Origin of the sequence: Paenibacillus yanchengensis, assembly GCF_042684845.1 — a bacterium.
GTDB classification, from domain to species: Bacteria; Bacillota; Bacilli; order Paenibacillales; family Paenibacillaceae; genus Pristimantibacillus; species Pristimantibacillus yanchengensis.
Map to the genome: position 1 here is coordinate 1 of NZ_JBHUMH010000016.1, position 57,671 is coordinate 57,671.

Sequence of the window (57,671 nt, forward strand, 5' to 3'; positions counted from 1 at the left end):
AGAGGAGATACATCGATATGGACCTATATTGGACGTGGAAAAAAGAGAAGAAGAAAGCCGAACCCAAGTCATAAGTCCGGCAGATCATATCTAAAGGGAATTTACACATAAAAAAGGACTTGACCTAGAAAGCCGCTAGAACTGCCAGCTTTGTATGATTTATCGTATAATAGCAAACTTCCGTCTCGCTGCTATCCTTCGAAAAAGTATACAAAAAAAGTTGAACGGGAACATTACCTTTTCCCGCTCAACTTTTTTATTTTGGGGACTTATTGGACAGCCCCTCTTTGTTATGAAAAAATTATAACGTTAATAGTGTTACATTATTCAACGATTAGTTTTGATTTCATTTTTGCATGTCCAGGACCACAAAAGATGTTACAAATAATATCATATTCGCCTGGCTCATCAATTTTTACGGATACAGTATCTTTATCCAATAGTGTGTAGTCAGTATTCATTATTTTGATGCCGTGGTTACCTTCAGCTGAAACAAGTGTTACATCGACAGCTTCGCCAGCTTTAATGCGGTATTCTGCTTTATCAAACTCATAGTCTGTAGCTGTAATTGTAACTGCTTCTGCTGCTGCTTCTCCTTCTGTTTCAGTATTACCTGCATTACCGTTTGTGTCTGTAACTGCTGGAGGAGTTTCTGTATTTTTGTTTGCCCCACCGTCAGCGTTTTTGTCAGAACCACATGCTGCAAGCACCATTGTTAAAGATAATACTGCAACTAGACCAATCCATTTTTTCATTTTTGTTAATCCCCTTTCAATTCATATGTTCTCTCACTTCTAAGTGTATAGGATAAATATCAATATAAGCTTAAAAAATAGTGACATAGTTATGACGAAATTGTGGACAAATTATGTCGGTAGTGTAAATTTATAATGAGAGCAGCATAGAAAATGTATTATTATAGCAGATTATAAAAAGGAACTATTTCGTTTGGATGTACCAAACGAAATAGTTCCTTCTGGGTGTTTTTATTTTACATCACCTTTTTTGGCAGCATCGTAAGGTGTGCTAACCGGTATGAATAAATCGATGATCCCAATAACGAGTGCAGCTAAAAGTGCACCAAGCCATGTTACTGCAACGCCACTTACGATAAACTGGGCTAGCCATATGACGAGGGCGCTGACTAAAAAGCCGATAATTCCTCGGCCAAAAGGGGATACTTTTGTACCGAAGATACTTTCCACAATCCATCCTATTGCGGCGATTACTAATGCCATAAAAAAGGCGCTCCAGAAACCACCGATAGTAAATTGCGGTACGATAAAACCAACCAGCATTAGTACTAATGCGGCTACTACAAAACGTACAATGTGACCAAGAAAATTCATACTGCTTCCTCCTTCATATAGTGGGAATTGAAAATGAAACTAAAATTAATGATGAATGATGCTAGTGCTATTGGCTTACTCAACTGCACTGCTATTCAAGGATAGTATGTCCGAGATTAATTCAATCTATAACTTGATTACAATGATGCATCGTTGTAGGCGATCGGCTATAATAAAGAAGCAAAGGGGAGTGTTCGTGCAGTGAACGAGAAAATATTGGCAACATTAGAATATTCTAAAATTATAGATAAACTACATAATCAAGCGGCTACTTCGTTAGGGAAACAATTAGTAATGGAATTGCATCCACATACAGTATTAGAAGTAGTTAAAACATCACTACAAAAAACAGACGAAGCTACTACTGCTATCCGTTTGAAAGGTACAGCTCCGTTCGGTGGTATCGTCGATAATACATTGTCATATAAGCGAGCTCGAATTGGCGGTACGTTGCAAGCCGAGGAGCTGCTACATATTGCAGCTACTATTTATGGTACGAGGCAAGTGAAACGATTTGTTGGAGCAGTCGATCATCAAGAACCGATACCTATGCTGCATCAAGATGCATTAGAGTTAATCGAGCATAAAGAAGTGGAAGAGGCTATTTTTAACTGCATCGGTGAGCAAGCGGAGATTTTGGATACTGCTAGTAGCAAATTAGCTATTATTCGTCGTGAATTACGTAGTGGGGAAGGTCGCATTCGGGAAAAATTGGAGTCAATGATTCGTTCGTCTTCTATTCAAAAAATGTTGCAAGACAGTATTATTACACTGCGTAATAACCGTTTTGTTATTCCAGTCAAGCAAGAATATCGCTCTAATTTTGGTGGGATTATTCATGATCAATCTGGATCTGGAGCTACTTTATTCATTGAGCCTGAAGCAATTGTCAACATGAATAATCGATTGCGAGAATTAAAAGCAGATGAAGAGCGTGAAATTGAGAAAATATTGCAAATGTTAACTGCGCAAGTTGCCGAATACGAAGAAGATTTAATGATTAACCAGCATTGGCTGGCCCAATTAGATTTTGCTTTTGCCAAAGCTGGTCTAGCGCATCAAATGAAAGCAGTTCAACCGAAGATGAATGATCGAGGGTTTATTAAAATTAGACGCGGTTGTCATCCGCTTATTGATCGAGACAAAGTTGTTCCTCTTGATATAGAAATTGGCAATCAATATTCGGCAATAATTGTAACTGGACCTAATACAGGTGGTAAGACGGTTACTTTGAAGACGATTGGTTTGCTTAGTTTGATGGCAATGTCAGGTTTATTCGTACCTACAGATGAAGGTAGTCAGTTTTGTGTATTTGATGCTATTTTTGCCGATATTGGCGACGAGCAAAGTATTGAGCAAAATTTAAGTACTTTTTCGAGTCATATGACAAATATTATTAGCATTTTGGGACAATTAACAGCCAAAAGTTTAGTGCTACTCGATGAGCTTGGTGCAGGAACAGATCCTGCTGAAGGATCAGCGCTCGCTATAGCGCTCTTGGAGTATATTCATAATAAAGATTGCCGGATCGTTGCAACAACACATTATAGTGAATTAAAGGCGTTTGCCTACAATCGACGTGGAATGATCAATGCGAGTATGGAATTTGATGTGGCGACATTAAGCCCAACCTACAAATTATTAGTCGGTGTTCCAGGTCGCAGTAATGCCTTTGCTATTGCCAAACGATTAGGGTTAAGTTCAGCAATTATTGAACGTGCAGAAGGTGAAGTAAGTGAAGAGGATACGCGAGTCGAAAATATGATCGCTTCCTTAGAGGAAAATCGCTTATTGTTAGAACAAGAAAAGCAAACCGCCGAAATAGCTCGTCAGCAAATGGAAGCATTGCGAGAAAAGTATGAGCGAGAACAACGACGATTGGAAGAACAAAAGCAAAAAATATTGGATAAAGCTAATCAAGAAGCAGCTGCATTAGTTGCTAAAGCTAGTGAAGAAGCAGACCAAGTGATTCATGAACTTCGTGAATTAGCAAAGACAGAAGTAGCTTCTGTCAAAGAACATAAGTTAATTGAAGCGAAGCGTAAACTAGAAGAAGCAAAACCGAAGCAATCGAGTCCAATAAGACAAGTAACCAGTACTTCCAATCAGAAAAAGATTACTGCTGGTGATGATGTGTTGGTCATTAGTTTGAATCAAAAAGGTTCTATTGTAGAACTACAAGGAAAAGAAGCGTTAGTTCAGCTCGGTATTATGCGGATGAAAGTAGCACTTACTGATTTGGAATTATTGCAGTCAGCTCCAGCAGTTAAGCCGTTACAACAAGCTGCTAGTTTGAATCGTAGCCGTTCTGATGATGTGAAGATGGAACTGGATTTGCGCGGTGAAAACTTGGAGGATGCTATGATGGAAACAGACCGCTTTTTGGACGAAGCTTTTTTGGCTGGAATGGGTCAAGTTTATTTGATTCATGGCAAAGGTACAGGTGTGCTGCGGACAGGTTTACAACAATTTTTGCGCAATCATAGTCATGTCAAAAGCTATCGTAATGGAGAGTTTAGTGAAGGTGGCAACGGGGTTACAGTGGTAGTATTACAGTAAGCTTGTGAGGAGGAGCCTATTTGGATAAAATGAGTTTAGTGGATAAACTGTTAGAAAATGAGTATGCGTCTTCCTTATTATATATATCCGTTGCAATATTAGCGGTTATTGTATGTCTCGCTTGTTTTGAATTAGTTACGAAGTACAAATGTTGGAGTGAGATCAAGCGTGGCAATATGGCGGTAGCAATGGCTACAGGTGGAAAAATATTTGGAGTTTGTAACATTTTTCGTTTTTCCATCGAGGCGAACGATACTATTTTTAAAAGTTTGTTATGGGCTGGTTTTGGGTTTGCTATATTGTTATTTGCTTATTTTTTATTTGAATTTTTAACGCCATTTTTTAAAATCGATGCAGAAATAGCTGCGGATAATCGGGCTGTTGGCTTGATAGCGATGATTATTTCTATTTCCATTTCCTATGTTATAGGTGCAACTATTCTTTAATGATGGATGACACAGGGGGTTATTGCAATTTTTATGAAATATCTGTGGAAAATATTGGCTGTCGTTTCCGTTTTGTTTTTTGTGGCGGGCATTATTTATTTAGTTAACAATTAGAGGAGCGGATACATATGGAAGAAAATTCGAAGCAAATATGTCCTTGGTGTACATCAGAAATTATTTGGGATGAGGAACTCGGTCCAGAAAAACATTGTCCTCATTGCGATAATGAACTTGGTAATTATCGATCATTGACTTTAGATGAAGCAGTAGAAGAAGAGGAAGTAATCGAAACGGAACAACTGTTGGATGAAGAAGATGAAAATGCGTTGTGGGAAGATGATGATCAATCATTTTCTATATCCGAATCGGAATGGGGAGAAGAGCAAGAAGGATTTCGCCAATCGAATCGCAAATCATTATCGATGGATAGTACAGTACAAAAAATATTGGACGAGCAGGCAGAAATGCCAGAATGTCCATCTTGTCGCGAGTATATGTTAGAAGCAGGTCAACAACAGATTAGTAAAGAACAAAATTTTGTGCCAACGATATCTCCCGTTCTACAAAACAGTATTTTAGGGGAGTCGTTTAACATTGTCTGGTACGTATGTCCGACTTGTTTTCATACGTCTACGCAACTTGTTCTTTCCGAACGATTAGCTGTAATCCAAAAATTGGCTGTAGATCATTGATAATGGAAATCATAAAATTGGGCTAGGTCGAACATAATAACGAGGTAACAAGCAGTCTTATGCTACTTACAAATAAAGGAGGAGCTGTAATGAATGCTTTGACAGCCAAAGAAGTGGAGTATATTGTCGATTCCATGTCCAATGAAGATTTGTTGATGAAACAATGTACAGCTACAGCTATGCAAACAATGGATCCCAATCTAAAAAGTGTATGTGAGCAAATGGTGACGTCACATCAAAACCACTACAATACGTTATTGCAATGTTTGGAGCAGCATGTGTCCGTTGCGCCAATGCAAACACAACAATAAGGAGGGATTTCAATGAATAATCGTACAGTTTCATTACTTTCCGATGAAGACTTAGCTTCGACTGTTTTGTGCGATTTGAAACGAGTAGTTCGTGAATATGCAACTGCTGCTACCGAATCTACTTGCCCACAAGTAAGACAAATGTTTACAGATTTATTAAACAAAACACTTACAGCACAAGGACAAATGTTTGAAGTAATGAAAAATGCACAAATGTATGAATTGGGAACTTCAGCGCTGCAGACTGATATTAACAAACAAATTCAATGCTACACGCAAACGCAACAAGGAACGAACGAATGGTTATCAAATGTACACGGTCAAGCGGGGCAGTTTGCTCAAAGTAATACAGCAAATACAGATCAACAAATGAACAATATGATGCAATAATCATAGTAGTCAATTAAGGGTTTCTCCCATCTCACAGCAGAAGGGGGAAACCCTTGATTGTTATCCTTTGTTTTGTAGCAAATAGCTTTGCAGGAAAAGTTGTTTCATGGTAGAATAGCGAACATATACCACAGGCGAGCTGGGAGGAGAATAAGTAATGACAGAGTTACAATTGAAAGTATTGGAATTATTAAAAGAAGACGCCCGCAGGGATGCTGAGCTGATCGCCACGATGTTAGGCGAAACGGTGGAAGCCGTTAAGGAAGCGATAGCCGCCTTGGAAAATGAACACATTATTGTTAAATATCAAACAGTAGTCAATTGGAGTAAAGTTGATGATGAGAAGGTAACTGCTCTTATTGAAGTGCAAATTACACCAGAGCGGGGCAGAGGGTTCGATAGTATTGCTGAACGCATTTATTTATACCCAGAAGTTAAATCAGTTTATTTGATGTCTGGTGCCTATGATTTACTTGTAGAGATTGAAGGTAAAAGTTTGAAGGAAGTTGCTTCATTCGTTTCTAATAAATTATCACCGCTGGAAGCGGTATTATCGACAAAAACATTTTTTATTTTGAAAAAATACAAACAAGACGGTATCATTTTCGAAGAGCGCGAGGACGATAATCGATTAATGGTTTCGCCTTAATATAAAGGATGATGGAAATAATGAGTGATGTTTCACAAGGAAAGGAACGTTCGATGAGTGGCTATTTGTCTGAAACGGCTAGACAATTGAAGCCATCAGGTATACGCCGTTTTTTTGATTTGGTTAGTACGCGCAAAGATGTTATTACACTCGGTGTAGGAGAGCCTGATTTTATTACGCCGTGGCATGTGCGCGAAGCAGCTGTTTATTCCTTAGAGAAAGGAAAAACACAATATACATCGAATGCTGGTTTACTCGAATTAAGAGAAGCAATTGGCAATTATTTATATGATTCTTATCAATTAGAATATAATGCTGCGGATGAAATGATTGTAACGATTGGTGCAAGTGAAGGAATTGATCTAGCATTACGTGCTTTGATTGAACCGGGAGATGAAGTACTTATTCCGGAGCCAAGTTATATTACTTACTCTCCGATCACAACATTAAGTGGTGGAGTTGCTGTAGGAATTGAAACACTAGCTGAGCATGAATTTAAACTAAAACCAGAGCAATTAAAAGCAGCTATTACCGATCGTTCCAAAGTAATCGTTCTTAGCTATCCGAGTAATCCGACTGGGGCAATTATGACGTATGAAGAATGGTTGCCGATTGTAAAGCTGGTAGAAGAACATGATTTGATTGTTATTGCTGACGAAATTTATGCAGAACTTACATATGGGTCGAAGCATGTTAGCTTTGCATCGTTACCAGGTATGAAAGATCGGACGATATATGTGAATGGATTTTCTAAGGCGTTTGCTATGACGGGCTGGCGAATGGGCTACGTATGTGGACACCGCGATCTGATTGCTGCTATGTTGAAGATTCATCAGTATACGATAATGTGTGCTCCTATTGTTGGACAATATGCTGCACTTGAAGCGCTTCGTAATGGGATGGATGAGATGAGCCGAATGGTGGAATCATACAACCAACGTCGCCGTTTAATCGTAAGTGGTTTTCGAGAGATTGGTCTAGATTGCCATGAGCCTAAAGGTGCATTTTATGTATTTCCTTCGATTCAGTCTACTGGTCTAACTAGTGAACAATTTGCGGAGCAATTACTGGAACATGGTAATGTAGCTACCGTTCCTGGAAGTGTATTCGGACTAGGTGGAGAAGGATATATTAGATGTTCGTATGCAACATCAGTGACGCAACTGGAACAAGCGTTAGAGCGCATCGGCAAGTTTGTAAACACACTAAAGTAACATTTTATTAGGCATAGAAAAGTAACGGGACAGGTTGGGGTTCATTCCTAACCTGTTATTTATTTGTATATGTGACGATGAAGGGGAGATTTTATTGTGAAATTATATACAAAAGGCGGAGATCAAGGTCAAACTGCGATCATCGGTGGTCGGGTAAGTAAGGACGATCCGAGAGTCGAAGCATATGGTACAATGGATGAGTTGAATAGTTTTGTCGGGCTTGTAGTGGCAGAACTAGAGCAATTGCAATCGTATATCGAGCAACAAGTAGCTGAGGATTGCAATAGTGAAGAGTTGTGGCTTGATTTACACGATTCCCTTATTCAAATTTCGCACGAATTATTTGATTGTGGTAGTGATATTGCTTATGCCGATCCGCTTGATCATGATCAATTGAAAATAAAGTCAGAAGCCATTACTATATTGGAGCAATGGATAGATAGGTGGACGGAAGAAGCGCCAGCACTTACTAAATTTATATTACCTGGTGGAAGTAAGTTAGCTGCTCATTTGCATGTTTGTCGCACAATATGTAGGAGAGCGGAACGACAAGTCGTTACATTGGCACGAGAAGTGGAAGTGTCACCAGCTGTACTTATTTATTTGAATCGATTATCAGATTACTTTTTTGCAGCTGCTAGAGTTGCGAATGCACGTTTAGACGTTGCTGATATTGTATATGAACGAAGTGCGAATGTGTTTCGCTTGAAAGGAAAATGATAGTGGAACGAGAGACACAATATTATAAACCGCTTGAAGTAACAGTTACAACAGAAGATGCTGGCAAACAAGTACGTCAAATATTACACAAAAAGCTAGGCATATCTCGTAGTTTACTTACTCAAGTAAAACAAACAGCATTTGGGCTTACGGTAAACGAGCAGCGTTCTTATACTACTGCACCTGTACAAGCTGGGGATATTATTCGGCTTCGCATGGAAAAAGAAAGCTCGGAAGATATATTACCAGAGCCGATGGAGCTGGATATATTATTTGAAGATGATTACTTATTAATTATAAATAAGCCAGCAGGTATTATTGTACATCCGACCAAAGGTCGTTATACGGGAACGCTAGCCAATGGAGTTGTTGCTTATTGGCAACAAAAAGGGGAGCAATTTCGCTTTCGACCGATTCATCGATTAGATGAAGAAACGTCTGGTGTAGTCGCTATTGCCAAAACAGCCTATATTCATCAGCAGTTGTCGGAGCAATTACAAGCAGATGAAGTAGAGAAAGTGTATCGTGCTTATATATATGGTCAACCGCTAGAACATAAAGCAACGATTGATGCTCCCATTGATCGTGATCCGGATGATCCTCATACGAGAACTGTAATAGCGACTGGCTACCGAGCGGTTACTCACTATGAAGTGATACAGTCAAACAAAAGTGGGACGGCATCTATCGTGAAATTACGCTTGGAAACAGGACGAACACACCAAATTCGAGTCCATATGCGCTATATTGGCTGTCCACTTATTGGAGATAAGTTATACCGCTTATCGGATTATTATCAAGTAGGCTGGGAAGAAACGGTACAAAGACAAGCGCTTCATGCTGAAATGTTGAGTTTTATTCATCCGATGAGTAAACAGCGAATGAGCTGGTATGCACCTATACCTGTTGATCTTTTGCAATTAGAAGAGGAATGGTAAGTGGGCAGCTGCTTCCAAAAGGCAGTCGTCAATTTTAATATATTTTTTGTGAAAAGGATGAGGGAAAATGAGTAATAGACAAGTAACGATTATCGAATATCCAAAATGTAGTACATGTAGAGCGGCGATTAAATCATTGGAAGCGAAAGGAAATATCGTCTCACGTAGACATATTGTAGAAGATACACCAACGGCGGAGCAATTAAAACAGTTGATTACGCTAAGCGGTTTGGAACTGAAAAAATGGTTAAATACATCAGGACAAGTATATAGACAATTGCAGTTGAAAGATAAACTTGCTGACATGAGCGATGATGAAGTGATAGCTCTTCTTGCCAATCATGGCATGCTACTTAAACGACCGATTGTAACAGATGGTCAGTCCGTAACTGTAGGTTATAACGAAGAACAGTATGAAAAGGTGTGGAGTTAATGGCAGTAGACACGAAAAATTGGCGCTCTCAGCGGTTAGGACGATTAGGTTCTTCCATTTTTTCTGAAGTGGCTGGGTGGAAAAGAGAAGCAATAGCTGAAGGACAATCGATCATTGATTTGGGTATAGGAAGCCCCGATCAGCCACCACAAATGGCCATTAGAGAGGTGCTTAGCGAGTCAGCATTACAAGCAGATAAGTATGCTTATCCTGTAACCAAAAACGATTTGCCGTTTCGGCAAGTAGCCGCTGATTGGATGCAGCATCGATTTGCTGTTTCGCTCGATCCAGCGGATGAAATTGTTGCCTTGTCTGGCTCGCAAGATGGTTTGGCGCATTTGGCATTAGCCATTTGTGATACTGGAGATGCAGCGTTAATTCCAGACCCGGGTTACCCGATCTATGCTGCTTCTCTTGCTTTGGCGGGAGTGGAACCTATTATGATTCCTTTGACGGCGGAGCATCAATTTTTGCCTAATTTAGAGGATATTCGTGAGGAAGAATGGAATCGTGCTACGTTTATATTGCTAAATTACCCTAATAATCCACTATCTGCTGTAGCTAACATTACTTTTTTTGAACAATTAGTAGCGAAAGCAAAACAATATCAACTATTAATCGTTCATGATCTAGCATATTCTGAATTAGTATTTGACGGATATGAACCACCTAGTATACTACAAGTAGCGGGAGCAAAAGAGATAGCAGTAGAATTTCATTCCCTATCGAAAAGTTTTAATATGGCTGGGTGTCGCATCGGCTTTCTAGCTGGTAATCGAGCGGTTGTACAAGCATTGTCAGAGTTAAAAGCGAATATCGATTATGGTATTTTCGAACCAGTACAGGACGCTGCTATTGTTGCGCTCCAAAGAGCTATGCAACAGCCAAAAACAGAAACAGTAGGTAAACTATATGAACGACGTCGTGACGTGTTTCTGCAAGCTTTACTTGAGGAAGGCTGGTATATTGAGCCGCCGAAAGCGACGATGTTTATATGGGCACCACTACCTGAGGTGGACTGGATATATGAAGAACCGTACAATAGTGTAACATTTACGCAGCAGTTAATGAAGCGAGCGGGTGTAGCGGTTATACCAGGAATAGCCTTCGGAAATAGTGGCGAAGGCTATGTGCGAATCGGGCTAGTGGAAAGCGAAGAAAACTTATTGCTAGCAGCTAAGCGGATAGGTATGTTTATTCGTGGAGAATAGCAATCTATCATATTCCTTGCGAAGCGAGAAAGCTATAGAAATGGAGTTATTTTAGCAATGAATAAAAATAATAAAGTATTGTTAGTCGATGGTATGGCACTTTTGTTTCGAGCTTATTATGCGACGGCACACAGTGGTTATTTTAGAAAAACAAGCAGTGGGCTGCCTACTAATGCAGTCTATGGTTTTGTACAGTATTTTTTCAATGCTGTGACAACCTTTCAGCCGACACATGTTATTTGTTGCTGGGATATGGGTGCGAAGACGTTCCGTAATGAACAATATAGCAATTATAAGCAAAATAGACCTACAGCTCCAGAAGAACTGGTACCACAATTTGATCTAGTCAAAGAAGTAGTAGCAGCAATGGGAGTTCCGAATGTTGGACTTGTCGGGTATGAAGCGGATGATTGTATTGGTACGTTGGCTCACCAACTTCAAGCGGAAGCAGAAGTAGTTATACTAACTGGCGATCATGATATGCTGCAATTAATTAATGAGCAAATACAAGTGGCAATCATGAACAAAGGTAGAGGGAATTATACGGTATATGATTTGGCAACATTGCTGGATTTGAAACAGGTGACGCCGGATCAAGTGGTCGATTTAAAAGCATTTACAGGCGACACTGCGGACAATTATCCAGGCGTAAAAGGGATTGGCGAGAAAACAGCGTTAAAGCTGTTGTTAGAGTACGAAACAGTAGAAGGTTGTTTAGCTAATTTGGATAAATTGGCCAAAGGTGTTCGAACTAAAATTGAAGCTAATTTGGATATGTTGCATTTATCTAGAGATTTGGCTCGCATTAGGCTTGATGTTCCAATTAAGTGTGCGTTACATCATTGTATATGGGAATTGCAAGAAGATACAGCAGTTCAAACGTTTGAAAAGTTAGAATTTGGTGGACTTGTGAAATTGCTTGGTCAAAATGTAAGTTGACATATACAGTGAACGGATGCAATATTATTTTTGAAGCAGCTATATCGATGATGAAAGCAAACAGAAAGAGTTTAACTCAATCTGTTTGCTTTTTTACTTCAATTAATCCATCTTTAATAGATAAATTTATTTTGTTTTCTCCATTTCCGAACTGTGCATATGTTTTGTTTTGACCAAATAGAGAAACTATTCCATCATTATATTGCAATTGAATAGTTGTATCTTGCGGTTCTTTACTTGTTTCTATATTAATTATGCCATCATTTAATGCGATGTCTACGGGATATTGCAATTGCGATGAGATTATTTTAACTTTGCCATCCATCATCTTTGTGTTAAGTGCACCTTTAATATGCTCAAAATGTAATATGGCATCTAAAGCTTCGATAGAATACATGGCTGCTTCGGTATTTTTAAAAGTTATCAGGCCATCGTTACCTTTAATAGAAAATTGTTTTGCTACTATATTTTCTGCTAATAAGATTCCATCTTCTTTTTTGATAGTAATAGTATTGTATTGTTTGCCTGGTAAATAAATCTTGATGGAAGCTTTTTGTGGAATCCCCAAGTTAAAAAATTTATTTTGTTTGTTGTTATCTTCTATCGTAAGCGTAGCATCATTGATGGAATAGGAAAACTTTTGATTTTTTTTAATTCCTATTAATTCTAAATAAGCCGTAGGTTGAGTAGTTTGTAATAATTCTATAGAACTATTACGCGAAGTTAACTGTATGTTATCAAAATTACTATTCGTTAGCTCAATTTTTTCAACAGACAACTTTTTTTCATAGCTTTGTTTGTAAGTTGCGATACTACCGATGATACTAACTACTAACAGTAATAATGCGATAATGGTTAGTTTTTTTATACTACTCATGTTGCAGTCCTCCTCTAATAAATCGAGCATTAAACTTCAAGTACTTAGCCAGCATTTTGATAAAGAATTTTGTAGTGTAATACATACCGATTAACAGAAAGAAACCAATACTACAAAGTCCAAGTGAAGCAAATAAGTCGAAAAGTAGAAACGTATTTGGATAAATAATAATATTGATGATAAATAGTATTGGGGCTGCTAAAAAACTGATTCCGGCACTCCAACCTGCAAAAACGATGCCAATCAAAGCTACAAATGGTGCGAGCACTACTATAACATTGAAAAAACTTAAGCCAATAACAGCCCAGACTGCACGTAAAATGTTGGTTAAGGAAGCTGTTGTTGATGCATTATCTATATGATAGGTAGCTAGAAGTTCTTTGCCAATTTGCTTCGGAGTTCCTAGTGCATAAATAATGTCCTGTTCTGTTTTTCCTTCACTCATCCCAACAGCAAAGTACTCGATATAATCATGTATAATTTCGTCTCGTTCACTTTTAGATAATGATTTGAGCTGTTTCGCTAGCTGTTCCAAAAAAATCTGTTTATTCATAACATTTTCCCCTTCTATTTTACTCAATTTCGTTCATCCCCTCTTGGATTAAAGCATTGACACCAGTGGTGAACTGTTGCCATTCTATTAATTGCTCATGCAGATACTCTCTTCCCGCTTCAGTTAAACGATAATATTTTCGTGGCGGACCTTCCGTTGATTCTTTTAGGTAAGAGGTAAAGTATCCGTCTTTCAATAATCGACGCAGTAAGGGATAAACAGCACCTTCGGAGATTGCTATTTGATCGGATATTTTTTCTACTAATTCATATCCATAGCGATCTTTCTGTTCTAACAAGACGAGAACACAGAGATTTAACACTCCTTTTTTAAATTGAACATTCAATGTAATAAAGCACCTCCTAGTACTATTCATTGAACAATACTAATCAAAGACGAATAGTGTTTTATGAATTATAGCATTCACTACTGTATATAGCAAGGTACTGAATAAACTAATTTATTCTAATGAACTTACATGGCGTGTAGAAGAGGATTTACGCAGAAAAAAGTGAAACAGATATAACCGCATACGCTCCTGCATATACATGATATTGCGGCTTGAAAAAAGGGAGCGTGACAAAAAAGATGAAAGTTAGGAAAGCGATTATTCCGGCAGCAGGGCTCGGTACTCGGTTTTTGCCGGCTACAAAAGCAATGCCGAAGGAAATGCTGCCGATTGTTGATAAGCCGACAATACAATACATCGTAGAAGAAGCAATAGAATCTGGCATTGAACAAATTATAATTGTAACTGGCAAAGGAAAAAGGGCAATCGAAGATCATTTTGACAATTACATGGAATTAGAAAGTAAGTTAGAACAAGCAAACAAACTTGAATTATTACAGGAGGTCCGAAAATCTTCCGAAATGGTAGACATTCACTACATCCGGCAAAAAGAACCCCGTGGTTTAGGTCATGCTATTTGGTGTGCCCGTAAATTCATAGGGAATGAGCCATTTGCAGTATTGCTCGGAGATGACATTATTCAAGCAGAAACGCCTTGTTTAAAACAAATGATAGAACAGTTCAACAGGTGGCATGCTTCCATTATTGGTGTACAAAAAGTGGAATCGGATGAAGTGTCAAGGTATGGTATTATCGATGGAACGTTATTAGAAAATAATGTCCATCTCGTCCATGATTTGATAGAAAAACCGAATATCAATGTGGCACCGTCACAAATTGCAATTATGGGTCGTTATATACTAACTCCGCAGATTTTTTCTATACTAGCAGAACAAGCACCCGGCTCTGGCGGTGAAATTCAACTAACAGATGCAATTGCTACTTTGAACGAAACGGAAGCGGTATATGCCTATGAATTTTTCGGGAAGCGCTATGATGTTGGAGAGAAACTTGGATTTATTCAGACGACGATCGATTTTGCTTTGCAGCGAAGTGATTTACGACAATCTTTACTAAAATATATGCGACAAGTAGTCGAAAACGAAGCTTCGCATTTAACGGGTAAACCGTTGTGAAATAGTAACTATTATTCGATTAGAAAGTTCAACGATGTGATGGAAAAAGCAAGTTTGTCTAGGGTTAGACGAACTTGCTTTTTTATATTGCAGTACTATTTCTATATTTATTGTTACTCAGCATATTTTTATATTTTTTGGCATATACCGATAGTGAATTAGTAAATGTTACTTTCTTTCGCCTTAGTACATCAATTACTAAGAAAAGAATTTAAAAAATTGATTGACAGTTAGTAGTAAACTAGTTATTATCGATATATCCAAGTAAAGTAATGCGAATAATATGAAAAGTGAGGTGGTTGATGATGGAAAATAATTTGCTAGCTGCACTAGAAGCGAACTGGCTTTCTCTTTTGATTACAGCAGTCATTTTTTTCTTATTAATTCAATTAGCAAAGAAACGAGTAGGGTTCGGGGCAAGAGTGTTGTTAGGTTTGGGTCTGGGCTTAGTGGCAGGGATATTGTTTAACATATTCAAGCTAGATACAGAAGGCGTAAATACGATTGGTTCCATGTACATTAATTTAATTCGTATGGTCGTTATTCCACTTGTCTTTGTACTTGTCATCAATAGTGTCATTTCCATTACTAACATTTCTTATTTACGGAAGTTAAGTGTGAAAACGATAGGTTGGTTTTTGGGAACGACTGCTGTTGCAGCTATTATTGGTTTAATTGTCGCTTTAATTATTAGCCCGTCGGCTGGATTTACAGTGACAGAAACAGCAGAATTTACTGCGAGGGAAATTCCTAGCTTTTTCAAAGTAATATTAGATCAAATGCCTTCCAATCCAGTGAACGATGCAGCACAAGGTAAAGTTGTACCAATTTTAATTTTTGCCATATTTATTGCAGTAGCTACTGTAAAAGTAGGGATTAAAAAGCCGGAATCTGTGCAACCTTTTAAAACATTTATTGGTTCTTTAACGGAAATTATGCATCAAGTCGTGAAGTTTGTTCTACGATTTACACCATATGGTGTATACTCTTTAATTGCTGTAATGGCTGCAAAATATGGATTGGAAACGATGCGTCCACTTGCTATGCTCATTGTCGTAACGTACATAGCTCTAATCATCCATTTTGTATTTGTATTCGGTGGACTTGTATCATTTGTTGCTAAAGTTAATCCGCTCAAATTTTTCCGTAAAGCATATCCAACGATAGCGGTTGCCTTTACAACACGAAGCAGCTTTGCAACGTTGCCGATTAATTTGGAAGTAATCACGAAACGAATACGAGTTTCACCAAAAATCGCCAGTTTTGTGGCTCCGTTAGGAGCAACGATGAATTTTAATGGATGTGGTGGAATATGGCCAGCCATTGTTGCAGTATTCGTCGCGCAAGTGTTTGGTGTTCCGCTCAGCATTACAGATTATATGATTATCGTACTTGTCAGTATGATTTCTTCTATTGGGGTAGCTGGGGTGCCAGGACCAGCATCGATATCTACGACAGTAGTATTGACTGCAGTTGGGTTGCCGCTAGAAGGGTTAGCATTCGTCGTTGCAGTTGAGGCTTTGATTGATATGGGTCGTACAGCAGTTAATGCTACAGGAACAACTGTAACTGCGTTATTAGTAGCCAATTCCGAAGGCGAATTTGATCGCGAAGCGTTCAATAATGATAAGGAAGATGACTTAGAATTATCGTCATCATTAACGTAATAAAAATGCTTGTCACTGGAAAGAAGACTGTGCTATGATGAAGATAGAAAATTAAAATGTTCGTGAATGAGGAAGCACCTCGACTGTATAATACGGTTGGGGTGTTTTCTTTGTTGTTCCCGTTTCCGTATTTCTAACAGTTGGTATGAACATTGTAGTTCTAATAATTACTATGAAATGTGAAGGGAGCAATAATAATGCGAATTGTGTTTATGAATACGTTCGAGCGTAGTGAAGAAGAAAGTATAGTGATTAGTGCACAACTGACAATTGGGGAGCAGGAAGGTACGTGGCATATATGGTGGACAGATACGATTAATACAGTGGAGCAACCTGAAGTATGGTACGAAGGACTATCATGGGAGAAATTATTAGTAGCATTTCGGGCAGGGCTTGCAGACAAAGTAGAAAGTGGGTATATACCACTAATTGGTGATGTACTGGAGTCAACAAAAGTTCCGAGTGCGACAACATTATTGCAATATTACGCAGAAGTTCATAGTAATGATCAATTGTTCGAGCAATTACGCCGTTGGCGTTTGCAGCGAGCGCAATCGGATAACCGATCTGTATATTTTATTGCTAATAATCGACTGTTACGCTTAATCAGTTGTTTTATCCCGCATAATGAACAAGAGCTACTAGAATTACCTGGCTGGGGAGACAGCAAACAAGCGGCGTACAGTAGTGATGTATTAGCCATCACTCGCACTTACGAACGCAATCATCCATTTCCATTAGATTGGGTAACGGAGCAAATTAATCGCTACGAATTGGAACATTGGTTATTGAAGCAGAAAGAGTTGAAGTATCGTTCAACAGCAGATCGCCATCGTGAAAAACAGCAATTGTTACAGTTAGTAGCTGATGGAAGCACAGTGGAACAAATAGCACAGCGATTAACACTTTCCCGTCGAGAGATAGTAGCTAAATTAGAGCAATTGGAGCGCGAAGGATATAATGTGGAACCTGCGATTCAATTGGAATTAGCAGAAATTTCTCCGGAAGAACAACAAGCTATTTGGAATGCTATAGTGCAAGTAGGGGATCAATATTTAAAACCAGTGTTTCAGCATACGTATGGTGATCCGGCACAATTAGAAAAAAAGTTTGTTGATCAAAAATATGAAATTATTCGTTTTATGCGTTTACGTTATCGTCGTGACGAGCAGGTAAAGAAAATTAGTTAGGTGATTATGACTAGATAAAAAATACACTTTTTTTGTTAAACTCCACCATTGTAATATGTACATCCTACTTCCGATCTAGTATAATAGTAGCAATAGTTTTAGGGCGAATTTTGTTGACAAGGGGCGAAAACCAATTTATGAAAGCAGAATATATTAACCCGTTTCTTGAAGCTGCGACAGGTGTTATTGAGCAGGTAATACAAGTTAGACCATCGACTGGACAGCTTGCAATCCAAGAGATGGTTTTTGCCAAAAATTATACTTGGATATTGATAGGGTTGAATGGTCAATTACAAGGTGAGATCGTTTTCGGATTAAGTGATCATGTTGCTATGCATCTAGTTTCTGCTATGATGGGAGGTTATGTTATCCACGAAGTAGATGAGATGGCACGGAGTGCAATATCGGAGCTTGGGAATATGATTAGTGGTAATGCAAGTACATTATTTTACAATGTTGGTATTCATGTTGATATCACGCCGCCTATAGTAGTAGAAGAAGTAAGTTGGATAGCACAATATGCTTCTAAGCGAGCTTTGACCATTCCATTAATGATGGAAGGGATTGGCGATCTTGACTTGCAAGTTATTATAGCTTCATAGGAATAGAAGTAGTAGCGGGGATTGCTAATATTCACATAAGCAATGTCTCGCTTTTTTTATTGTTATAAGTAAAGATGTTCAAATTGGTTGCAAATCAAGTATACTATATTTTAGGTGATGTTATGTTACGAGATAAAGTGGTGTTTATTACAGGTGCATCCAGTGGCCTTGGAGCCGTCATCGCAACAGAAGTAGCAAAGCGTGGAGCGATAGTTATATTAACTGGACGCAATCAACAACGACTTAATGCGATTACACAATCGATTGTGGGAGAATGTGCTGCATTTCTATTGGATGTGACAGATCATAATCAGGTGGAACAGGTCGTTACAGCGGTTATATTAAAGTACGGAAAAATTGACATACTAGTAAATAATGCTGGTTATGGACAGTTTGTTACGATGGAGAACATGCCGTTAACGGATTTTTCAGCTATGATGGATACTAATTATATGGGAGTGGTACGCTGTACGAAAGCAGTACTACCTTATATGTTACAGCAAAAGCAAGGGCAAATTATTAATATTGCCTCGATGGCTGGTAAGATAGGAACAGCAAAATCTACCGCTTACAGTGCAACCAAACATGCAGTACTCGGATTTACTAATTCGTTACGTGCAGAACTTCGTCATACAGGCATTACGATAACAGCTGTTAATCCGGGACCAATCTCTACTGATTTTTTTGTACAAGCTGATCCAGATGGCAGTTATGTGAAGAATGTGAAGTGGTTTATGATGACACCTGAGAAAGTAGCTCGCAAAGTCGTTACTGCGATGCTTTATCGGCGAACAGAAATCGATATGCCGTTATTAGCTATGATCGGTATAAAACTATATATGCTGATGCCGAGATGGGCAGATCGTTTATTAGGAAGTATGATGAACAAAAAATAGCTAGCAGATGGAACAAATAAGTGAGGTAAATATAATGACAACAGAAACAACATGGGCAAGTTTAGGACTTACAAAACAATGGTTTGAAAAATTACAACAGCATGATATTGTACAACCAACTGCAATTCAAGAGCAAGCAATACCAGCAATATTGGCAGGAAAAGATATTATTGCTCGTTCCCAGACAGGAACAGGAAAGACGTTTGCTTTTTTATTGCCTGTATTACAACTAATCGATAAGAACAATAGTAATATTCAAGCGGTTATACTTGCACCAACTCAAGAATTAGCAATGCAATTAGTACGAGTTGCTGAACTATACACGGAAGATAGTGGCATTAGAACGCAGCAATTGATTGGTGGTGCTGCATTGCAAAGACAGGTGGACAAACTAAAGTTGAAACCACAGCTAGTCATCGGAACACCTGGTCGAGTGGCGGAGTTATTAAAAATACGCAAGCTTAAACTCACTACCGTACGTACAGTAGTAGTCGATGAAGCGGATCAAATGTTTAATCTTGGTTCAACGAAAGATTTAGAAGCTGTATTGTTCGCTATTGGTCGTGAAAAACAAAAAATGTTTTTTTCTGCAACTTATCCAATCGAAATGACGGTACTACAACAACGTTGGATGAAGGAACCAACTATTCTTCATATTGAACCGGAACAACGGGTAGTGAAGTCGATTAGTAACTATTACATGGTATGCGAACGACGGGATAAGTTAAGTGTGGCAAGGCGAGTAATTCGAATGCTAGAACCTAAGAAAGCACTACTATTTTTAAATGAGACAGATCAAATTGCTAACTGGGAAACGAAGCTGCGATATGAAGGTTTTAAGATAGAAGCGATTTATGGCGACGCGAATAAAATGCAACGTGCCGAAACAATGGCTAAATTCCGTGAAGGAACATGTCAATTGCTGCTTGCTACAGATTTGGCTGCAAGAGGTCTTGATATTGCTGATTTACCGCTAATATTACAGCTTGATCCAGCCATAGATGCCGACCATTACGTTCACCGAGCTGGGAGAACAGGTCGTATGGGAAGAGAAGGTACGGTTATTACACTGGTCACTCCGCAAGAACTATTTATTATGAAAAAATTTAGCAAACAATTAAATATCGACATACAAGAATATGTGATGTTCAAAGGCAATTTGATGAGTCCAGAAAAGCGAGATGAACTTGCTAGCATACCAGTAACTTTTAGAAAGCCACGAGCATCAACGGCTAAACCTACGCAACAGTCTAGAACGTCAGCCGTTTCGGCACCGAAGAAACAAGTAAATAAAAATGCGCAAGAAGCACCAGCAAAGCAACAAGCCAATAAGAAGACACAAGAAGCACCGCGCAGTAACAAAAGAGTAAAGCCGGAAAAAGATAAAGATAAAGGCGCTCCAAAGTGGCTGAAGCAAAAACGTAAATCCTAACATGAAAGAGATGTTTTACAGATCTACTGACCGTAGTAGAGTAAATTTGAATATCGTAACAATTATTGATACAATCAAACTACAGGGAAACCTTTACAAATACTGGTTTCCTTTTGTTTTTGTAGAATGAAAGTTTTATATAAGGGTGATGATAGATGCAAATGATGTTAGAAGTAAAACAATTGACTGGTGGTTATAACCCCCGTAGACCGGTATTGCATGAAGTTGATTTTCATGTGAAGCCTGGTGAAATGGTAGGATTGATTGGTCTTAATGGAGCGGGAAAGAGTACAACAATTAAACATATTTTGGGTTTGATGGAACCGCAACAAGGAAATATTAAGATCGCAGATGTTATGTTAAAAGAAAATAGTGAAAAGTATCGAAGTGCTTTTGCTTACGTACCGGAGACACCAATTTTGTTCGATGAGTTAACAGTGGAAGAGCATCTAAGGCTAACAGGAATGGCCTATGGCGTAGAAGACAAACGTTATGAGCAGTCGATTGTTCAGTTATTAGAGCAATTTCAAATGACGAATAAACGTCAATCATTTGCGTCTCATTTATCTAAAGGGATGAAGCAGAAGGTAATGATTATGAATGCGTTACTGGCATCGCCGGAACTATTTATTATTGATGAACCTTTTTTGGGGCTTGATCCGATAGGTATTCGTTCGTTGTTAGAGCAATTAGTGCAATTGAAAAATGATGGTGCTGCAATACTGATGAGTTCTCATATATTATCAACGGTAGAAACGTATTGTGATCGTCTAATTATTTTACATCAAGGGAAAGTGGTAGCCCAAGGAACGATGGAGATGATTCGCCATAAGGCGGGAGCGCCATTTGCTACTGCTAATTTGGAAGAATTGTTTTATCACTTCACCAAGGAAGGAGCAAACTAGTGTCTGCTAATCATAAAGAACTGGAGCGGCTTTGGGTCAGCAGAGCAAACTCGTTTGCCAAAGAAGCAGCTCCATACTTTCGTATTATGAGCCGGAGTGGTTTGTTGACCTTGTTTGCACTCGTGTTCATACTAGGCTCTATTCAGTATGTTTCCTTTTTGCAGACGATGCCGGAAACTTTTCCGATTGGGTACATTGGTGCAGTGCTTTTAACTTTTGTCCTTTGTTATAGTCCGCTGAGAACGTGGCTGCAAGAGCCGGATACTGTATTTGTGATGGTATTGGAGCATCAGATGGGGCAATATATGAAGCGTTCGATTCGTCGTACAGTTATTCAGTCGGCTATTTTGTTGGCTGTTGTATTATTATTATATTTGCCGCTGTACAATAAAGGAATTGCTCCTAACTCGATGTTCATTATTATTTTAATTAGTGCTTTGTTAAAAGGAGCTAACGGTTGGTTGGCATGGCAAGAGCGGAGAATGATTGAAGACAGAGCAAGTCAAACTCTCCGATTAGTTCGTATTGCCGCTACTGCACTAGCGATTGCTGCTTGGTTACATGTTGTGTGGTGGCAAGCTGCGCTATTTACATTGTTATTGGCAGTACTTATCGTCGTTGTTTATCGCTTGCCACAAAAATTCAACTTTCCTTGGCAGACTTTAATCGCAGAAGAAGCTAGAACTAGTAAACGATTTTACTTATTGTTTGGTATGTTTACTGACATTCCTGCTTTAATGTCCAAACCACATCGTCGTCCTTATTTGAGCTGGATCATTCGTAACATAGCGTATAGTTCAAATCGTACATACGTATTTTTATATACAGCTACTTTATTAAGGCTGGAGTTAATAGGAATTGTATTACGTTTGTTGTTATTAGCTTCCTTTGTGACATATTGGGCAGCTTCTGTTGCATCGATGGAAGGTTGGCTAGCTTTTATTATTTATGCAGTAAGCATTCTATTAATAGGGCTACAACTAGGTGGATTAGGGCAAGCGCACAGAGATACGGTGTGGAAACACGTTTATCCTTTATCTGAACAAGATCGCATCAAACAATTTATTATAGTAGATAAAATAACATTGTTAACGGCTGGAATAATACTACTAATCGTATTAGCGATTCCATTACTGATCAATGGCTATTTTATTCCGGTTATTGCTGCAATAGCATTTTTACTATTATATTTGTTTAACTGGCGACCAAAACGAATGGCTAAAAAAATGACGGTATTGTTGGAAGATTAAATTGGAAATATTAAGTAAAAGGAGTATCAACCGAGGTTATTCGGAATGATACTCCTTTTATTTTGAAGATGTGATTATTATGTTAAGTTAGCTAATTTTTTGGCAGCTTCATAAATATAGTCGAATAGTTGTTCTAAATCATCTTCTTCGATACAAGAAAAAGCAACACGTAAATCTGTTTCCCCAAGAGCAATCGTTCCTACACCATATTCATCTAATAATGTAGTTCGTACAGCCTCAGCAGAAATATTATCGAATTTTAAACACATAAAATAGCCAGAGTTAAAAGGATAATATTGAAGTACATTGCCATAACGTCCGCTATCTAAAAGATATTTTACTTTATTCGCACGACGTTGCAATATAGCAGCTTTTTGTTGTTTTTGTTGTTCATAATCAGCCGATTGTAGTGCGCGCAGAATAAACGTTTGGGATGGATGGGGACCGCTGGAAATGGTTGCTCGAATAATACCCATCGTTTTTTGTTCCAATGCAGATAGCATCGCTGTGGATGGAGAAGCGTAAGTAATAAAACCGACACGTAATCCCCACACAAATTCTTCTTTGGTCGCTCCATCTACTTTAATAGCAAGTATTCGTGGATGGATGTCTGAAAGTGTACTAAATAACGATTCTGCAATCGAATCTTCATAGAATAAGCCAAAGTAGGCATCATCTGTAACCGCAACAATATTGATACCAGCGTCAGCAGCATCTTTTAACACTTGCACAATTTGTTTGGCTTCCTCTGCACGTGGAGTGTATCCCGTTGGGTTGTTAGGGAAATTAAGCAAAACAATTGCTTTTCCTTTATGCTGTTGAGCAAAAATGGCTTGACGCAGTCCATCACTATTAAATGAATTCTGTTCATTGTAAAGTGGATACTCGACCATTTGTGCTAAACGGCGCACACCAAATGTAAGTTCGTAGTTTTCCCAGTTTTTGTTAGGTAATATAACGGCATCGCCTTCATCTGCGAATAAATCTGCTACAATACTTAATCCGTGCGTTAAAGCATTCGTTACGATTGGATTACCGATAGATTTATTAACAAGCGATGGATTGTTGCGCAGCAACTTTTCTTTCCATGCTGTACGTAGTTCAGGTTTACCAGCTGGTGGTGCATATTCATATATATCTTTTGGGTCATAGTCGGATAATGTATCCTGAATAACGTCCAAATACATCGGCTGTTTATTTTCCGTTGCGATACCAATTGTAGCGTTGAAGTTAGTTGCTTTTTGTTTGGCTTCAGCCGATTGGCTCAAAATTCCCTCCTTCGGAAAGTAAATAGCTTTGCCTAGTGAGGAGAGCATTGCGGCTACATGTTCGTTTTCGGCAAGTATCGTTTCATTTAACTGTTTTGCCAGAGTATTCATCGTCATCATTCCATCCTTCCAAACTTCAGTGAAAGTAATAATCAACTGTCTTAACTATTTCATACTATTAAGCGTACCAATTATATCACTTTTGCTCAAGGCTAACTATATTTTTTTGCATGCATGCGCTATATTTTATTGCATTTTAGATGAAAGCATCGATGTCATTTGACCAAGTGCAGTTCCCATCTTCACTCGACTGCCAAGCGACAGGTTTGCAGCTACTTCAAATTCATTTTCTTGCATTAATAACACGACAGTAGAACCAAATTCAAAGTAAGCCAGTTCATCGCCTTTGGTTACTTGTTCAGCTAGTGGTAAAACATATTGGATACTACTTACATTTAGTGCGCCAACTTTGACAACTGCTATTTCGCCATGCGTATAGTCAATATAGGTAACTAAACGCTCATTGCGACTTAATACTTTTTTCATTTTGGTTAATCCGAATTCGTTCACGGGATATACTCTGCCAGGAAGATGCTCTCGCTCTGTAACTTTTCCGCTAACTGGAACGTGAATACGATGGTAATCAGTTGGGCTCAAATATAATACAAAATAATAACCATTGCGATAACGTTCTGCTTGTTTTTTATTTTGTAATAGTTCATCAATTCGGTAATCTTGCCCTTTTACTTGAAGCATCGTCAAATCATCAATAGGTCCCATTCCTGTAATAACAGCATCTACAGGACTGATGCAACTACTTGGTGTGTCGTTAATCGGTCTTATCCCTGTTTTTAAGCGGCGGCTAAAAAATTGATTTAAACTTTTATATTGTTGGATAGGTAATTCTGCTTCTTCTATATTAATATGATACAATTTAGCAAAGCGGCGAATAAATAACCGGCTAACGGATGATTTTGCCAAAGCTCCTGTTGTTTTCGAAACTGTTTTACGAGAACTAAGCTCGATAAAGGATCGGAATAGGAAGTTGGACATAATGGTGGAGTCACTACCTTTCGTCTACGCTCTTATTAAGTTATACTGGGAATATTTTGACATAGCCTCTTTCAATAAGCAATAGCAATTATGTATAGTGGTGCATCATTAACGCTTTACAGTGACTAATTAGCTTGCCGAACTGTTCGTTCATTTAGTATGATGGATAAAATATAGATAGTAGAAAATAGAGGTAGATTGGGGAGTGGAACAGCGCTATGCAGCAAAAACCAGAAGCGATTATATTTGACATGGATGGAACGTTGTTAGAAACGGAAAGTTTATTAGTTCATGTACACAAACGTTTATTTGATACGTTACGCGAGGAAGGGTTATATGTAGAACAACCGCCTAAACTAGCTGCTTTGCTTGGTTGTCTTGGAATGCTACTTGAAGATATATGGAAAAAATTGATGCCTAATAGTTCACAGGCGGCACGAGATCGTGCTGATGAGCTCATGTTGCAATATGAGATAGAGGGGCTGGCAGCAGGGGAAGGAGATCTCTATCCTGGAGTCGTCGAAACGTTAGAAAAGCTACAGGAACAAGGAGTACGTTTATTTGTTGCTAGCAATGGATTGGAGCAATACATTCGAAAAATTGTTCATTATAAACAAATGGAACCTTTATTTACCGATTTGTATTCGGCAGGGCAATATGAAACAGCATCAAAAGTAGACTTGGTACGACTGCTCTTGCATAAATATGAGATTACATCTGCATGGATGGTAGGAGATCGTTCGTCTGATATAGAAGCTGCTAAGAAAAATGGGCTTGTAGCTATTGGTTGTGCCTATGCGAAGTATGGACAATCGGAAGAATTAAATGAGGCGGATATATTAATTTCTCAATTTTCGGAATTGGAAACACTACTTGCACAAACGAAGTAGATAAGGGAAGAGGTTGCAACAAACGTTTACTTTTCTTTCTAGATGATAACAAGCCTGGGACTACACTACTTTGCGTAAAGCATAGAACGGATAAGTGTAGCTACAGGCTTGTTTTTATGAAAGGTTATTTTTGTAGTAACCATAATGCATATTCTAATGGTTTGGCGATTGCTTGCTCATAGACTGCATGCTCTCCAGCACGGATGAAAACTTCTCGAGCTGGCTTTGGGTTAACTTCGATCATCCAAATCTTTCCATCCTTATCGATAGCTAAATCGAATGCTAATTCACATAAACTGCCATACGTCTTTTCCAAATATTTGGCTGCTTCTTCACCGAACCAGTTTATTTGTTGCTTGATTGCTTCTAATTTGAAATCATCTTTGAACCATATTCGAAGTAATTCATTCATCGGTATTGCTTTTCCACCGCCATGTAAATTAGAAGTAATACTTCCTTTTGCTCCAACACGTCCAGCACAACCTGTTACTTTCCATTCTCCTAGCCCATTTTTTTGGACAAGCATACGATAATCATGAACTAAACCATTATTTAATTTTAGATCGAGCCCTTGTTGGACGATATAGCGAGTAGATCTTAAATTCCAAGTAGATAAAAATGCGCCCAAGGAAGATAGTGTAATTTGTCGTGGCGTAATGATGCCACGTTGTTGATTTCTACCTTGAATATAGAGCAAGCCATTACGTCTCTTCTCAATTCGAATAATGCCACGTCCACCAGTACCGCTAATTGGTTTTAAATAAATAATTGGAAATTTTTGCAACATCTGAATGATATCAGACAAATGATTGACCAGTTTGGTTGAAGGCATAAACGAGCGAAATTTAGGTTCTTTCATAAACGCATTATGAATGGTCCATTTGTTGCGTAATGGGCGATTTAAAAAAGTAACATTGCCATAATGTCTCCGAAATTTTTGTAATCGTTGAAAACGTTCCGATTTTTGTAAACGACAACGGTCATAGATAGCATTCGGGAAAGTAGTCCATTGGCGACGCCATGTTTTTTTGTGTGTATTATAAAATAATGCATGGATACGGTCTTTACTGTAATTGACATCGTCAGGTGTAAACACAAATATATCAATACCCATTTGTTGTCCAGCAACGGTCATTTTTTCGTAGACGGGTTTTTCTTCTAATGTTCTTTGATCGTTCATATAGAGTGTTAATATACCAAGTCTGGGCGTTGCCATTATACAAAGCCCCCTTTAGTTATAAGCAGTTATTTCTGCTGTATTTTTCTTTTTCAGCATTAAATAGTGGGCATATTGGAATATCCTTTCCAAAGATTTTTGACGAATATGAGGTTCATCAAATTTCATTGGTTTCGCATTTGCTTCAAACACCCATAGTTTCCCATCTGTATCTACACCTAAATCCATTGACATTTCTCCAAGTGTTTGTTTGGACCCTTTTTCAATTTGTCTCGCTATAACGGTAGTAATGTTACGAGCGTTGTTCAAAATTTCGCCTGATCGTTGTTCATTGAACGTAAATCGTAACAATTTTTCAGGTTCTTCGATTTTTCCACCGCGCGGAACGTGAGTCGTAATACTATATGCACCAGCAACTCTTGCTCCTAGACCCGATAACTCCCAATGACCATGTCGATTTTTTTGGACGAGTGCTCGTAAATCATATTTGCGGTCATGGTAGGCAGCTAACTTAATAGCTTGCTGTACAATATAAGGTTCTTTTGTTCGTTGTTGTTGAATCCGAATCCATAGCTTAGCTAATGTAGAACAATGATAGGTAGAGCTTCGTTTGTTTTGCTGAATTTGCAGTCGATAGGGTAACGATTTTTTAGCGATATAAGTGACGGTCATAATTCCTTGTCCAGCCTTGCCGCTTACCGGTTTTAAATAGAGATGATCATGTTCCGCCAACATTAGCTTGAGATTATCTACAGAGTTTAATCTTCTAGTTGCTGGAATGTGTCTAAGCGTTTTTCTAGATTCTCGGAGCCACTTAAATAAATGCCATTTGTTAAAATAGTTAGGGTTGAACATCGACAGCTTTGGATGTCTGCGACATGCTTTTAATTTAGCACGAACTAATGGTAATCGTTCATGTTCACGTTGTGGAATGCGATTATAAATAACGTCAGGAAATGGTAGCAGTTCTTGCTGCCATTTTCCTGTTTCTTCCAAATATACATAGCCTTGTAGATGAGTGCGATTGAGTAATAGTTTTTTGATGGTTAAGACGTAGACGATAAATCCCATACTGTTGCCGGTTCTAATAATATCGATAAAATTTGAACGATTGCCAAGAAAAGCACGTTTCTGATCATCGATAGTTAATATAGCTAGTACGGGTGTAGTAAGACTTGTAATTACCGCTTTTGGAGAAGAAGTGAGTAGTCGTTGATTGTTTATATTCATGAGTCGCTCCCTCCATTAAATCGGCTTAAATAAACACAATGATCAAAAATATGAGTTAAAGATGCTCTTCCTTCCGCTTTTAAGGCTGGATGCTTGAAGATGGAGCGTCCCGGTTTTGCATTTGCTTCGAACATCCAAACTGCGCCATCTTGATCTATTCCAATATCGAGTCCTAATTCACCCAATTGGTGTGGATAATTTCGTTCAATGGCTTCTGCTAAACGTACAGAGACATGTTTTGCTTTTTGTAAAATTTGATCGGCTCGATTTCCAAATGTTCTATTTAGTGCTTGTTGTGGCGTAAGGAGCGTACCGCCGCTATTAACATGAGTCGTTACACTGCCACGTCCTGCTTTTTTTGCTCCTATTCCTGCGGATACCCATTGATTTTTACCATTTTTGTGCATGTGGAAACGGAAATCGATCGGGCAGCGATCAAGCTCAATTAATTTAATACCTTGCTGAGCAACATATTGCGATAGTTTGCTACCGTGTCTTGCTTGAAGCATTCGAATTAAACTGTTGAAGTGTTTAAAACGCAACAACACATTTTGCTTGCCTCTCCGGAAACGTGCAAAATAACCTTTTCCTGGTTGATAGGTTAGACGATAAATGCCAATGCCAAGGCTGCCCGCAGTTGGTTTGTAATAAATAAATCGATGCTTTTCCAACATATCTTTAATCGTTTCAACAGAAGGGTTGTTCACCGATTCTGGTAGATGATGCAATGCTTCGGGATCATTGTCGAGTAGTTGGTAAACATCGGCTTTATTTAAAAAACTCCAATTGAAAAAAGGGATAGAGTGTTGGACGAAACGTTCACGGACGGAACTTAAATAGGCTGCTGATTCCGCTTTGCGATTCGGCAATCGATTATAGATCACATCTGGCAAAGGAACTGTTCGGCGTTGCCAGCCACCTTGGGGGCTGAGAAAAAAGCCGTTTACTGTCTTGTTATTCCAGTTAATATCACTTGGTGTAAAACCGAAAATATAAGCTTTCTTTTCACCTGTTTTAATAATTTGTCTAATTAGCCCAGCACGATTACCGAATGGATATCGTTCATCTGAACGAAGAGTATCGGTTAGTACGCCAACTAATGGGCCTAGTCTAATGCTATCTCCTTCTCGTTGGATGGAAATAGTACCAGTACGTGGAATATGCAAAGATTGTCTAATAGGAACAGATACATATAATATTTGTCCACTTCTATTTAACTTTCTGATCGATACGTCTATAGAAGCGTTGCCCATAAAAAGTTTAATTCTTTTGTGAGTAGTTAACTCGAGCTGTTTGAGCAACGAACTAGACATATAGACAACAAGATCAGATTGAGAAGAGAAGCGGACATTGCAAGTTGTCAAGCTCATCGATGAACCTCCTGAATGTTAAGTGATCGCATAGTTGCATGTAACAAATGCGAATAGCGGCGATCGTTATTTGCGTGCTTCCATAAATAGTGTCCATATTGCAAAGGGCGAATAGTGGACAGTACTTGGGCTTTTTTGTCTTTGATCATCGTAAAACTTTGTCTGCCCGGTCGTGAGTTTACTTCTAGCAACCATAACTGTTGTTGCCGATCCAAGCCGAAATCAAAGGCTAGTTCTGCAAATTTACCTAGTCTTTGTTCCAGTAAAGTAGCTGCGTGGATACTGAGTGAGTGTAGTGTTTGTTCTAACTGTTTCATATCAATGAAAGTTGTTAATCGGTCAGGTAATGTAGCTAGTGAAACTGCGATCCCGCCACCATGTAGATTGGATGTAATACTATGCTGTTGACCACATCTGACAGCGATGCTGGTCATTTGCCAGAGCCCTGATTTATCTTTTTGTAATAAACAGCGAAGATCAAATGGATAGTCGTCTTTATCAACTAATTGTAGATAGGGTTGGAGCAAATATCGTTGGCTTGCTATTATAGTATGAAATTTTTTGGTTAGTGCTTCTATCCCTGATAAATTTATCGAAAAAGATTGATTAGACATCGTTCTACCCGTTAGCTTCCACTGTTTTTCTGAAGAGTCCGATGAATGAATCCGAATGATTCCTTTGCCTTGCATACCAGCTTTTGGCTTGATGATAACGCCGTTAGGCTGTTTTTTTAATAATGCTAATAAATGTTTCATATGAATAAATGGTAAAGTAGGCGGAAGATATTGCTGGAGAGATGAATCTGTTTGAAGGATGCGATGGACGGCCCATTTTCCTGGTAACGTAGCATTTAATCGTAAGTGGTTTTTTGTTTGCTGAAGAAGTTGAAGTTGTTTGCTGGATGTAGCAAAGTCTTTGTAATTCGTATGAAAACGGCGATCATAGATTATATCAGGCAAAGAAATTCGTTGCTTCTTCCAAAGGCTATCTGACCAGACATATCCGGACAATTCTTTTTTCTCTACGTTAAAATCGCTCATTTGAATAACATAAAATGTCATATCTAATTGAATAGCCGCTTGCGCTAGTTGTTCTAAAAAACGTTGCTCTGGCAAGATAACTTCTTCTGTGCAATCATTATTTTTGATGGCGGCTACAACAGTAGCTATTATTGGTTGCAATTGTACATCAATCCCTCCTGTTGTACCATCCAATTAAAACTCAGAAATATACTTAGCGTAAGCAATCATTTTTTTTACAGATGGTCGAATTTTACCGTCTTTTAATGGTGTATTATCATTTTTAGATGGTTTGGAGTTTACTTCTAGTAGCCATATTCGGCCGAACCGATCCACTGCAAAGTCAATCCCTAGTTCAGCGAAATGGGCTTCTAGTTGTTTGTCGATTGCTTTGGCAATTTGCATAGCGGCATGTTTTAGACGGGTAATTAATTCTAAACCGTTGTTTGGTGTCAAAATATTGGATTTACTAATGGCTTCTTCTACACGACTAAGCGTACCGCCTCTAGCGATGTTAGAAACAAAATGCTGGCTACCCGCAATACGGGCAACGGTCGACGTAATCGACCATTCACCAAGATGATTTTTTTGAGCTAATACTCGAAAATCAACGGGGCGTTTTTGAACTTCAATGAGCCGTAGTCCTTGTTGTACTTGATACTTTGTCGTTTTTTTGCGAAATAATCGGGTATATAACTGTGTTAAATTGGTGTATTGACCATGTCTAGTTCCTTGGTTTGTTGTACGTTGTACTTGGTAACCGTTTGTTGTATCAGCGGTGATGCGAATAATTCCTCGCCCCATACTTCCTTCTACTGGTTTCACAAAAAGCGTCGAATATTTGTTGCTCATTTGTTTTAACGTATTCATACTAGCTAGTGGTTTGGATTCGGGTAAGTAAGTGCGAACTGTTCCATGTTGCTCTAACGCCTGAAAGACTTCTGTTTTATCAAGAAATTGTTCATTAAAAATAGTAGTGTTGTATTTGTTGGTAACGAACTTCCAAAATTGTTGGACGGTAGGGGAGCTTTCTATTTTTCGTGATGATAAACGATTATAGATAACATGTGGAATAGGCATTTGTTTTTGCTGCCAATGATCGTGATAAGTCCAGCCAAACACGGAGTGCGTATCGATTCTCATATGTTTTGGAGTGAAAAAGAAGACGTAAGCACCTTGGGCATGAGCTGCTTCACTTACTTCAAGACAAAACCGACTAATCGCACCAAAAGGGCGTGATAAATCGTCGGGAAAATCTTTACTTACGAGAATACCTATAATAGGTCCTAACTGTAGCGTTTTAGTTTCGGCAATATATTTTAGGTGGATATAAGTAGGCGTATTTGTCCTATGAAAAGCTAATGTTTTGGCAAGAGTAGTATTCAGCATAATCCCTTTTTGTTTGGCTGCTGGAATAATTCGGATTTGTTCATACCATGATCCAAATTGCAATGTGACAGATTGTGTGGCAGGAATATTCCACCGCTTCATGACAGATTCACTTAATATGACTGCATCAGATTGAAGTAAGGTGGAAGGGGCTATCCCGATAGCTACTTTTGATTTTGACATTGTAAATCTCCTTCCGAGCATGGTCTTTTTATAGAATTAAAAAACGATACACTGCAATACATCATCATATGAGGACATAATATCCTTGGTGAATGTTTAGAAATAATCAAAAAAACAGCTTCCTAGTACAGTAAAGTACTAAGCAGCTGTTTTCGGTTACATAAACAAAATTATTTTGATTTTAATTCTTTGAAATTAACGACTTGTTTAATAATTTTATAGATTTCTTTTTGTTCACTCATACTGAGATCGACTATTTGATGGGTAATCTTTTCGAAATATATGTTTTTTTCACTATCTTCATCATTTATGATGGGTGCTGGTAACGTTACAAGTTCCGACAGAGGTCTATGAAGTGCTGAAGCAATTTTATTCAGTACGTCAATGGTAGGATTTTTTTCTCCGCGTTCTACTTGTCCCATATAAGAGGCGTTAATATCGGCTCTTAGTGCTAGTTGTTCTTGGCTTAAGCCTTGCGCTTTACGTATAGTTCTTATGTTTTCACCTATTAGTTTCACGATATCGCTCATAAAGTCACCTCATTATTACGATAGAGTTTTATATAGATAGCAACAACGTTATATAAGAACTATTAAAAATAACTACTATAGTCATTGACACTTAAATAGTATTCTCTTATAATCAATAGAAATATTTGAATATTTAGGTAAAATGTTTGTTTTATTGAAGTGGGGGCGACAGTTAGTGGAAGTATTTAAAACGCAGAGTGAAACTACTCGTGCTTTTTATTTTCAAGTACCGTTTTCGTTACAATTTACTTATCAATATGCCCATCAAATTCGTAAACATGCATCTGCGACAGGTTTCTTTAATTGTGATATTGATGCGCATCATCAACTGATTACATTTCAAATGGATTTGCAGTCCGATGTTATCGCAAGACCATTTAGCTACAAAAGCTCTTTATTTTGTAAGCGTACATATCAAGCACTGTCTCACCAAAGAATAGTTATAGATAATCAAGTCGTTCGAACGATAAAATATAGAACACCAATCGTCTATAATTGGCACTTGTATTTGTGTAATGAAGCAAAGAAAACTTATAGTCTGGGTACATTGGAGAGAGTGATGAAGCGATATGTACTAAAAGATGAACAGCAACAGCCAATTCTTTTGTTTCCTAAAGTAATTCATTTACAAGCGGATTGGTAATGTATCGAATTCGATGTTAATCCTCTATAATAGTAATAGGATGCAGAGGAAGGACGTATAGTGATGACCAAACAGCCATATATGGAAGCAGATAGCAAACATGAACAAGTGTTACGCTACATTAAAAGTTTACCGATCGGTCAGCGTATTTCGGTCCGAACAACAGCTCAGCAATTAGAAATCAGTGAAGGAACAGTATATAAAGCATTTAAAGAAGCCGAAAGTATTGGATTGGTGAGTACAAGAAAACGAATTGGAACGGTTCGGATTGATCGAAAGCGTAGGCATGCAGTAGAACAGTTAACATTCGGTGAAGTAGCGGAAATAGTAGAAGGAACGCTGTTCGGTGGAACAGATGGATTGCATAAACCATTGTTAAAGTTCGTTATTGGTGCGATGGAGCTAGAAGCAATGTTACAGTACATTGCGGAAGGTAGTTTGCTTATTGTAGGTAATCGGATTAGTGTACATCGGAGTGCGCTTGAACTGGGTGCGGGCGTATTAATAACGGGTGGATTCGAGCCTAGCCAAGAAATGGTGGAACTAGCGAATGAACGGGGACTACCTATTTTAACATCTAGACATGATACCTTTACGGTAGCGTCGATGATTAATCGAGCGATGTACGATCGTTTGATTAAAAGGAAAATTATACTTATTGAGGACATTGTCACCTTTAGTAAACCTGCCGATGTGTTGCATGCATATGATACTATTCATAAGTTTCATGCGATGGTGCGGAAAACGGGCGATTCTCGCTTTCCAGTTTTAGATGACCGCAAAAAAGTAGTCGGCATGATGACCGCCAAAGATGTTATCGGAGTGCCGTTGGACTATCATATTGAGAAAGTGATGACACGACAACCGATTACGATTGCTCCAAACATTACAATAGCGGCAGCGGCACATACGATGGCTGCTGAAGGGATCGATATGTTGCCTGTAGTAGATCGTCATCGCAAATTGTTAGGTGTAATTACAAGGCAAGAAGTGTTGGATGCGATGCGTTTTGCTGGTAAAGAACCGCAATCGGGAGAAACATTCGAAGATTTAATGTGGAATGGTTTTATGGCAGTAGAAGAGAAAGAGACTGCAACCGCTAGTATTATTTATCGTGGGAAAATGACTCCACAAATGTCCGGAACGTTAGGAATGGTATCAGAAGGATTGTTATCTACACTGATGTCACTTGCTGCAAGAAGAATGGTTAAAGAAACGAGCAAAAGGGACTTTCTACTAGAAAGTATGACGACATACTATATACGCCCAATACAGATTGACCATGAAATATCTATTAAACCGTCATTGTTGGAGATGAGTCGGAAGTTTACAAAGTTAGAAGTGGAAGTGAGAGACAAACAAGGGGTGGCCGCCAAAGCGATGATGACGGCCCAGATGATCGATCCTTATTGATGATTGGCATAGAGCATACTTTATTACTTGGTAGATTGCTCCATGATACGTCTATAAGTGGACAAATTGCGTAATCCAGCAAATAAGTTAAAGAGACCAACGACAAGAAACAGTGAACCGATAATTATTCGTAAAGTAGATTCGTTCGATAAAAAAAATTGGGCAGCTGCCATAAAGATGAGCATGCTGCCCATACTTATGTTCATTTTTGCTGTAATAACGCCTCTTTGATTGCTTTCTTCTGCGCGTCTACTTTTAAAGCTGTAGGTTAAAGAGAGTACCAGTGAAATGAAAATCGCTGGTGCAAAAAACCATTGAATAAGTGTAACCATACTGCCGAAGCACTCCTTCGTAAAACAATTAATGTATGTCATATTGTAACATATATCGTAGATGGAAGTCTCATCGTTGTTTACGAAGCAGGTTTTTTAATAGATGTGCGAACAGTAAGCCATACTTGCAGTACATTGTCCACAACGAGTACCGTTTTAATTTCGATAACGTAGTCTTTTTGATTAATGTCACTGTATACTTTCTTCTCCAATAACTTACGAGCAAATTGCGCATTCGAATCAATATCAAAAATGCTACGTCCCAAAAATACGGACAAATCTTCTTTTACTCGTTTTATAATTTCTGTTTCGGTTAATTGATCGAGGAGTGGTCGTTCTGATGTTTGTCCTTTTTCATTTTCTATACGAGGTAAAATACTTTTAATGACGGTATGTTGATCTTTAAATTGATTTAAGTGAGTAATATCTTCCTCATATTGTGTTAGTTTTGCTTGTAAAATGGTTCGCTCATTCATTAACTTTTCTAGCGAAGCGAGGGATAGCGAATGATATAGCGCTGCACCTAGTATTATGCCAACTAAAAGAACCCCTACAAATTGCATTGCCTTTGTAAATTTTGCGAAAAGTGGGATACGCATTGATTATACGGCCCCTTTGCAAATAAGTTTAATTAATTCCGTTGCTACATGTGCTCCGAGAAAAGCGAATATAATGTAACTAATTTGTTGCGCAGCTGGTGATAGATGTCCTTGTGTAATATTACTCTCAATAACGCGTACTGGATCGACAGATCCGCCTACAGCTGCTACAATCGCCCAAATTTTAAGTCTCATTGCTGTATCCAGCATAATAGTTGCAGGAGGCAGCAACATAAATACGGCGCCGATGCTAGCAAGTAGTGAGCCTCCTAATACGATGCCAAAGGCGATAAAAAAATCAAGCCCTGCTTTGGTTAAAAAGTAGGTCACGTTAACTCCCCTCGCTTCACTAGAATAACTTTCGATTTTTGTTTTATTCGTCGTACTACCATTGTATGGGCGTGTCCGCCTTGTTTATGATAAACTGGATATAATAATGTATAGAAGTAAGGATGCAGAGAAAGGACAAGTTAACATGGGTAGCATTAGCGCGGACAGTGGAAGTAAATCATCGTTTGTTCATTTGCACGTTCATAGTGAATATAGTTTGCTCGATGGAGCTGCCCGGATGAAAGAATTAGTAGATCGAGCAGTTGATTTAAATATGCCTGCGCTTGCGCTTACGGATCATGGTGTAATGTATGGAGCGATACCATTCTATAACTATTGCTTGGAGCGGGGAATTAAGCCGATCATTGGTTGCGAAATGTACATTACTGCCACGTCGCGGTTGGAAAAGAGTAACCGACAAGAAAATCCGAACTATCATTTAACTGTTCTAGCAAAAAACAATGTGGGCTATCACAATTTAATAAAGCTATCTACTATCGGTTATTTAGAAGGATTTTATTATCGTCCTCGTATTGACTTAGATATTCTTCGTGACCATGCAGAAGGGCTAATTTGCTTGAGTGGATGTATGGGTGGACAACTATCACAGCTACTGCTACAGGGCAAGATTTCGGAAGCGGAAACATTAGCAACGCAATATAAACAGGTGTTTGGTGAAGATTATTATATTGAACTACAGGATCATGGATTATATGAACAAAAAAAAGTGCTGCCTTTATTAAAAGAATTAGCAGAAAAGTTACAAATTTCTGTCGTAGCGACTAATGATGTTCACTATATACAAGCAGAAGATGAAGCGTTGCAAGATATATTAATTTGTATTGGAACAGGTAAAACGGTGGAAGACGAAGATAGGCTTCGGATTGCATCGAATCAGCTTTACATGCGCAGTACGGACGAAATGAGTGCTTTGTTCCGCCACATACCGCAAGCGATAACGAACACGCGTGCAATAGCGGACAAATGTGAGTTAGAAATAGTGTTTGGTAAAGCGCCATTGCCTTTATATGAGCCATTGCCCGATTCCCAAAATGCTACACAGTTTTTACTTGATTTGTGTCAACAAGGAGTAGTGGAGCGTTACGGACAATTATTAGAGTGGCAACAAACGACATATCAAGCGACCATTATGGAACGATTGCAGTATGAATTGTCCATTATCGAAAAGATGGGCTTTAGCGATTACTTTTTAATTGTCTGGGATTTTATTCGATTTGCACATGAACAAGGAATACGAACGGGACCAGGGCGTGGATCGTCGGCAGGTAGTTTAGTAGCGTATGTACTTCATATTACGGACGTAGATCCGATCAAATATAACTTGTTGTTTGAACGATTTTTAAATCCAGAACGAATTTCGATGCCGGATATAGATATAGATTTTGATGATGAACGACGTGATGAAGTTATCGCTTATGTGCTGGACAAATATGGAGATGATCACGTTGCACAAATCATTACTTTCGGTACGATGGCGGCAAGAGCCGCTGTGCGTGATGTTGGGCGGGCGTTACGTTTACCGATTCCGCTTGTCGATCGAACAGCTAAGCAAATACCTGCGCAAGTCGGTATTACACTTACCGATGCTCTCAAAGAAAACGAAACGTTGCGCGAGATGTATGAAACGAATCCACAAGTAGAACGATTATTGAAGCTTGCTATACAAGTAGAAGGAATGCCTAGACACGCCTCTACCCATGCGGCAGGAGTCGTATTGTCTGCGGAGCCATTAACGCACTATGTTCCGTTGCAAACGGGTGGAAGTGGGACACTGGAAGCTCAAATGCCGATTACGCAATATTCAATGGAACATTTGGAAGCACTTGGACTATTGAAGATGGACTTTTTGGGACTACGCACATTGTCCATCATGGAGCGAGCTATTGGTTTTATTAGAGAGCAAGATAGAATAGAAATAGATTTCAGAAATGTAGATGATGCCGATCCGACAACGTATCAGATGTTAGGAAAAGGTGAAACGACGGGCATTTTTCAGTTAGAATCATCGGGTATGCGTAAAATATTACGTGATTTAAAGCCAACTGCTTTTGAAGACATTATATCTGTCCTTGCATTATATCGACCGGGACCGATGGAGTTTATTCCGACGTTTATTGCAAGTAAGCATGGTTATACACAAGTACATTATCCTCATCCATCGCTTGCGCCTATATTGCAGGATACGTATGGCATTATCGTTTACCAAGAGCAAATTATGCAAATTGCTTCGCATATGGCTGGTTTTAGCTTAGGAGAAGCGGATTTATTGCGACGAGCGGTATCCAAAAAAAATCGTGCGATATTGGATCAAGAAAGAGCTCATTTTGTACAAGGAAGCTTGCGCAAAGGCTATACGGATGATGATGCTAACGTCGTTTATGATATGATTGTACGCTTTGCTGATTATGGATTTCCTCGTGCTCATGCTGCTGCTTATGGTGTTTTAGCTTTTCAAACGGCATGGTTAAAAGCACATTATCCTGTACCATTTATGGCATCGATGTTAACTTCTGTTACTGGTAATATGCCAAAAACAGCACAGTATGTCGAAGAATGTCGCAGGATGGGTTTGCAAGTGTTAGCACCTGATATCAATGAAAGTTTAGATAGTTTTACACCTAGAACAGATCATATTCGTTTCGGTCTTGGCGCTATTAAAAACGTTGGTAAACAAGCGATTGAAGCGATCATTAGTGAGCGTGAAAAAGAAGCATACAGTAGTCTATTAGACTTTTGCAAACGAGTCGATTTACGAGTCGTCAACAAACGAGTTTTGGAGTCGTTAATTCAAGCAGGAGCTTTTGATCGATTGCCAGGGCACCGAGCGCAGTTGCTGGGTGGGCTTGAAGAAACGATGGCAGCAGCTAGCAAATGGCGCAAAGAACGAGAAGAATTACAAATTGAATTATTTGGACTAGAAGAGGTACAGAATTGGGAAATTGAACTGCCGGATATTCGTCCTTTTTCATTGATGCAGCAATTAGAGCTTGAACGTGAATTGCTTGGCATTTATTTGTCTGGTCATCCGCTAGATGATGTCGAACCTGTAATGGAGCAGCAGTCTCTGCATCGTTTGTCTCAATTGTTTGATCTTGCCGATGGCAGCTCGATTGTGACGCTTGTTATGATAGCGGATCTTAAACCATTTACGAACAAACGTGGTAATGCTATGGCATTTATGACGGTTGAAGATCGATTAGTGCAAATTGAAGCAGTTGTTTTCCCGGCGGTTTGGCGGCGGGTAGAAGCGGTATTAACGAAAGGAAAAGGAACAATTATCGCGATTCAAGCTACTGTGCAGCAGGAAGAGGATAGTTATAAACTATTGTTGGACAATGCGATTGTGTACGAAGCGGATGATCGCAAATTTTTGGCGGAATTAACCTATATGAAACGTCAAATACATCTTCGACAGGCGAAGCAGCAACCAGTTGACAAATCATTACCATTGAAAAGTAATCAACGTGTATTTATTAAAATAAGTGCACAAGCAGAACAAGAGGAGCGACTACATCGTTTGAAACAATTGCTTCAACAACATAAAGGAAATTATCCAACTATTTTGTACTATGAGCGAAAAAAACAAACGGTTGCATTGAGTGAGCAGTATCAAGTTTCTCCTACAAAAAAAATGCTGCAAGAAATCGAAACGTTGCTAGGTAAAGGTAGTGTAGCGATTAAGTAATTCGAAAAGAATTTAGTATCATGTCGTCCATTTCCGCATATGCATAGTTTACACGAAGCGGGAAAGGGTGTTATACATGGAAAAGATCGAACAATTGCTGATGGACAGAGGAGTATCTATTAGAGATATAGCAGAAATCGTGCATCAGATGCAAGTACCTTACAATGCAGTGTTAACGCTGGAGGAATGTGTGCAAAGTGTATATTCCGTACTTGCTAAGCGAGAAGTTCAATATGTACTATATACAGGTATTGCATTGGATAAGCTTGCAGAAGAAAAACAATTGCCAGAGCCATTACAATCTATTATGGAGAGAGACGAATCATTGTATGGCGTAGATGAGACGCTAGCATTAGGTATTACCAACGTATATGGGATGATAGGTTTAACTAGTTTTGGCTATTTAGATAAAGTGAAACCAGGCGTTATCGCCAAGTTAAACAATTCCAATGATGAAATCCATGTTTTTTTAGATGATTTAATTGCTGGCATTGCCGCTGCTGCGTCCGCTAGAATTGCGCATAAAGACTTGCAAATATAACGATATCATTTGCCGGAATTGCTATAACTATGTTATCATTGTGTCATTATATGACCATTGACGGGAACATGTAATTAGTATGGCAATAGGAGAGAATGACAAGCTCCAGGAGGTACTGAGATGTGGACAGTAATTTACATCGCACCAACGGCCAAAATAGCTGAAAATATTAATGAACGATTAACGGCGGAAGGTTTTCTCATTAAAATTCGCCCCGTCAATCTGTCAAAACAGCAGTTTGAAATTCTTGTACCATCAGGGGAATTAGATGAAGTTCAAGAAGTGTTCAACTCCATTATCAGGCTCTGATCGGCTTCAAAAATTTATGATTGCTACTTGAGAGGTGTCACACGTGCAAATAAAGGATTTATTTTCTAAAAAAAAGTACGCAACAATTCCAACGGGCCGGGCAAAACGCGACATACCTGAAGGTTTGATGAATAAGTGTGCCAAATGCGGCACTATTTCGTACAGTAAAGAATTGGAAAAGAATTTAAAAGTATGCTTATCATGCGGTCATCATTTTCGGTTAAGTGCATTTGAACGATTAGCAATGACATTGGATGAAGGTAGTTTTAATGAATATGATGCTACGATGGAATCTTTGGACCCACTAGAGTTTCCAGGATATGCAAGTAAATTGGAACAACAGAAAGCGAAATCAGGCTTGCTCGAAGGAGTAATTACTGGCGACGGGACGATTAATGGGCTTCCTGTAGTAGTAGCTGTTATGAGCTTTGATTTTTTCAGTGGAAGTATGGGGTCCGTTGTGGGCGAGAAGATTACGAGAGCGATTGAAGCTGCACATGAAAAGCAGCTACCGCTTATTATCTTTTCAACTTCTGGTGGTGCAAGAATGCAAGAAAGTATTATTAGTTTAATGCAAATGGCAAAAACAAGCGCTGCACTATCTAAGTTTCAACAAGCGGGCGGGCTGTTTATTTCTATTTTTACAGACCCAACTATGGGTGGTGTGTCGGCTAGTTTTGCTAGTTTAGGTGACTATAATTTGGCAGAGCCAGGCGCGTTAATCGGATTTGCAGGTCGCATTGTTATTGAACAAACGATTAGACAAAAACTACCAGATAATTTCCAAACGGCAGAATTTAACTTACAACATGGCCAACTCGACAAAGTTGTGCATCGTAAAGATATGAAACAAATTTTGACCAAGTTGCTTGATATGCATTCGAAAGAGGGAGGTAGCTTCTAATGGCCAATGAATTACCTTTTGAGAAACCGCTAAATGACTTGCGTCAAAAAATAGTGGAGTTAAAAAGTTTAAGTGAAGATAAAGGCATTGACTTTACAGAAGAAATTATGCGGCTGGAAGAGCGTTGCAAGCAGTTGGAACATGAACTGTATAGCGAATTAACACCAGCACAGAAAATGCATATGGCCAGACACCAGCAACGTCCAACAACACTCGATTTCATTCATGCCATATTTGAAGATTTTATCGAGCTACATGGTGACCGGCTATTTGCTGATGATTTAGCAATAGTTGGCGGTCTTGCCAAACTAAATGGAGTACCTGTTACTGTCATCGGCCATCAACGAGGGAAAGATACGCGTGATAATATCGCTCGTTTTTTTGGCAGCCCACATCCGGAAGGATTTCGTAAAGCATTACGATTGATGACGCAAGCTAATAAATTTAATCGACCGATTATTACGCTTATCGATACAAAGGGTGCGTATCCTGGTAATACGGCAGAAGAGCGTGGACAATCGGATGCGATTGCCCGTAACTTGCGTGAGATGGCAGGATTTACTGTTCCGATTATTTGTATTGTTATTGGTGAAGGCGGTAGTGGTGGAGCGCTTGCACTTGGTGTTGGTAATCGGGTGCTCATGTTAGAAAATGCTATTTACTCGGTTATATCTCCTAATGGAGCGGCATCTATTTTGTGGAAAGATGCTTCGAAAGCAGATATAGCAGCAGAAGCGATGAAAATTACTGCCAAAGATTTAGTGGAGTTTGGTATTATTGAAGAGATTATTGCCGAACCTGAAGGTGGGGCTCATCGCGACGTAGCTTATCAAGCGGATCAAGTAAAGCAAGTAGCATGGCGTCATTTGCAACAATTGCTAACGATGACTGCTGATGAATTAGTAGAGGATCGCTATGAAAAGTTTAGAAAAATTGGCTACTATCAAGAAGCAGTGCAAGAATTGACTGAAGTAGCATCGGATAAAAATGAAGTGCTGTCTGAGGAAGTCGAACAGATAGTAGAGGTAGAAGCTGAGAATGAAACTTCTCAGAAAATAGAAAATATAGATGACAAAGCGAAAGTTACAACAGAGCTATAAGAGCTAAACAAGCTTGTTTTGTACATAAATTATTAACATTTGACGATAAATATGGCAACTCATCGAATATTAAGATTTATTACTGTACAAGCTGTGAATGTTCGTGTCATTATATAGATGTATCTGAACTTAATAGTAAGCAACGGAGGAAATATTAAATGCGCAAAACTAAAATTGTTTGTACTATTGGACCATCCAGTGAGTCGTTGGAGAATACAACGAAGCTGATTAAAGCAGGTATGAACGTTGCCAGACTTAACTTTTCACATGGTGATTTTGAAGAGCACGGCAATCGAATTAAAAATATTAAACAAGCGAATAAAGAGCATGGCACGTCTGTTGCTATTTTGCTTGATACGAAAGGACCAGAAATTCGTCTAGGCACACTCGCTGATGAATATGAACTTATTCAAGGCGACGAAGTTGTTCTAACTACAGAGAACATCGTAGGCGATAACAAACGAATTCCGGTTACTTATACGAACTTACCGAATGATCTTTCCGTAGGATCTACTGTGTTAATTGATGATGGCTTAATTGGTCTAACGGTAGAACGAATCGAAGGAACTGAAATTTATTGCCGCATCGTTAATAGTGGTCCAGTAAAAAGTAAAAAAGGTGTTAACGTACCAGGAGTAAAGATTTCTTTGCCAGGTATTACTGAAAAAGACGCCAACGATATTGTATTTGGTATAGAGCAGGGTGTTGATTTTATCGCTGCTTCATTCGTGCGTAAAGCAAGCGATGTGTTGGAAATTAGAGAGCTATTAGAGCGTCACAACGCTTCACATATCCACATCATTTCTAAAATCGAAAATCAAGAAGGCGTAGATAACCTAGATGAAATTATCGAAGTTTCTGACGGTTTAATGGTAGCTCGTGGAGATCTTGGTGTAGAAATTCCGACCGAAGAAGTACCACTAGTACAAAAAGAAATGATTAAAAAATGTAACCGAGCTGGAAAGCCAGTTATTACGGCTACACAAATGCTTGATTCTATGCAACGTAACCCACGTCCGACAAGAGCAGAAGCAAGTGACGTAGCTAATGCTATTTTTGACGGCACAGATGCTATTATGTTATCTGGAGAAACTGCTGCGGGAAGATATCCAGTAGAATCTGTTCAGATGATGGCAAGAATTGCAGAGCGTACAGAATCAGCGCTTGAATATAAGGAAATCTTCTTGAAGCAAGCGAATGCGCAACAAATGACTGTTACAGAATCAATTAGTCAATCTGTAGCTAACTCTGCATTAGAGCTTGATGCTAGAGCGATCGTTACATCGACACAGAGCGGCTTTACAGCTCGTATGGTATCGAAGTATCGTCCAAAAGCTCCAATCATCGCTGTCACTACAGACGAGCGTGTCATGCGTCATTTGGCACTTAGCTGGGGAGTAACGCCACTGCACGGTGCTGAAGCTGCTACAACGGACGAAATGTTCGAAATTGCAGTAGCTAGTACGTTGCGTACGAATATGTTAAGCCTTGGTGATACGATTGTCATTACAGCAGGTGTACCAGTTGGACAAGCTGGAACGACGAACTTAGTGAAAATTCATCACATTGGTGAATTGCTTGCAAAAGGACAAGGAATCGGGAGCCAAGCAGCAACTGGCAAAATTATTGTTGCTACTAATGCAGCAGAAGCTAATGCAAAAGTAGAGCAAGGGGATATTCTAGTCGCTATTTCTACGGACAAAGATTACATGCCTGCTTTTGAAAAAGCTAGTGCGGTAATTACGGAACAAGGCGGAATTACTAGCCATACTGCTGTTTGTGGATTGAACTTGAGTATCCCAGTTATTTTGGGAGTTAAAGAAGCAACAGCTATATTAAAAGATGGTATGGAAGTTACCATTTATGGCGAGACAGGCTTTATCTACTCTGGACAATCCAAAGTATTTTAATTCGAATTGTTTGCAAACATAATGTAAAGTCAAAGAACAGTTGGACAAGTTTTGCTTCCCGACTGTTCTTTTTTTTATTTTTTGAAAGACAAGTGTTAATATGTAGATATGATATTTTTAGCTTGAAATGAGTAGGATAAAGTCATTGGGAAAGGATGAGTATAGCATTGACAATGAAACAGCAAGGATGGGTAGTTCATCCACTTCGTGTTCGGTATCAAGAAACGGATCAAATGGGCGTTGTGTTTCATGCTAACTATTTGACGTGGTTAGAGATGGGGAGAACAGAGTGGGTGCGACAGCACGGATTTACTTACAAAGAGATGGAAGATAAGGGAGTATTGTTACCCATTATTGATTTGCAATGCAAGTTTGTTAGCCCAGCACGTTACGATGATCATGTGATTGTCTGTACAACACTTACTGAAAGTAGTCGACTGCAAATGAAGTTTACTGCACAGATAAGAAAAGTGGATGAGGCAATTGCGACAACGACTACATTAGTAGATGATCCATTGCCAGGGGAGTTACTAGTGCAGGCAGAAACAAACCATGTGTTTGTAAATAAACAATTAAAACCGATTCGTATTCTGAAAATAATGCCAGAATTGGCAAGTATACTAACGTAAAGATTAGATAGCAATTAGTAAGTAATATACAGAGGTGAGCATATGAAAAAATGGTGGTTACTTTTATTTATTCTAGTACCTGTTATAGAAATTTGGGGAATTGCTCAAGTGAGTAATCAATTGGGCGGTTTACTGACATTGACGTTGCTGTTTCTAATTGTTGCACTTGGCTTTTATATTTTACGTGTTTATGGATTGCGAGCGTGGCAAACCGTTGCAGAACAGCTTGCAGCTGGACAGCCGCCAGGGTTTGCCATGCTCGATGGTATATGCATCTTTGTCGGTGCTGTTTTATTGATGATACCAGGCTTTTTCACCGATATTGTTGCGTTGTTGCTGTTAATACCATTTACACGACCAATATTCAAAAAAATAATATTTCATTGGTTAGAGAAACTGATGAAGTCTGGTCGCTTTACGATGATTGGTCGATTTTAACTTTAATAATGAAGTATCGAAACTCGAATGACTAACTGGATTCCCCATACTCTGCGAAATTCATTGCCAAGCTGTTTTATTTCTTGTAATTCTAAATCTAGTGATGCGGTTGTTTTGACATGTAAAATGTATTGATATTCATTCCATTCACTTCTAATTTGTTTGATTACTTGTTGTTTACTACGATCTAGTGCAGCGGCAACTTTTAAAATGGTACCAAGTTTTTGGACTAAATCAATGTCACCTTCATGTAAAATTGCATTATATTTGTGCAGTTGATTTCTTGCTAAACCTTTTGTTTTGTAAGCTGCAATTGCTGCAGTTAGCAGCTGTTCTCTGTGCGTTAAACCGTATAATTTAGCATGTAGCAACAAATAAAAAGTGTGTTCGCTATAAAAATCGTAATCGATATATATTCCTATTTTGTATAGAGGAGCCGCTGTTTTTAACAATTTGTAGGCGTCGGAACGCAAAGGTGCATTAGCTGTTAAATGGTGTAACAAGTGAGTAGCCATACGTTTTATTTGATTGCGATATGATATGGTTTCTGGACTGTACAATGTACAAATATTGTCGATACTTTCCTCCAGCGGACTATAGCGATAGTCAATTTTTTGTTGCATTGTTAAATATAAACCATCGCGTAAACCAGTACTGCAAATAATGAGCTGTGAAACATTTAATAATGGAATAAGGCATAATAATATTGCCATTCCAGGCAAGATAACATCGGTGCGATCACGAGTAATTCCGGCTGTTCGACCTAGCTGATCTTTAGCTAATAAACATAGTTGATCGAAGAGGTGGGTAATGGTAGTAACGTCCATCGTGAAATTATGTATATTACGATAAACATAATTTGATTTATGTTGATAGACGGTAGCCATTGTGCGCAGTGTGCCACCAATGCCAACCATTCTATAGCCGAATTTGGCGTATTTCTCTATCCAAGGATTGTTTTTTATTTCATTTGTCAAATATTTTTGAAGAGAACTTTGATGAAGTTGTTCGGTTGACAAATAAAGTTGTTCGAATTGTAAAGCATTAATACAACCAATCGGTAATGAAACGCTGTGTAGTAGCTGTCTATTTTTGAATAACGAAATTTCTGTACTACCTCCACCAATATCAATCAAAAAGCCGTTTTTAATAGTAAGTGATTGCAACATTCCGGCAAAACCTAAAGCGGCTTCTTGCTCACCACTTAATAATTCGATTTGCAATTGCGTTTTTTGTTTGATTTCTGCAATAATTTGTTTATTATTAATAGCAAAGCGTAAAGCGGCAGTTGCTACCGTTCGAATATGATTTACCTGATGATGTTCGCAGATCGATTTAAAGTAACGAATGGCTTTGAGCAATTTTTGGACAGCTTCTTGTTTTAACCGTTTATCTTTATCCAAGTATTCTCCTAGTCGTGTAGCCACTTTATTCGTTTCAATAATACGATGGGCACCGCTTGCTGTTCGTTCGTATATTACAATTCTTACAGAATTAGAACCAATATCAATAATAGCTACTTTGCCATTTGACATGAGAAACCTCCCTGAAAACAAAACATCCAAATATTTAGTTGAGATGTGAAAAAAGAAAGCGATTCAATTTTGTAATTAACGTGATAAATCAATTTTATGTGTGATCTTGTTCACATCATTGTCAAAATCATTTATGATTGAATAGTTAAGTTTAAACTATATCATTACATTTATTCAATTACTATGAGTATAAAGGAGAGAGTACGATGACAGCAACAAAAGGTCTTGAAGGAATTGTGGCAGCAACATCATCCATCAGCTCGATCATTGACGGAGCGCTAACATATCGTGGAATTAATATTGATGAATTAGCTGAAAATGCAACTTTCGAAGAAGTAATTTATTTGTTATGGTATGGCAAATTGCCTAATCGAGCTGAACTTGCTAAGTTGCAAGAACAGTTGGATCAATATGCCGTTATTCCAGAGCAAGTAATTGCTCAAATTAAATTGTATCCAGCACAAACGAACTCTATGGCTGCACTGCGTACTGCTGTATCTAGTCTGGCGCTATATGACGAGGAAGCAAACGACATGTCGGAAGAAGCTAACTTGCGTAAAGCTATCAAATTGCAGGCACAATTGCCAACGATCATTGCCGCATATTCACGTATACGTGAAGGGAAAGATCCTATTGCTCCAAAAGCAGGCGTATCGATCGCATATAACTTTTTGTACATGTTATCAGGTAACGAGCCCGCAGATGTAGCAGTTAAAGCGCTTGATCAAGCACTAGTATTGCACGCAGATCATGAATTGAATGCGTCCACATTCGCAGCACGGGTAACCGTTGCAACTTTGTCTGATATATACTCAGGCGTTACTTCTGCTATCGGCACATTAAAAGGACCACTACATGGTGGAGCTAATGAAGCGGTAATGGTGATGCTGGAAGAAATAGGTTCGTTCGAAAACGTAGAGCCATACATTCAAAATGCGCTCGCTAATCGAGTGAAGATTATGGGCTTCGGTCACCGCGTTTACAAAAATGGTGATCCACGAGCTAAACATTTGCAAAAAATGTCTCGTGAGCTTGGTAAGCTTAATGGTGATTTAATGTTGTATGAGATGTCTACTAAAATTGAAGAATTGGTGACAGGTCAAAAAGGGCTTAAACCAAACGTTGATTTTTACTCTGCATCAGTTTATACAACACTTGGAATTGCTCGTGATTTGTTTACACCGATATTTGCAATTAGCCGTGTTTCTGGTTGGACAGCACATATATTGGAACAGTTTTCCGATAATCGTCTAATTCGTCCTCGAGCAGACTATGTAGGGGCAAGTAATGTAAAATATATCCCGATTGAGGATCGTTAATTACTCACATAAATAGGAAACATGGTATACTAGACAGTGTGATCTTTGTTATAAACATATTTTAGGAGGAATTTATACATGGTTAAGTTTGATAAATACGCATTGCCAACAGAAGGCGAGCAAATTACTATCAATGATGGTGTTTTGCAAGTGCCTAACAATCCGATCGTACCTTTCATCGAAGGAGATGGAACAGGACGTGACATTTGGCGTGCCTCAAAACGAGTACTAGATGCTGCAGTTAAAAAAGCATATAGCGGTTCAAAAAATATCGCTTGGTATGAAGTATTTGCAGGTGAAAAAGCATTTAACGAGTTTGGTGAGTGGTTGCCAGCGGACACACTTACTGCTATACGTGAATATATAGTTGCTATTAAAGGACCACTTACAACTCCTATCGGTGGCGGAATTCGTTCTTTGAACGTTGCGCTTCGTCAAGAGCTTGATTTGTATACATGTCTTCGTCCGGTACGTTATTTTGACGGTGTACCATCGCCAGTAAAACGTCCAGAGCTTGTTGATATGGTTATTTTCCGTGAGAATACGGAAGATATCTATGCAGGTATTGAGTATGAAGCAAATTCTCCAGAAGTTAAAAAACTAATCGAGTTTCTTCAAAATGAAATGGGAGTTAATAAAATCCGTTTCCCTGAAACTTCCGGTATCGGTATTAAACCAGTATCTTCTGAAGGTACAAAACGTCTTGTTCGTGCAGCAATTGAATATGCTATCAGTCATGGACGTAAATCGGTAACACTTGTTCACAAAGGGAACATTATGAAATTTACCGAAGGAGCTTTCAAAAACTGGGGTTATGAAGTTGCAGAGCAAGAATTTGCAGAGCAAGTATTCACTTGGGGTCAATATGATCGCATAAAAGAAGCTGAAGGCGTAGATGCAGCTAACAAAGCACAAGCAGACGCAGAAGCAGCAGGCAAAATCATTATTAAAGACGCAATTGCAGATATCGCATTGCAGCAAGTATTGACTCGCCCAACTGACTTTGATGTAATTGCTACACTAAACTTAAACGGTGACTACTTGTCCGATGCCCTTGCAGCTCAAGTTGGTGGCATTGGTATTGCACCAGGTGCTAACATTAACTACTTAACTGGACATGCTATCTTCGAAGCTACACATGGTACAGCTCCAAAATATGCAGACAAAGACGTAGTAAACCCAGGTTCTGTTATTCTATCTGGCGTTATGATGCTAGAGCATTTGGGCTGGCAAGAAGCTGCTGATCTTATCTACAAAGGAATGGAAGCTGCAATTAATAATAAAACGGTGACTTATGACTTTGCTCGTTTGATGGACGGTGCTACGGAAGTAAAATGTTCAGCATTTGCTGACGAAATCATAAACAACATGTAATAAAGCTAATTATCATTAGCGAGATGTTAATGATGCAAGGAACATAGTGCAGGAGGATTGGCAATGCGTATAAAGCGAAATAAAATTACAATCGTTGGTGCTGGATTTACAGGAGCGACTACAGCGCTTATGTTGGCACAAAAAGAGCTTGGGGATATCGTATTGGTTGACATTCCTGAACTTGAAAATCCGACCAAAGGTAAAGCATTAGATATGCTAGAAGCAACGCCTGTCATGGGTGTTGATGCTAAAATTATCGGAACAGCTAACTATGAGGATACAGCAGATTCTGATATTGTCATTGTTACAGCTGGTATTGCTCGCAAACCTGGCATGAGCAGAGACGATTTAGTTAGTACAAACGCTCGTATTGTCACATCGGTATGTGAACAGATTAAACGGACAAGTCCGAATGCTTACGTTATTATTTTGAGCAATCCAGTAGATGCGATGACTTATGTTGCATATCAGGTGCTAGGTTTTCCGAAAAATCGTGTCATTGGTCAGTCAGGTGTACTGGATACTGCACGCTACTGTACGTTTATTGCTGAGGAACTAAATGTTTCAGTAGAAGATGTGCAAGGATTTGTACTTGGTGGTCATGGTGATGATATGGTACCGTTAGTTCGCTACTCGAATGTAGGTGGTATTCCTTTGGAAAAACTACTACCAGCGGATCGCATTGCTGCGATTGTTGATCGAGCGCGAGTCGGTGGAGGAGAAATCGTTAGTTTGCTTGGAAACGGGAGTGCTTACTATGCTCCAGCCGCATCGTTAGTACAAATGACAGAAGCTATTTTGAAAGATAAAAAGCGGATACTACCTGTAATTGCTTATTTGGAAGGCGAATTTGGCTACCAACAATTGTTTATGGGTGTACCAGTCATATTGGGAGCTGGCGGTATCGAAAAAGTGATGGAGCTTGAGCTTACCGAAGAAGAACAAGCAGCACTGGATCAATCGGCACAATCTGTACGAGATGTTATTGCTATTGTACAAACTAGTTCGCTATAACGATAATTAGTTCATTAATTTTAAATATAATGATTCACTAGTACAAGGGATCTTGACTTCATTGCCAGGGTCCCTTGTATCTTTGTTTAGTAATAGATGAAAGGGAGGAAAGCAGGACCATGTTAAAACAAGCTGCTCAAATCCTTCAACAAGTATACGGGTACGATTCCTTTCGCAAAGGGCAGGAAGAAATTATATCTACCGTATTGCAAGGTAGGGATACGCTCGCCATATTGCCAACAGGGGCTGGGAAATCAGTCTGTTATCAAATACCGGCGCTATTATTACCAGGTACTACGCTTGTTATTTCTCCGTTAATTTCATTGATGAAAGATCAAGTAGATAATTTGCGGCGAGTTGGTGTAAGTTGTGCTTATTTAAATAGTTCGTTAACTGCTGCTGAATATAGTAATACGCTTTCAGAAGCGATAGCCGGGCACTACAAGCTGCTCTATATTGCGCCAGAAAGATTGGATGCACCATTATTTTTGCAATTGTTAGAGCGGTTAGCAATCCCATTGATTGCCATTGATGAAGCACACTGTGTATCGCAGTGGGGTCACGATTTTCGACCAAGCTACAAACAGCTTTCTGAACGAATAGCCTCGCTTACAACTAGACCACGTTTGGCTTGTTTTACCGCAACAGCGACACCAGAAGTAGCAGAAGATATAGTAGCGATGATGAAACTTCGTGAACCAGCGACTTTCGTAACCGGATTTGAACGACCTAACTTGCGACTTGCTGTAGTGAATCCGAACGATAAAGCAATCTATTTAAAGCAATATGTGCAAAACCGCCCACAGCAATCAGGAATTATTTATGCAGCTACTCGCAAAGAAACCGATACAGTACAGCACATGCTGATGCGACTTGGTGTGAAATGTGGTAAGTATCACGGTGGGATGAGTGACCGAGATCGAGAAGAAGTGCAAGAGCAATTTCGCTTTGGCGATCTAGATGTTATCGTCGCAACGAATGCATTTGGAATGGGTATCGATAAGCCGGATGTGCGTTATGTCATTCACTGGCAGATGCCTGCTGATATAGAATCATATTATCAGGAAGCAGGTCGAGCTGGACGAGATGGCGATCAAAGTGATTGTATTCTCCTATTTAATCCTGCCGATATTCGGATTCAACGGTTTTTAATTGAGCAAAGTATGACAGATGAAGAGCGAAAATCAGTAGCGCAAGCTAATCTAAATATAATGATCAATTACTGTCTTACAGAAAAATGTTTGCAACAATTTATTGGACAATATTTTGGTCAGCTCGACGTTGCTAGTTGTAGTACTTGCAGTAATTGTTTGGATGAAAGTGAAAGCATTAATCGCACAGTAGAAGCGAAAATGGCACTTTCTTGTGTAGGAAGAATGCGTGGCAGATTCGGTGTCACTATGGTCGCCAAAGTGCTACGCGGCTCTAGGGAGCGCAAGGTATTAGATACGAAGTTAGATCAATTATCAACATACGGTCTATTGCGTCATTGGGCGGAAAAAGAAGTAACAGATTGGCTCTACTGGCTTATCGCTGAAGGCTATATGCGGTTAAGTGATGGGCAATATCCAACGGTAACGTTAACAGCAGAATCTTTACCTATTTTGGAGGGAAAGCAGGACGTCTACCAACGGGTATCCGCAACTACGGTCAAACAAACAAGCAAGTCAACGGTTGCCTCGCCTATGTTTGAACTATTGCGTCATTGGCGCAAACAAAAAGCAGCAGCAGAACAAGTTCCTCCATTTGTTATTTTTACTGATGTTACTCTACGAGAACTGGCATTGTCTAAACCATCCTCGCTGGAGCAATTGTTGCTTGTAAAAGGAATTGGTCACGCAAAAGCAACCAAATATGGGGAAGAGCTGCTTGCCATGTTTGGTAATGATACAGGAGATACTAGCGAACAAACCGATCATATAGACGATGTAGATGGTACAGAAACAAAAAATGAAGCGGCAAGTCATCAGGTGACGTTTCGTATGTTTGAACAAGGATTAGAGATCCAAGCAATTGCTCAATTACGCGGTTTATCGCAAACTACCATTGAAGCGCATCTCATTCGAGTATTAGAAGAAGGGGAGCAATTCGATGTTAGTCGCATATTGGATAAAGAGACATTTCAGGTGATTGCACAAGTTATAAACGAACAAGATTATGAAAAGTTGAGAGAGATTAAAGAGAAATTGCCAGAACAAATTACTTATTTTCAAATTCGAGTCGTTATCTATCTTATTAAAAAGAAATGATCGATGTAAGTCATTTGTAGGCAAGGTTTGAAAAAGTAAAAGATTCTGATACACTACTTATAGAGGTATATAGAAATAGAAGGAAGGCAGAGGATAAGTTATGGTTAATGTGATGTTGTTATTACACGTGATTGGTGCTGCAGGAATGGGTTTTTATTTGGTCTTGCCATTTATGATTGGGAGAGCTTCCAAACTATCTGGAACAGGACAAGGTGGTTTGTCAGAAGGGTTGTTAGTGGCTAATCGAATGGCACAATACTTCCTTATCCTTCAGTTTCTAACAGGTGGATATCTTATTTCTAAAGGCGATTACAGCGTAGCATGGATGATTATTATCGTTTTATTATTTCTTGGTATTGCAGCGGTTGGTGGTATTGTAACAAAACCACTAAAACAGATTAAAGTTTCTATTGAACAAGGACAAAGTGCTACAGCTCATATTTCCAAAGCACGGACGCTTAGTTTTATAGTATGGGTTATGTTTATTGCTATTCTAGTATTAATGAAATATACATTCTAATATGAAATAACGTAGGTATAGACTTAATTTGTAGGGGGAACTTGACGTGCAACTATCATCACCTGATATTGTAACTTTTGGAGAATCAATGGCACTTCTTATGCCAAAGGAGCATATGCCGATTGAACGATCCTCATCGCTAGATCTCAGCTTTGGTGGAGCGGAGAGTAATGTCGCTATAGGTCTTGCACGGTTAGGTGTTTCTGTAGGCTGGTGTGGAACTCTTGGTGCAGATCCGTATGGTACATTAATATTGAAAACGTTGCGTGGAGAAGGTGTGGATATATCGCGTGCTACACTAAGCAGCGAAGCTCCAACAGGCACTATGTTACGTGAGCATGTTGCTGGTAAGTTAGCTGTTCATTATTTCCGCAAACATTCTGCAGCTAGTCAAATGAAGCCGGAAGACTTGGATGAAGAGTATATTCGTGGTGCACAAATTTTGCATATTACTGGTATTACACCGGCATTAAGCGACAATGGTTTAGCTACGATAAAACATGCTGTTTCTATCGCGAAGCAAGCGGGAGTAAAGATAAGCTTTGATCCGAATTTACGGTTGAAACTGTGGTCTATTGAAGAAGCACGGGCAGTTCTATTACCAATTGCGGCAGAAGCAGACTACTTTTTACCTGGCTGGGATGAATTAAAATTGCTGTATGACACGGAAGATTATGAAGAAGTGAAAACACATTTACGTGCATTAAAGGCGATTTCAATTATTAAAGGTAAAGATAATTCGACGATAGTATTGGAGAAAGATACAGAAACAGCAGTTCCATTTTATAAAGCGGAGCAAGTTGTTGATACGGTTGGTGCTGGTGATGGCTTCTGTTCAGGTTTTTTGGCAGGAATTTCTAAAGGAATGTCGTTAGTTGAAGCGACCAAATTGGCGAGCATCAATGGATCGCTAGTTATTCAGATGCGTGGAGATTGGGAAGCATTACCGGACTATACAAGTGTGGAACGATTGTTACTAGATAAGGTGTGGGTGGAACGATAGTTATGCCACAGGTGCAACTTTCCAAGGGGGAGAAGCGTCGAGAGGCAATTGTACAACATCTGAAAGTAGAAGGACGCATTACGATTCAACAAATTGTACAACACTTTCAATGTTCGGAAGCTACAGCAAGACGTGATTTAGAGCAATTGTCCAAACAAGAACGAATTATTCGCACGATTGGCGGTGCCCGTTACGAAGGAATAGCTGTAGCACATGAATTACCATTCTCTCAAAAAGAGCATCTTGCTTATTTGGAAAAAGAAAGAGTAGCCGAATTAGCTGTTTCGTTAATAAACGAAGGAGATATTGTCGGCCTATCCGGTGGTACAACCAGCTTTTTGTTAGCTAAGTTACTGAAAGAACGCCAAGGAATTACCGTTGTGACAAATGCGATTAATATTGCGATGGAGCTTGCTGGTAGTTCTGTACAAGTAGTAGTTATTGGTGGTATTTTACGTCATAATAGCTTTGAATTGTGCGGTCCTTTGGGCGAAGCGATGATTAGTCAACTACATATAGGAAAAATGTTCGTCGGTGTTGACGGTATTTCTCTATCCGGTGGTATTAGTAGTTACTCAGAGCAAGAAGCACAAACTGTGAAAGCGTTGATGAGTCGTTCCGAAATGACAATTGCATTATTCGATCACACAAAATGGAATAAAACTTCGTTGTTTTCTGTTGCTCCACTAAGTGAACTCGATATTGTCGTGACGGATCGGCGAATGAAAGGTGATCTAGAAAAGTCATTAACAGCTCATCAAGTGAAAATATATGCTGTAGTCGGTTAAGTGATTACAGACTGTATACATTAAATCAAAAGAGACCTGCATTTCAAATGCAGGTCTCTTTTGATTGATTTTTATCACAATTCATTGTTTATTGAACTATTTTTTTTTACAGTTGTGAAATTTATGATTAGAGTAGTCTTCTCGTTCATTCTAATTTAATATCAGCCGCTAAAACTTCAAAGTGAAAAATCGTTTCTTGTTCGTTTCTTTACACAGTGGGATATTCAATTAATGGTCATTCCTGGTCTACTATTAATTTTTATATTTCGTTATATCAATGCTTTCGGTAGATAACGGCAGTATTAATATCCTTTTAGAGAATATTAAATTGAACTATGGAATAAATTATGGTGTGTACTTATATAGTAAGCTTGGCATAGGCACGACGGGCATTATAACGATCCCTACAGCAAAATAAACTAGCATAATATATTCTATTCGAAAAATGTGGAAGTATCTTATATAATGAAAGAATGATCATAGAAAAGTAGAGCTTCGGAAGAAAGGGGGAGAAGGATGATGGAGTGGCTAATTATTGCTTTATTGGCCGTTTTTTTGTTTTATTCTATGCGCAAAGGACCAACTAAAGGTGTTAAATCGATTACGACTTCGGAACTAGCATCTATGCTGAACGATCCTAACAAAGTATTTATTGATGTGCGTACTCCTGGAGAATTTGCTGGAAAACGTATTCAACAATTTAAAAACATTCCACTTGGCGGTGATTTGTCACAATTGCCACACGATAAAGAGATCGTTGTTATATGTCAAAGTGGTATGCGCAGTGTCCAAGCATGCAAGCAATTAAAGCAGTTAGGCTACAAAAAGATTGTTAATGTTAAAGGCGGCATGAGCGCTTGGTCATAACAACTGCTGGGGAGATTGATAATGTAATCATACCATAAATAGCATAACAGTAATTGTTGCAGTCGCCTAATTGGTGTATAATGACGATAGCGAGGTGCTCGATATGAATGAAAACAAGATTATCGAAATTTTAACCCATATGCAGGATCAAATGAATCATATCCAGCAAGACGTTTCAGGTATGCAGGATCAAATGAATCATATCCAGCGAGACGTTACAAGTACGCAAGAACAAGTGAATCATATCCAGCAAGATGTTATTAGTTTGCAGGATCAAGTGAAAATTATCCAGCGAGATGTTGCAAGTACGCAGGATCAAGTGAAAATTATCCAGCGAGACGTTGCAAGTACGCAGGATCAAGTGAAAATTATCCAGCGAGATGTTGCAAGTACGCAGGATCAAGTGAAACATATCCAGCAAGATGTAACAGTTATGCAGGATCAAATGAAACACATCCAGCAAGACGTAACAGTTATGCAGGATCAAGTGAAACACATCCAGCAAGACGTAACAGTTATGCAGGATCAAATGAACAATGTCCAGCAAGATGTAACAAGTATTAAACAATCCGTGGAGCGTGCGGAAATGCAACAACAAGAAGATGTTGTTGCTGTACTTAAAACGATTCATGAAAAAGTAGAGATAATATCACACCGACAAAATGAGTCGGATAATGTTATTGATTTGCTGGCAGCTAAAACTGTAAGATTGGAAGCAAAACGAGCATAACACTATATAGTTTAAAATGGCGACCCACTTGGTCGCCATTTCCTTTTTCATATGTTTATTATCGATTATAAATTGCGATTCCATTTGTCCAAGTGGATTGGACTTGAAAGTTGTCATCAAGCCATACGAGATCGGCTTGTTTGCCGATAGAAATAGAGCCTGTTGTATGATCAATTCCTAGTTGACGGGCAGCATTTTTACTTGCCAATTGACTAATTTCGTGTAGTGCGAGCGAACTATTGTTAGCCAAATATTGGACTGCTTTATTCATCGTTAAACTACTACCAGCGAGCGCTCCGCCTTCCGTTAAACGAGCGACGCCATCTTTGACTGTTACTGCAAGCCCACCTAGTTGATAATTGCCATCAACCATACCAGCAGCTTCGATAGCATCGGTAATAAGGATGAGTTTATCTATTGGTTTGGCACGTAAAAGTAAATCGATCGCTGCGCGATGAACATGCTCTCCATCAGCGATAATTTCGCAATAGATGCGATCATCGGTTAAGACAGCACCGAGCGTTCCAGGTTCACGGTGATGCAGTCCTTTCATCGCGTTAAACGTATGGACCGCATGTGTTAAACCAGCATCGGCAGCAGA

58 protein-coding genes (1 of these 58 running past the window's edge) are annotated in these 57,671 nt (G+C 38.9%); 40 read left to right on the forward strand and 18 right to left on the reverse strand.

Annotation, left to right across the window (positions count from 1 at the left end):
• Positions 1 to 323: 323 nt before the first annotated feature.
• Both ACFSTH_RS07125 and ACFSTH_RS07130 read right to left on the reverse strand, forming a co-directional pair.
• On the reverse strand, positions 324 to 755 hold the full coding sequence (locus ACFSTH_RS07125; RefSeq protein WP_377772853.1) for a cytochrome C oxidase subunit II: 432 nt from the start codon (positions 753 to 755) through the stop codon (positions 324 to 326).
• Between the two features lie 231 nt (positions 756 to 986).
• Entirely contained in the window at positions 987 to 1,349 is a 363-nt protein-coding gene (locus ACFSTH_RS07130) for a phage holin family protein (protein WP_377772851.1), read from the reverse strand.
• 201 nt (positions 1,350 to 1,550) lie between these two features.
• On the opposite strand from ACFSTH_RS07130, the gene ACFSTH_RS07135 reads away from it, so the two are divergent.
• From ACFSTH_RS07135 to ACFSTH_RS07190, 12 genes are all read left to right on the forward strand, one after another.
• A complete protein-coding gene (locus ACFSTH_RS07135) occupies positions 1,551 to 3,908 on the forward strand; it encodes an endonuclease MutS2 (RefSeq protein WP_377772849.1) in 2,358 nt (785 codons plus the stop codon).
• A 29-nt stretch (positions 3,909 to 3,937) separates the two neighbouring features.
• Positions 3,938 to 4,354, forward strand: coding sequence for a DUF350 domain-containing protein (locus ACFSTH_RS07140; RefSeq protein ID WP_377772905.1), 417 nt, complete (start codon positions 3,938 to 3,940; stop codon positions 4,352 to 4,354).
• 128 nt (positions 4,355 to 4,482) lie between these two features.
• Positions 4,483 to 5,046, forward strand: a complete 564-nt coding sequence (locus ACFSTH_RS07145; RefSeq protein WP_377772847.1) for a hypothetical protein — start codon at positions 4,483 to 4,485, stop codon at positions 5,044 to 5,046.
• A gap of 89 nt (positions 5,047 to 5,135) precedes the next feature.
• On the forward strand, positions 5,136 to 5,357 hold the full coding sequence (locus tag ACFSTH_RS07150) for a hypothetical protein (protein WP_377772845.1): 222 nt from the start codon (positions 5,136 to 5,138) through the stop codon (positions 5,355 to 5,357).
• A gap of 12 nt (positions 5,358 to 5,369) precedes the next feature.
• Entirely contained in the window at positions 5,370 to 5,747 is a 378-nt protein-coding gene (locus tag ACFSTH_RS07155) for a spore coat protein (protein WP_377772843.1), read from the forward strand.
• Positions 5,748 to 5,904: 157 nt separating this feature from the next.
• On the forward strand, positions 5,905 to 6,396 hold the full coding sequence (locus tag ACFSTH_RS07160; RefSeq protein WP_377772841.1) for an Lrp/AsnC family transcriptional regulator: 492 nt from the start codon (positions 5,905 to 5,907) through the stop codon (positions 6,394 to 6,396).
• 11 nt (positions 6,397 to 6,407) lie between these two features.
• Positions 6,408 to 7,610, forward strand: a complete 1,203-nt coding sequence (locus tag ACFSTH_RS07165; RefSeq protein ID WP_377772903.1) for an aminotransferase class I/II-fold pyridoxal phosphate-dependent enzyme — start codon at positions 6,408 to 6,410, stop codon at positions 7,608 to 7,610.
• Between the two features lie 96 nt (positions 7,611 to 7,706).
• Positions 7,707 to 8,330: a cob(I)yrinic acid a,c-diamide adenosyltransferase gene (locus tag ACFSTH_RS07170; protein WP_377772839.1), complete on the forward strand. Its 624-nt coding sequence runs from the start codon at positions 7,707 to 7,709 to the stop codon at positions 8,328 to 8,330.
• Positions 8,327 to 9,268: an RluA family pseudouridine synthase gene (locus ACFSTH_RS07175; RefSeq protein WP_377772837.1), complete on the forward strand. Its 942-nt coding sequence runs from the start codon at positions 8,327 to 8,329 to the stop codon at positions 9,266 to 9,268. The genes ACFSTH_RS07170 and ACFSTH_RS07175 overlap by 4 nt, the downstream gene beginning before the upstream one ends.
• Positions 9,269 to 9,335: 67 nt before the next feature.
• Positions 9,336 to 9,701: an arsenate reductase family protein gene (locus ACFSTH_RS07180; protein WP_377772835.1), complete on the forward strand. Its 366-nt coding sequence runs from the start codon at positions 9,336 to 9,338 to the stop codon at positions 9,699 to 9,701.
• Entirely contained in the window at positions 9,701 to 10,912 is a 1,212-nt protein-coding gene (locus ACFSTH_RS07185) for an aminotransferase class I/II-fold pyridoxal phosphate-dependent enzyme (RefSeq protein ID WP_377772833.1), read from the forward strand. The genes ACFSTH_RS07180 and ACFSTH_RS07185 overlap by 1 nt, the downstream gene beginning before the upstream one ends.
• 57 nt (positions 10,913 to 10,969) lie before the next feature.
• Complete coding sequence (locus tag ACFSTH_RS07190) at positions 10,970 to 11,851, forward strand: 5'-3' exonuclease (protein WP_377772831.1); 882 nt, start codon at positions 10,970 to 10,972, stop codon at positions 11,849 to 11,851.
• A 76-nt stretch (positions 11,852 to 11,927) separates the two neighbouring features.
• Here ACFSTH_RS07190 and ACFSTH_RS07195 read toward each other — a convergent pair whose 3' ends face one another.
• From ACFSTH_RS07195 to ACFSTH_RS07205, 3 genes are read right to left on the reverse strand one after another with little or no spacing between them, the layout of a single operon-like run.
• Complete coding sequence (locus ACFSTH_RS07195; protein WP_377772829.1) at positions 11,928 to 12,728, reverse strand: DUF4097 family beta strand repeat-containing protein; 801 nt, start codon at positions 12,726 to 12,728, stop codon at positions 11,928 to 11,930.
• Positions 12,721 to 13,281 carry a DUF1700 domain-containing protein gene (locus tag ACFSTH_RS07200; RefSeq protein WP_377772827.1) on the reverse strand — a complete coding sequence of 187 codons (561 nt, stop codon included), beginning with the start codon at positions 13,279 to 13,281 and terminating at the stop codon, positions 12,721 to 12,723. Before ACFSTH_RS07200 ends, ACFSTH_RS07195 begins: the two co-directional genes overlap by 8 nt.
• A 19-nt stretch (positions 13,282 to 13,300) precedes the next feature.
• Complete coding sequence (locus ACFSTH_RS07205; RefSeq protein ID WP_377772825.1) at positions 13,301 to 13,627, reverse strand: PadR family transcriptional regulator; 327 nt, start codon at positions 13,625 to 13,627, stop codon at positions 13,301 to 13,303.
• A gap of 242 nt (positions 13,628 to 13,869) precedes the next feature.
• On the opposite strand from ACFSTH_RS07205, the gene galU reads away from it, so the two are divergent.
• The 8 genes from galU (at position 13,870) to ACFSTH_RS07245 (ending at position 22,708) form a co-directional block, all read left to right on the forward strand.
• Positions 13,870 to 14,766, forward strand: coding sequence for a UTP--glucose-1-phosphate uridylyltransferase GalU (gene galU, locus ACFSTH_RS07210; protein ID WP_377772823.1), 897 nt, complete (start codon positions 13,870 to 13,872; stop codon positions 14,764 to 14,766).
• A gap of 305 nt (positions 14,767 to 15,071) precedes the next feature.
• The gene (locus ACFSTH_RS07215; RefSeq protein WP_377772901.1) at positions 15,072 to 16,433 is read left to right on the forward strand and encodes a dicarboxylate/amino acid:cation symporter; all 1,362 of its coding nucleotides are present in this window, start codon (positions 15,072 to 15,074) and stop codon (positions 16,431 to 16,433) included.
• 197 nt (positions 16,434 to 16,630) lie between these two features.
• Positions 16,631 to 17,623 carry an HRDC domain-containing protein gene (locus tag ACFSTH_RS07220; protein WP_377772821.1) on the forward strand — a complete coding sequence of 331 codons (993 nt, stop codon included), beginning with the start codon at positions 16,631 to 16,633 and terminating at the stop codon, positions 17,621 to 17,623.
• Positions 17,624 to 17,760: 137 nt separating this feature from the next.
• Entirely contained in the window at positions 17,761 to 18,225 is a 465-nt protein-coding gene (locus tag ACFSTH_RS07225) for a chemotaxis protein CheX (protein ID WP_377772819.1), read from the forward strand.
• Between the two features lie 122 nt (positions 18,226 to 18,347).
• A complete protein-coding gene (locus ACFSTH_RS07230; protein ID WP_377772899.1) occupies positions 18,348 to 19,121 on the forward strand; it encodes an SDR family NAD(P)-dependent oxidoreductase in 774 nt (257 codons plus the stop codon).
• Between the two features lie 34 nt (positions 19,122 to 19,155).
• Entirely contained in the window at positions 19,156 to 20,553 is a 1,398-nt protein-coding gene (locus ACFSTH_RS07235; protein WP_377772817.1) for a DEAD/DEAH box helicase, read from the forward strand.
• A gap of 155 nt (positions 20,554 to 20,708) precedes the next feature.
• A complete protein-coding gene (locus ACFSTH_RS07240; RefSeq protein WP_377772815.1) occupies positions 20,709 to 21,458 on the forward strand; it encodes an ABC transporter ATP-binding protein in 750 nt (249 codons plus the stop codon).
• A complete protein-coding gene (locus ACFSTH_RS07245; protein WP_377772813.1) occupies positions 21,458 to 22,708 on the forward strand; it encodes an ABC transporter permease in 1,251 nt (416 codons plus the stop codon). The genes ACFSTH_RS07240 and ACFSTH_RS07245 overlap by 1 nt, the downstream gene beginning before the upstream one ends.
• Before the next feature lie 77 nt (positions 22,709 to 22,785).
• On the opposite strand, the gene ACFSTH_RS07250 is transcribed toward ACFSTH_RS07245, so the two are convergent.
• Together ACFSTH_RS07250 and asd are read right to left on the reverse strand one after the other, a co-directional pair.
• Positions 22,786 to 24,087, reverse strand: a complete 1,302-nt coding sequence (locus tag ACFSTH_RS07250; protein ID WP_377772897.1) for an aminotransferase class I/II-fold pyridoxal phosphate-dependent enzyme — start codon at positions 24,085 to 24,087, stop codon at positions 22,786 to 22,788.
• Positions 24,088 to 24,222: 135 nt separating this feature from the next.
• On the reverse strand, positions 24,223 to 25,029 hold the full coding sequence (gene asd, locus ACFSTH_RS07255) for an archaetidylserine decarboxylase (protein ID WP_377772811.1): 807 nt from the start codon (positions 25,027 to 25,029) through the stop codon (positions 24,223 to 24,225).
• A gap of 218 nt (positions 25,030 to 25,247) precedes the next feature.
• Here asd and ACFSTH_RS07260 point away from each other — a divergent pair, with 218 nt between their 5' ends.
• Complete coding sequence (locus ACFSTH_RS07260) at positions 25,248 to 25,919, forward strand: HAD hydrolase-like protein (protein WP_377772809.1); 672 nt, start codon at positions 25,248 to 25,250, stop codon at positions 25,917 to 25,919.
• A gap of 124 nt (positions 25,920 to 26,043) precedes the next feature.
• On the opposite strand, the gene ACFSTH_RS07265 is transcribed toward ACFSTH_RS07260, so the two are convergent.
• The 6 genes from ACFSTH_RS07265 to ACFSTH_RS07290 all read right to left on the reverse strand — a co-directional run bounded on the left by ACFSTH_RS07265 (position 26,044) and on the right by ACFSTH_RS07290 (position 32,817).
• Positions 26,044 to 27,135 (reverse strand): YheC/YheD family endospore coat-associated protein, encoded by a 1,092-nt coding sequence (locus tag ACFSTH_RS07265; RefSeq protein ID WP_377772807.1) that lies wholly within the window; start codon positions 27,133 to 27,135, stop codon positions 26,044 to 26,046.
• Between the two features lie 15 nt (positions 27,136 to 27,150).
• The gene (locus ACFSTH_RS07270) at positions 27,151 to 28,326 is read right to left on the reverse strand and encodes a YheC/YheD family endospore coat-associated protein (protein ID WP_377772805.1); all 1,176 of its coding nucleotides are present in this window, start codon (positions 28,324 to 28,326) and stop codon (positions 27,151 to 27,153) included.
• Complete coding sequence (locus tag ACFSTH_RS07275) at positions 28,323 to 29,696, reverse strand: YheC/YheD family endospore coat-associated protein (protein WP_377772803.1); 1,374 nt, start codon at positions 29,694 to 29,696, stop codon at positions 28,323 to 28,325. The genes ACFSTH_RS07270 and ACFSTH_RS07275 overlap by 4 nt, the downstream gene beginning before the upstream one ends.
• Positions 29,693 to 30,877: a YheC/YheD family endospore coat-associated protein gene (locus ACFSTH_RS07280; RefSeq protein ID WP_377772801.1), complete on the reverse strand. Its 1,185-nt coding sequence runs from the start codon at positions 30,875 to 30,877 to the stop codon at positions 29,693 to 29,695. Before ACFSTH_RS07280 ends, ACFSTH_RS07275 begins: the two co-directional genes overlap by 4 nt.
• Positions 30,878 to 30,910: 33 nt before the next feature.
• On the reverse strand, positions 30,911 to 32,287 hold the full coding sequence (locus ACFSTH_RS07285) for a YheC/YheD family endospore coat-associated protein (RefSeq protein WP_377772799.1): 1,377 nt from the start codon (positions 32,285 to 32,287) through the stop codon (positions 30,911 to 30,913).
• Positions 32,288 to 32,457: 170 nt separating this feature from the next.
• Positions 32,458 to 32,817, reverse strand: a complete 360-nt coding sequence (locus tag ACFSTH_RS07290) for a helix-turn-helix domain-containing protein (RefSeq protein ID WP_377772797.1) — start codon at positions 32,815 to 32,817, stop codon at positions 32,458 to 32,460.
• Between the two features lie 175 nt (positions 32,818 to 32,992).
• On the opposite strand from ACFSTH_RS07290, the gene ACFSTH_RS07295 reads away from it, so the two are divergent.
• Both ACFSTH_RS07295 and ACFSTH_RS07300 read left to right on the forward strand, forming a co-directional pair.
• Positions 32,993 to 33,460 carry a hypothetical protein gene (locus ACFSTH_RS07295; RefSeq protein WP_377772795.1) on the forward strand — a complete coding sequence of 156 codons (468 nt, stop codon included), beginning with the start codon at positions 32,993 to 32,995 and terminating at the stop codon, positions 33,458 to 33,460.
• A 63-nt stretch (positions 33,461 to 33,523) separates the two neighbouring features.
• Positions 33,524 to 34,873 carry a DRTGG domain-containing protein gene (locus tag ACFSTH_RS07300; protein ID WP_377772895.1) on the forward strand — a complete coding sequence of 450 codons (1,350 nt, stop codon included), beginning with the start codon at positions 33,524 to 33,526 and terminating at the stop codon, positions 34,871 to 34,873.
• 23 nt (positions 34,874 to 34,896) lie between these two features.
• Here ACFSTH_RS07300 and ACFSTH_RS07305 read toward each other — a convergent pair whose 3' ends face one another.
• From ACFSTH_RS07305 to ACFSTH_RS07315, 3 genes are all read right to left on the reverse strand, one after another.
• Positions 34,897 to 35,205 (reverse strand): YtpI family protein, encoded by a 309-nt coding sequence (locus ACFSTH_RS07305; RefSeq protein ID WP_377772793.1) that lies wholly within the window; start codon positions 35,203 to 35,205, stop codon positions 34,897 to 34,899.
• A gap of 80 nt (positions 35,206 to 35,285) precedes the next feature.
• The gene (locus ACFSTH_RS07310) at positions 35,286 to 35,804 is read right to left on the reverse strand and encodes a hypothetical protein (RefSeq protein ID WP_377772791.1); all 519 of its coding nucleotides are present in this window, start codon (positions 35,802 to 35,804) and stop codon (positions 35,286 to 35,288) included.
• Between the two features lie 3 nt (positions 35,805 to 35,807).
• Positions 35,808 to 36,134 (reverse strand): YtrH family sporulation protein, encoded by a 327-nt coding sequence (locus tag ACFSTH_RS07315; RefSeq protein ID WP_377772789.1) that lies wholly within the window; start codon positions 36,132 to 36,134, stop codon positions 35,808 to 35,810.
• Positions 36,135 to 36,279: 145 nt separating this feature from the next.
• On the opposite strand from ACFSTH_RS07315, the gene ACFSTH_RS07320 reads away from it, so the two are divergent.
• From ACFSTH_RS07320 to ACFSTH_RS07355, 8 genes are all read left to right on the forward strand, one after another.
• Positions 36,280 to 39,840, forward strand: a complete 3,561-nt coding sequence (locus ACFSTH_RS07320; RefSeq protein ID WP_377772787.1) for a DNA polymerase III subunit alpha — start codon at positions 36,280 to 36,282, stop codon at positions 39,838 to 39,840.
• A 76-nt stretch (positions 39,841 to 39,916) separates the two neighbouring features.
• Positions 39,917 to 40,381 (forward strand): phosphatidylglycerophosphatase A family protein, encoded by a 465-nt coding sequence (locus ACFSTH_RS07325; RefSeq protein ID WP_377772785.1) that lies wholly within the window; start codon positions 39,917 to 39,919, stop codon positions 40,379 to 40,381.
• Between the two features lie 120 nt (positions 40,382 to 40,501).
• A complete protein-coding gene (locus tag ACFSTH_RS07330) occupies positions 40,502 to 40,690 on the forward strand; it encodes a glutamate decarboxylase (RefSeq protein WP_377772783.1) in 189 nt (62 codons plus the stop codon).
• Positions 40,691 to 40,733: 43 nt separating this feature from the next.
• Entirely contained in the window at positions 40,734 to 41,594 is an 861-nt protein-coding gene (gene accD, locus ACFSTH_RS07335; protein WP_377772781.1) for an acetyl-CoA carboxylase, carboxyltransferase subunit beta, read from the forward strand.
• On the forward strand, positions 41,594 to 42,694 hold the full coding sequence (locus ACFSTH_RS07340) for an acetyl-CoA carboxylase carboxyltransferase subunit alpha (protein WP_377772779.1): 1,101 nt from the start codon (positions 41,594 to 41,596) through the stop codon (positions 42,692 to 42,694). Before accD ends, ACFSTH_RS07340 begins: the two co-directional genes overlap by 1 nt.
• Before the next feature lie 158 nt (positions 42,695 to 42,852).
• On the forward strand, positions 42,853 to 44,604 hold the full coding sequence (gene pyk / locus ACFSTH_RS07345) for a pyruvate kinase (protein WP_377772777.1): 1,752 nt from the start codon (positions 42,853 to 42,855) through the stop codon (positions 44,602 to 44,604).
• Positions 44,605 to 44,777: 173 nt separating this feature from the next.
• Positions 44,778 to 45,233, forward strand: coding sequence for an acyl-CoA thioesterase (locus ACFSTH_RS07350; protein WP_377772893.1), 456 nt, complete (start codon positions 44,778 to 44,780; stop codon positions 45,231 to 45,233).
• Positions 45,234 to 45,275: 42 nt separating this feature from the next.
• Positions 45,276 to 45,671 (forward strand): FxsA family protein, encoded by a 396-nt coding sequence (locus ACFSTH_RS07355; protein WP_377772775.1) that lies wholly within the window; start codon positions 45,276 to 45,278, stop codon positions 45,669 to 45,671.
• Between the two features lie 2 nt (positions 45,672 to 45,673).
• Here the strand turns inward: ACFSTH_RS07355 and ACFSTH_RS07360 are convergent, their stop codons facing one another.
• Entirely contained in the window at positions 45,674 to 47,206 is a 1,533-nt protein-coding gene (locus ACFSTH_RS07360) for a Ppx/GppA phosphatase family protein (RefSeq protein WP_377772773.1), read from the reverse strand.
• 206 nt (positions 47,207 to 47,412) lie between these two features.
• On the opposite strand from ACFSTH_RS07360, the gene citZ reads away from it, so the two are divergent.
• The 9 genes from citZ to ACFSTH_RS07405 all read left to right on the forward strand — a co-directional run bounded on the left by citZ (position 47,413) and on the right by ACFSTH_RS07405 (position 57,070).
• Positions 47,413 to 48,525 carry a citrate synthase gene (gene citZ / locus ACFSTH_RS07365; protein ID WP_377772771.1) on the forward strand — a complete coding sequence of 371 codons (1,113 nt, stop codon included), beginning with the start codon at positions 47,413 to 47,415 and terminating at the stop codon, positions 48,523 to 48,525.
• Between the two features lie 78 nt (positions 48,526 to 48,603).
• On the forward strand, positions 48,604 to 49,899 hold the full coding sequence (icd, locus tag ACFSTH_RS07370; protein WP_377772769.1) for an NADP-dependent isocitrate dehydrogenase: 1,296 nt from the start codon (positions 48,604 to 48,606) through the stop codon (positions 49,897 to 49,899).
• 63 nt (positions 49,900 to 49,962) lie between these two features.
• The gene (mdh, locus tag ACFSTH_RS07375; RefSeq protein ID WP_377772767.1) at positions 49,963 to 50,913 is read left to right on the forward strand and encodes a malate dehydrogenase; all 951 of its coding nucleotides are present in this window, start codon (positions 49,963 to 49,965) and stop codon (positions 50,911 to 50,913) included.
• Between the two features lie 119 nt (positions 50,914 to 51,032).
• On the forward strand, positions 51,033 to 53,162 hold the full coding sequence (gene recQ, locus ACFSTH_RS07380; protein WP_377772765.1) for a DNA helicase RecQ: 2,130 nt from the start codon (positions 51,033 to 51,035) through the stop codon (positions 53,160 to 53,162).
• 100 nt (positions 53,163 to 53,262) lie between these two features.
• Positions 53,263 to 53,682: a hypothetical protein gene (locus ACFSTH_RS07385; protein ID WP_377772763.1), complete on the forward strand. Its 420-nt coding sequence runs from the start codon at positions 53,263 to 53,265 to the stop codon at positions 53,680 to 53,682.
• A gap of 46 nt (positions 53,683 to 53,728) precedes the next feature.
• Positions 53,729 to 54,685, forward strand: coding sequence for a sugar kinase (locus tag ACFSTH_RS07390; protein ID WP_377772761.1), 957 nt, complete (start codon positions 53,729 to 53,731; stop codon positions 54,683 to 54,685).
• Between the two features lie 2 nt (positions 54,686 to 54,687).
• On the forward strand, positions 54,688 to 55,473 hold the full coding sequence (locus ACFSTH_RS07395; protein ID WP_377772759.1) for a DeoR/GlpR family DNA-binding transcription regulator: 786 nt from the start codon (positions 54,688 to 54,690) through the stop codon (positions 55,471 to 55,473).
• 516 nt (positions 55,474 to 55,989) lie between these two features.
• Complete coding sequence (locus tag ACFSTH_RS07400) at positions 55,990 to 56,340, forward strand: rhodanese-like domain-containing protein (RefSeq protein WP_377772757.1); 351 nt, start codon at positions 55,990 to 55,992, stop codon at positions 56,338 to 56,340.
• A gap of 103 nt (positions 56,341 to 56,443) precedes the next feature.
• Positions 56,444 to 57,070 (forward strand): hypothetical protein, encoded by a 627-nt coding sequence (locus ACFSTH_RS07405; protein ID WP_377772755.1) that lies wholly within the window; start codon positions 56,444 to 56,446, stop codon positions 57,068 to 57,070.
• Positions 57,071 to 57,128: 58 nt separating this feature from the next.
• Here ACFSTH_RS07405 and nagA read toward each other — a convergent pair whose 3' ends face one another.
• Positions 57,129 to 57,671, reverse strand: partial view of an N-acetylglucosamine-6-phosphate deacetylase gene (gene nagA / locus ACFSTH_RS07410; RefSeq protein ID WP_377772753.1) — the 3' portion only. 663 nt of this gene lie beyond the right edge of the window; 543 of the gene's 1,206 nt are visible here — the last part of the coding sequence; the start codon falls outside the window, past its right edge; the stop codon is at positions 57,129 to 57,131.

Bases quoted from the DNA above. Each gene is read 5' to 3' on its own strand.
- ACFSTH_RS07260 (WP_377772809.1), top strand. From the start codon at position 25,248: ATGCAGCAAAAACCAGAAGCGATTATATTTGACATGGATGGAACGTTG.
- ACFSTH_RS07140 (WP_377772905.1), top strand. From the start codon at position 3,938: ATGAGTTTAGTGGATAAACTGTTAGAAAATGAGTATGCGTCTTCCTTA.
- ACFSTH_RS07145 (WP_377772847.1), top strand. From the start codon at position 4,483: ATGGAAGAAAATTCGAAGCAAATATGTCCTTGGTGTACATCAGAAATT.
- ACFSTH_RS07215 (WP_377772901.1), top strand. From the start codon at position 15,072: ATGGAAAATAATTTGCTAGCTGCACTAGAAGCGAACTGGCTTTCTCTT.
- ACFSTH_RS07300 (WP_377772895.1), top strand. From the start codon at position 33,524: ATGACCAAACAGCCATATATGGAAGCAGATAGCAAACATGAACAAGTG.
- asd (WP_377772811.1), bottom strand. From the start codon at position 25,029: ATGTCCAACTTCCTATTCCGATCCTTTATCGAGCTTAGTTCTCGTAAA.
- ACFSTH_RS07165 (WP_377772903.1), top strand. From the start codon at position 6,408: ATGGAAATAATGAGTGATGTTTCACAAGGAAAGGAACGTTCGATGAGT.
- recQ (WP_377772765.1), top strand. From the start codon at position 51,033: ATGTTAAAACAAGCTGCTCAAATCCTTCAACAAGTATACGGGTACGAT.
- ACFSTH_RS07350 (WP_377772893.1), top strand. From the start codon at position 44,778: ATGAAACAGCAAGGATGGGTAGTTCATCCACTTCGTGTTCGGTATCAA.
- ACFSTH_RS07320 (WP_377772787.1), top strand. From the start codon at position 36,280: ATGGGTAGCATTAGCGCGGACAGTGGAAGTAAATCATCGTTTGTTCAT.
- ACFSTH_RS07195 (WP_377772829.1), bottom strand. From the start codon at position 12,728: ATGAGTAGTATAAAAAAACTAACCATTATCGCATTATTACTGTTAGTA.
- ACFSTH_RS07340 (WP_377772779.1), top strand. From the start codon at position 41,594: ATGGCCAATGAATTACCTTTTGAGAAACCGCTAAATGACTTGCGTCAA.
- ACFSTH_RS07125 (WP_377772853.1), bottom strand. From the start codon at position 755: ATGAAAAAATGGATTGGTCTAGTTGCAGTATTATCTTTAACAATGGTG.
- ACFSTH_RS07160 (WP_377772841.1), top strand. From the start codon at position 5,905: ATGACAGAGTTACAATTGAAAGTATTGGAATTATTAAAAGAAGACGCC.
- ACFSTH_RS07290 (WP_377772797.1), bottom strand. From the start codon at position 32,817: ATGAGCGATATCGTGAAACTAATAGGTGAAAACATAAGAACTATACGT.
- ACFSTH_RS07385 (WP_377772763.1), top strand. From the start codon at position 53,263: ATGGTTAATGTGATGTTGTTATTACACGTGATTGGTGCTGCAGGAATG.
- ACFSTH_RS07360 (WP_377772773.1), bottom strand. From the start codon at position 47,206: ATGTCAAATGGCAAAGTAGCTATTATTGATATTGGTTCTAATTCTGTA.
- ACFSTH_RS07270 (WP_377772805.1), bottom strand. From the start codon at position 28,326: ATGAATATAAACAATCAACGACTACTCACTTCTTCTCCAAAAGCGGTA.
- ACFSTH_RS07130 (WP_377772851.1), bottom strand. From the start codon at position 1,349: ATGAATTTTCTTGGTCACATTGTACGTTTTGTAGTAGCCGCATTAGTA.
- ACFSTH_RS07250 (WP_377772897.1), bottom strand. From the start codon at position 24,087: ATGAATACTCTGGCAAAACAGTTAAATGAAACGATACTTGCCGAAAAC.
- ACFSTH_RS07325 (WP_377772785.1), top strand. From the start codon at position 39,917: ATGGAAAAGATCGAACAATTGCTGATGGACAGAGGAGTATCTATTAGA.
- ACFSTH_RS07220 (WP_377772821.1), top strand. From the start codon at position 16,631: ATGCGAATTGTGTTTATGAATACGTTCGAGCGTAGTGAAGAAGAAAGT.
- ACFSTH_RS07355 (WP_377772775.1), top strand. From the start codon at position 45,276: ATGAAAAAATGGTGGTTACTTTTATTTATTCTAGTACCTGTTATAGAA.
- ACFSTH_RS07405 (WP_377772755.1), top strand. From the start codon at position 56,444: ATGAATGAAAACAAGATTATCGAAATTTTAACCCATATGCAGGATCAA.
- mdh (WP_377772767.1), top strand. From the start codon at position 49,963: ATGCGTATAAAGCGAAATAAAATTACAATCGTTGGTGCTGGATTTACA.
- ACFSTH_RS07200 (WP_377772827.1), bottom strand. From the start codon at position 13,281: ATGAATAAACAGATTTTTTTGGAACAGCTAGCGAAACAGCTCAAATCA.
- ACFSTH_RS07285 (WP_377772799.1), bottom strand. From the start codon at position 32,287: ATGTCAAAATCAAAAGTAGCTATCGGGATAGCCCCTTCCACCTTACTT.
- ACFSTH_RS07190 (WP_377772831.1), top strand. From the start codon at position 10,970: ATGAATAAAAATAATAAAGTATTGTTAGTCGATGGTATGGCACTTTTG.
- ACFSTH_RS07265 (WP_377772807.1), bottom strand. From the start codon at position 27,135: ATGGCAACGCCCAGACTTGGTATATTAACACTCTATATGAACGATCAA.
- icd (WP_377772769.1), top strand. From the start codon at position 48,604: ATGGTTAAGTTTGATAAATACGCATTGCCAACAGAAGGCGAGCAAATT.
- ACFSTH_RS07330 (WP_377772783.1), top strand. From the start codon at position 40,502: ATGTGGACAGTAATTTACATCGCACCAACGGCCAAAATAGCTGAAAAT.
- ACFSTH_RS07230 (WP_377772899.1), top strand. From the start codon at position 18,348: ATGTTACGAGATAAAGTGGTGTTTATTACAGGTGCATCCAGTGGCCTT.
- galU (WP_377772823.1), top strand. From the start codon at position 13,870: ATGAAAGTTAGGAAAGCGATTATTCCGGCAGCAGGGCTCGGTACTCGG.
- ACFSTH_RS07185 (WP_377772833.1), top strand. From the start codon at position 9,701: ATGGCAGTAGACACGAAAAATTGGCGCTCTCAGCGGTTAGGACGATTA.
- ACFSTH_RS07180 (WP_377772835.1), top strand. From the start codon at position 9,336: ATGAGTAATAGACAAGTAACGATTATCGAATATCCAAAATGTAGTACA.
- ACFSTH_RS07235 (WP_377772817.1), top strand. From the start codon at position 19,156: ATGACAACAGAAACAACATGGGCAAGTTTAGGACTTACAAAACAATGG.
- ACFSTH_RS07305 (WP_377772793.1), bottom strand. From the start codon at position 35,205: ATGGTTACACTTATTCAATGGTTTTTTGCACCAGCGATTTTCATTTCA.
- ACFSTH_RS07155 (WP_377772843.1), top strand. From the start codon at position 5,370: ATGAATAATCGTACAGTTTCATTACTTTCCGATGAAGACTTAGCTTCG.
- ACFSTH_RS07240 (WP_377772815.1), top strand. From the start codon at position 20,709: ATGCAAATGATGTTAGAAGTAAAACAATTGACTGGTGGTTATAACCCC.
- ACFSTH_RS07150 (WP_377772845.1), top strand. From the start codon at position 5,136: ATGAATGCTTTGACAGCCAAAGAAGTGGAGTATATTGTCGATTCCATG.
- ACFSTH_RS07275 (WP_377772803.1), bottom strand. From the start codon at position 29,696: ATGAGCTTGACAACTTGCAATGTCCGCTTCTCTTCTCAATCTGATCTT.
- ACFSTH_RS07395 (WP_377772759.1), top strand. From the start codon at position 54,688: ATGCCACAGGTGCAACTTTCCAAGGGGGAGAAGCGTCGAGAGGCAATT.
- ACFSTH_RS07175 (WP_377772837.1), top strand. From the start codon at position 8,327: ATGATAGTGGAACGAGAGACACAATATTATAAACCGCTTGAAGTAACA.
- ACFSTH_RS07400 (WP_377772757.1), top strand. From the start codon at position 55,990: ATGATGGAGTGGCTAATTATTGCTTTATTGGCCGTTTTTTTGTTTTAT.
- citZ (WP_377772771.1), top strand. From the start codon at position 47,413: ATGACAGCAACAAAAGGTCTTGAAGGAATTGTGGCAGCAACATCATCC.
- ACFSTH_RS07225 (WP_377772819.1), top strand. From the start codon at position 17,761: ATGAAAGCAGAATATATTAACCCGTTTCTTGAAGCTGCGACAGGTGTT.
- pyk (WP_377772777.1), top strand. From the start codon at position 42,853: ATGCGCAAAACTAAAATTGTTTGTACTATTGGACCATCCAGTGAGTCG.
- ACFSTH_RS07310 (WP_377772791.1), bottom strand. From the start codon at position 35,804: ATGCGTATCCCACTTTTCGCAAAATTTACAAAGGCAATGCAATTTGTA.